Source organism: Lentzea sp., from assembly GCF_036380075.1.
Taxonomy (GTDB): Bacteria; Actinomycetota; Actinomycetes; order Mycobacteriales; family Pseudonocardiaceae; genus Lentzea.
In genome coordinates this window covers 1-52398 of sequence record NZ_DASVFL010000224.1, presented here as the reverse complement: position 1 = coordinate 52398, position 52398 = coordinate 1, and the positions used below count along the sequence as shown (strand labels likewise).

The window sequence follows — 52398 nt, the reverse complement described above, 5'->3', positions numbered from 1 at the left end:
GTCGAGGAGTTCCACCTCTACCACGGGGGACTGGCGTCCGCCGCCCGTCTGGAGGCGTTGCGCGAGGCCGTGGCCGCCGTGTCGCGGTAACTGTGAAGAGAAGTCGCTGCAACCCGTTGTGACCGCGGTTCCGTCCTTGGTGCATGAGGCACATAGGAACCGTAGTCGGCACTGGCGCCCTGCTGCTCGTCCTCTCGGCCTGTGGCAGCGCGCAGAACGCGAGCCCCGGGGCCGGTGGCGGTCCGACGTTGCCGACCGCCACCTCGTCCTCGGAGGCGCCTCCCCCCGGAATCGCCCCGGGAGAGGTGCCGCCGGACGGCACGCCCGTGACCAAGATCGACGCCAACGCCCTGTCGCCCGACGTGCCGCGCACCGTGTGGACGCAGGGTGACGGCAGGACCGTCGGCGTCATCGGCCAGGAGGGCGGGTGCGGCAAGGCCAGCGCGTCCGTGCTGGAGCAGACCGCGACCGCGGTGAAGATCGAGCTGCTCGAGACCACGCCGCTGACCAAGCAGATGTGCACGATGGACATCCGCTTCCCGCCGCTGACGGTGCAGCTGTCCGAACCCCTCGGTGAGCGCACGGTCGTGCTGACGTCGCGGCAGGAACAGAAGTAGACCTTCCTCCCCCCGGTGCCCGGCCGGCACCTGCCCCGCCGGCCGGGCACCTCACCTCACCGGGACCGTTCGCCCCGGTTTGCAAGGATGGTGCGCATGAGAAACGCCGTCGCTGCCGTTGCTCTCGCCGCCGTGCTCGCCGGCTGTTCGTCCGGCACGTCCGGCTCCAGCTCGTCCGGGTCGAGCTCGTCGGGCGCCGCGCCGACCACGGGCACGTCCGCGCCCGGTACTCCCGGCTCGTCCGGCGTGAACCCGACGAACGCCCCGGTGCAGCCTCCCGTCTCCATCTCGGAGGAGAAGCCCGTCGTGCCGCCGGACGTCACGCCCGTGGCGAAGGAGAAGGTCGACACGACATCGTTGTCAGACACCTACCGCGACGAGGCCTACGTCTTCAACGACGGCCGCGACGTCGAGGTCTTCGGTGTCGGTGGCGGCTGCAAGGAGGCCCGTGCCGAGGTGACGGCCCAGTCCGCGGAGGTCGTCCAGATCACGCTGGTCACCATCACCAAGCAGCCGCCGGGCACGATGTGCACGCAGGAGGTCCGCCAGGTACCGCTGACCGTCCGGCTGGCCGCGCCGCTGGGGGACCGCCGCCTGGTGCTGGAGTCCCGCGAGGAGGCCGGCTGATATATCGCATATCGCGACCGTCAGCCGATATATCAGCTCGTGGCGTCGGCGACGAACTCGACGCGGTTGCCGACGCCGTCGACCGTGTGGAAGCGGAGCCGGCCGGGGACCTTCGCCGGATCGGCCCAGACGACGGGGTGACCGGCGGCCTCGACCGCCCGTGCCACCGCGGTCACGTCGACGGCGAACGCCGGGTGGGCTTTGCTCGCGGGGCGGAAGTCGTCCTCGACGCCCACGTGTACCTCGCCACCGCCGGGGACGGCGGGCCACCTGCACGTGGTCGATCACGACGGAACCCCCGATCGAAAGAATACGGGACAACCGTACGGTTTGATCGGGGGTTCCGGGGGTGTTCTACCGGCGGAACGTGATCTGCAGGGTCGGCGTGGACGTCTCGGCGAAGAAGTCGTTGCCCTTGTCGTCGACCACGACGAACGCGGGGAAGTCCTCGACCTCGATCTTCCAGACCGCCTCCATGCCCAGCTCGGGGTACTCGAGCACCTCGACCTTGCGGATGCAGTCCTGCGCCAGCCGCGCCGCCGGGCCACCGATCGAGCCCAGGTAGAAGCCGCCGTGCGACGCGCACGCGTTGGTGACCTGCTTGGAGCGGTTGCCCTTGGCGAGCATCACCAGCGAACCGCCCGCGGCTTGGAACTGTTCAACGTAGGAGTCCATCCGCCCGGCCGTCGTCGGGCCGAACGACCCGGACGCGTAGCCCTCGGGTGTCTTGGCCGGACCGGCGTAGTAGACCGGGTGGTCCTTCAGGTACTGCGGCATCTCCTCGCCGGCGTCGAGGCGTTCCTTGATCTTGGCGTGCGCGATGTCGCGGGCCACGACCAGCGGACCGGTCAGCGAGACGCGGGTCTTCACCGGCAGCTGGGTGAGGACCTCGCGGATCTCCGCCATCGGGCGGGTGAGGTCGATGCGGACGACCTCGTCGGACAGGTCCTCGCCCTCGACCTCGGGCAGGAACTGCGCCGGGTCGCGCTCCAGCTGCTCCAGGAACACGCCCTCGGCGGTGATGCGGGCCTTCGCCTGGCGGTCGGCCGAGCACGACACCGCGACACCGACCGGCAGGGACGCGCCGTGCCGGGGGAGGCGGATGACGCGCACGTCGTGGCAGAAGTACTTGCCGCCGAACTGGGCGCCGATGCCGAAGTCGCGGGTCAGCTCCAGGACCTGCTGCTCGAGGTCCCGGTCGCGGAACGCGTGGCCCGACGGCGAGCCCTCGGTCGGCAGGGTGTCGAGGTAGCGGGCCGACGCGAGCTTCGCGACCTTGAGGTTCTGCTCGGCGGACAGGCCGCCGACGACCACGGCCAGGTGGTACGGCGGGCACGCGGCGGTGCCGAGCGAGCGCAGCTTCTCGTCCAGGAACGACGCGAGGCGCTTCGGGTTCAGGACCGCCTTGGTCTCCTGGTAGAGGAACGTCTTGTTGGCGCTGCCGCCGCCCTTGGCCATGAACAGGAGCTCGTAGACGGGCTCCTGGCCGGGCTTGTGGAACACCTCGATCTGCGCGGGCAGGTTCGTGCCGGTGTTCTTCTCGTCCCAGAACGTCAGCGGCGCCATCTGCGAGTAGCGCAGGTTGAGCTCCTGGTAGGCCTCGAAGACCCCGCGGGCCAGCGCCTGCTCGTCGTCGCCGCCGGTCAGGACGGTCTCGGAGCGCTTGCCCATGATGATCGCCGTGCCGGTGTCCTGGCACATCGGCAGCACACCGCCGGAGGAGATGGCGGCGTTGCGCAGCAGGTCCATCGCGACGAAGCGGTCGTTGCCCGACGCCTCGGGGTCGTCGACGATCTTGCGCAGCTGGGCGAGGTGCGACGGGCGCAGCAGGTGCTGGATGTCGCGGATCGCCTCCTTCGCGAGCAGCGTCAGCGTCTCGGGGGCGATCTCGAGGAACTTGCGGTCACCGGCCTCGATCAGCTTCACCCCGTCGGAGGTGACGAGGCGGTACTCGGTCTCGGTGTCCTTCGCGAGCGGCAGGACGTCGGTGTACTCGAAAGTGGTGGGCACGTCGTACACAACTCCAACGGTGTGCAGTTCGGATCAGAAAACCGTACCGCCACCACAGGGACCTTCCGGTGGCCGTCCACCGTGTTCTTCGCAACGTGGGAGCCCACCGCCCCCGGAACGCGGAAGGCCGGGGCAGCCCCCGGCCGCCCCGACCTTCCTTCGCGTGCGAAACCCGACTCACGACGGGCGTCGCGTGGCTCTGGTAACGCCCGACCGTGCCGTGAGTTGAGTCACAAGTCAATACTGCCGGACGAGTGACGTCCGGTGCCCGCTACGAGGCGTAGGCGCGCAGCTTCGCGGCGCGTTCGCCCTGGCGGAGCTTGGACATGACCTCGCGCTCGATCTGCCGCACCCGCTCGCGCGACAGCCCGAACCGCTTGCCGATCTGGTCCAGCGTGCGCGGCTGGCCGTCCTCCAGGCCGTAGCGCAGCCGGATGACCGCCTGCTCGCGCGGCTCCAGCGTCGCGAGCACGCGGCGCAGGTCGTCCTGCAGCAGGCCGGAGATGACGGCGCTCTCGGCGTCGGTCGCGTCCGAGTCCTCGATGAAGTCACCGAGGGGAGCGTCCTCCTCCGTGCCGACCGGCATGTCGAGCGATACCGGGTCGCGGGCGTGGTCGAGCAGGTCGGAGACCTTGTCGACGTTGAGGCCGGACTCCTTCGCGAGCTCCTCGTTCGTCGCCTCGCGGCCGAGCGACTGGTGCAGGTCGCGCTTGATCCGCGCGAGCTTGTTCACCTGCTCGACGAGGTGGACGGGGAGGCGGATGGTGCGGCCCTGGTCCGCCATGCCGCGGGTGATCGCCTGGCGGATCCACCACGTCGCGTACGTCGAGAACTTGAAGCCCTTGGTGTAGTCGAACTTCTCGACGGCGCGGATCAGACCCAGGTTGCCCTCCTGGATCAGGTCCAGCAGCGGCATGCCGCGGCCGGTGTAGCGCTTGGCCAGCGAGACGACGAGACGCAGGTTCGCCTTGAGCAGGTGGTCCTTGGCACGGCGGCCGTCGCGGACGAGCTCCCCCAGCTCTTCGCGACGCGTCGGGGTGAGGCGCTTGGCCGTGTCGAGGACGTGGTGTGCGAACACACCGGCCTCGATGCGCTTGGCGAGCTCCACCTCCTCCTCGGCGGTGAGCAGCGCCGTCTTGCCGATGCCGTTCAGGTAGACTCGAACGAGATCGGCTGCCGGCCCCTGTGCGTCGAGCTCGTGCTCGGCGGTGGTGACGGTGGTGTTCTCTCCGACTTCACGGTCGGAGATCCTCGTGACGGTCATGGATCTCCCTCCCCCTGCTGCGGGCGGCGACGAGTCGCGCTGGCGGTCAAGGCGGCGCGGCGCTGCGCCCTGGTTGCCGGTGTCGCTGCGGGCCCTGTCCTGATCCCGTCGCTAGCTGGCTGATACCTGGGTAACGAACGCGATTCCGAATTCGTTCCCGACTTCCATGACCTGAAGACGTCACCGCTGTCACAGCGGTTGCGCGACTAATCTGAGGATTGGCTGAGAACCGTTTAGCCGAGAGGGTGCGTCACACCTCGACGAGCACCGTGAACGGACCGTCGTTCACGCTCCGCACCTTCATATCGGCCCTGAATCGTCCCGTTTCGACGCGCGCGCCCTTTTGGCGCAGTTCGGCCACGACGGCGTTCACCAACGGTTCGGCGTGCTCGGGCCGGGCGGCCGCCGTCCAGGACGGACGGCGGCCCTTGCGGGTGTCCCCGTAGAGGGTGAACTGGCTGACGACCAGCAGCGGAGCACCCGTCGACTCGCACGACCGCTCGTCGTCGAGGATGCGCAGACCGTGCAGCTTCTGCGCCATTTTGCGGGCGTGGGCGTCCGTGTCGTCGTGGTGGACGCCCAGCAGGACCAGCAATCCGGGCTCGTCGATCGCGCCGATGATCTCCCCGCCGACTTCCACGCTCGCCTCTGTGACGCGCGCCACAACCGCTTTCACGCGGGAATCAACATTCCGTGCCGGATGAGATCACGAACGATCGGCAACGCGGCTTCTGCATCGATTTCTCCGTATGCGAACTCGAGCAGTGAGAGCAGGTCTTCGAGCGGCAACGCGCCGGTGCAGCCGGCGACCAGCTTCGCCGTCGCCTCGTCGACCTCGTGCTGCCAGCCGGGCCCGTCGGTGCGGTGCAGGCGTGCGACCACCTTGCGCCAGCCCTCGTCGCCCGCCTCGGACACCTCCTCGAGCAGCACGGTGTCCGCGACCTTGAACCGCTGACCGAGCAGGTCGGGGTTCGCGCGCAGCCACGCGACGTTGTCGAGCCAGCGCGCCGCCTCCGGGCCCAGCGGGTCGTCGAAGGCGTGGCGCAGGTCCTCGCACACGACCTGCGAGTGCATCTCGTCGGTGCGCCGCAGCGTCACGTAGCCGAAACCGACGCCCTGGACGTCGTTCTCCTCGAACCAGTCGAGCCACGCGCTCGCCTTCGCCCGGCCCTCGGGGCTGCGCGGGTCGACGCCCGCGTCCTTGAGCCACGTGCCGACGTAGAGGGCGGGCTCGGCGATGTCGCGCTGCACGAACCAGGCGTCGATGCCGCCGCGGGGCAGCCAGCCTGAGACGCGCTCCTCCCAGTCCTCGCCCTTGCGGTGCACCCACGACGCGAGGAGCTGGCCGACGCCGCCCTCGTTGAGGAACGCGGGCAGCTGCCGGATGACGAGCGCCGACGCGTCGTCGCCGCCGAGGCCGGAGTCGCGGTAGACGTAGTCGACGCGCGGCGGGCCGACGACGAACGGCGGGTTGCACACGACCTGGTCGAACCGCCGGTTGCGGACCGGGCCGAACCACTCGCCCTGCAGCGTCTCCACGTCGAGGTCGTTGATGCGGAACGTGCCCTGGGCGAGCCGGAGCGCGCGCTCGGACAGGTCGGTCGCCGTGATGCGCTGGGCGTGCGTACTGGCGTGCAGGGCCTGGACGCCGCAGCCGGTGCCGAGGTCGAGCAGCGTGCCGACCGGCGTGCGCCTGGTGGCGCGGGCGAGGCTGATGGACGCGTGGCCGACGCCGAGCACGTGGTCCTCGGGGACCGCTCCGCCGCGGACGTCGGAGTCGAGGTCGGCGATGACCCACCAGTTGTCCTCGTACGGACGGACGTCGAGGCCGGCGCGGAGGTCCTTCGTCAGGACCTCGTTCTTGACGGCGTCGTCGATGTCGACGCCGTCGAGTGCGGCGCGGACGTCCTTCTCGGGCTCGTCGTCGCCGAGCAGGAACAGGCGGATCAGCGTGCCGAGCGACCCGGCGTCCCTGCTGGCGCGGCGGGCGGGCTCGGGCTCACCGCGGCCCAGGGCGGCGTGGGCCTGCGGGCCGAGGGCGTCGACGACGCCGTCCGCGGTGTAGCCGGCGGTCAGGAAGGCCTCGCGCAGACGGGCGCACAGGTCGGCAGAGAGATCGGGGTGCACGGGGACAGATGTTTTCACGCCGCCGGCGTCATCGCGTGACGCGGAGGGCGATCGCCATCGCGAGCCGCTGGTCGGGGTCGTCGAGGGGGAGCGGCGTCACCTCGGCCATCTTCTGCAGCCGGTACCGCAACGTGTTCGGGTGCACGTTGAGCTCCCGCGCCGCCGTCCGCACGTCGCCCTGCGCCGCCAGCCACGCCCGCAACGTCGCCGCGTACTGCGTCCCGTACTCGGCGTCGTAGCGCAATATATTGGATATCGGTCCGCGGGTCGGCAGGCGTCCGGCCTCGGCGACGGCGGCGAGCCGGTGCAGCAGGACCTGCGCCCAGGCGTCGTCGTAGACGACCGGCGCGCCCGTGGAGAGCGCGAGGCACTCGTCGGCTTCCTGGCGTGACGTCGGCAGCTGGGTCGCCTCGGCCGGTCCGCCGACGCCGGCCAGCACCGTCGCCTCCGATGGCAGCTCGCGCGCCAGGGACCGCACCCACGCGACGGCGTCGTCGGCGGCGGGGATGACGGTGTAGAGGACGTTGCCGAACAACGCGCTGCGCCCCGGCCGCGACCAGCCGAAGCCCGCGGTGGCCCGTTGGAACGCGAGCACCGCCGCGCCGTGCTCGCCCTCACCGGCGTGGGCCTGCACCGCGATCACCCGCAGATCGGCCGACGGCAACCCGAGACGCGCGACGTCCGCGGACTCGGGGTGCTCCAGCAGCCTGATCACCAGGTCCGCCTCGGCCTGGCGTTCGAGGTCCGTCGACGCCCGCGACCGCAACAGGTGCAACGCCGCCGTGCGCGCGCCGTCGACCAACGCGGCGCTCCGGGCGGCGTCGACGGGCCCCGTCACCTCGACCCACACCGAGCCGAGCAGCTCACGGCCGGCCCGCACCGCGGCGACGAGCCGGTTGCCCAGCTGCGGGGTCAGCTTCGGGACGAAGATCGGCTCGTCGGACGACGCCAGGTGCGTGAACACCCCGAACTCGTCGAGCGCCCGCCGCGCCTCCTCCGGCACCCGCCGGCCGAGGATGGTCTGCACCCGCACGGGGTCGACGTCCTCCTGCCGGTAGGAGTAGGCGAGCACGCGCGACTGCTGGTCCTCGATCGTCACGGGCCCGCCCACGACGCCCGCGATCACGTCGGCCAGCCCGAACAGGTCGCCGGTGCGCGTGCCGCCGTTGACCAGCGTCTGCGTGACGTTCGCGAGCTGGCTCCACGGCACCGACGGGTCCACCAGCAACACGGCCGCGCCGGACTTGCGGGCGGAGGCGACGACGCGTTCGTCCAACGGCGGCCTGCCGTGCAGCACCACCGCGGACGCCGCCGTCGACGACACGAGACGTGCCGCCGCGGCAACGGAGGGCGTGCCCAGTCCGAGGAGGACGTCGCCCGCCGCGGCCGGTGTGTTCTCGGCCGGGTCGTGCAGGGCGACGCCGCGGAGCTCGACGTCGCGACCGCCCGGCGCGCACGCCAGATGCGTGCCCAGGCTGCCGAGCACGTCCACGAGGCGATCAAGGGCGACCACCCGCGGATGTTAACCGCCGACCGGGTGTCCCGGCCGTCACTCGGACGTGCGACGATGGGAGCGTGGAGGTGGTGTCGTGAGCAGTCCCGACCGGAACGACACCCCGGTGTTGATCACCGAGGCGGCCCCGTCCTTCGAACAGCAGCACGCCGCCCGGCGCAAGAAGTACGCGATCATGATGAGCCTGCGCTTCCCGTGCCTCGTCCTCGCGGCCCTGTTCTCGCACACCTGGTGGCTCGCCCTGTTCTTCATCGCGCTGTCGGTGCCGCTGCCGTGGATGGCCGTGCTGATCGCCAACGACAGGCCGCCGCGCAAGGCGGAGAAGGCCAGCCGCTACGAGGTCGAGCGCCGCGCCATCGAGCGCAAGAGCACCACCGTCATCGACGGCTGATCCGTTCCGCGGACAACTGATATATCGGCTCGAGCCGATATATCAGTCGATGTCCGGCTATCGCGGCGGCTGTGCCCCGACGACGCCGACGGCGCGAGAGCCCGCACGGACGCCACCCAGCAGCGCGTCCCGCTTCGACGACCCGTCGAGCCAGGCGGCCAGGAAGCCCGCGTCGAACGCGTCCCCGGCACCGGTCGAGTCGACGCACTCGGTGACTTCAGCGGGGACTGAGATCAGCTCGTCCGCGTCGACCCACGTCGCGCCGTCCGGTCCCGACGTCACCACGACGGCACCGACGTGGGAGAGCAGCGCTTTGGCCGAGGACGGCTCCGGCGAGCCGGTCAGCGCGAGGAGCTCGTCGGCGTTGGGGAGCAGGAAGTCGACACCGCGCACGTCGTCGAGAAACGCCTCGGCGGAGTGGATGAGCACCGCGGCCTGCGGGTCCACCGACGTCGTCCAGCCCGCGGCCCGCGCCGCCGCGAGCACCGCCAGACCGGCCGGCCGGGACGTGGCGTCGAGCAGCACGTAGCCGGACAGGTGCAGGTGGCCGTCCGCGCCCGCGAGCAGGCCGGGGTCGAGGTCGGCGGGGGAGAAGCGGGCGTTCGCGCCGCGGTCGGGCAGCATCGAGCGCTGCCCCTGGTCGTCGACGAGGACGACCACGCAGCAGGTCGCCAGCTCGGGGTCCACGGCGAACGCGCACTGCACGCCCGCCGTGGTCAGTTCGGCGTGGACCTGCCGCCCCGCCGAGTCGGCGCCCACGCGGGCCACCAGCACCGGCGACGCACCGCACGCCGCCAGCCACACGGCCGTGTTCGCGCCGGCACCACCCGGTTCGATGGTCACCTTGGCGCGCACGTCACCGCCGTGGGCGATCGGGCCGGAATGGCGGGCCACGACGTCTAGGCCCGCGTCACCGACCACGACCACAGGCCTCACCGGAACAGCTCCACCGCGGTGGCGGCGGCGACCGAGGCGTTGTTGACGACCAACTCCTCGTTGGCGTCGAGGCTGACGCCCTCACTGGCGGTGTGGAAGTGCTCCAGCAGCGCGGGCGTGACGTCCTTGCCGCGCACGTCCTGGTCGACGAGCTTCTTCAGCCCCTCGGCGAGCAGGCGGTCGTGCAGGGCGGAGTCCATCTCGAACGCGGCGGGGATCGGGTTCGCCAGCAGCATGCCGCGGCCCCCCGCGGCGAACACGGCGGCGGCCTCGGCGGGGTTCTCCACCCGCCACGGCACGTCGAACTCCGACTCGCGGCGGTAGAACGCCGGGAAGCGCGAGGTCTGGTAGCCGACGACCGGCACGGACCGCGTCTCCAGCACCTCCAGCGTGGCGCCCATGTCCAGGATCGACTTCACGCCCGAGCACACGATCAGCACGGGCGTCGTCGCGACCACGTCCAGGTCGGCGGACACGTCCCACGTCTCGCGAGCGCCGCGGTGCACACCCCCGAGACCACCGGTCGCGAACACCCGGATGCCGGCCTGGTGCGCCAGCGCCGTGGTGGAGGCCACGGTCGTCGCGCCGCTGCGACCCAGCGCGTAGGCGGGACCGAGGTCGCGCAACGACAGCTTGACCAGGTCACCCGCGTTGCACACGCGGTCGAGCTCGGGGGCCGTCAGGCCGATGTGGGGCACGCCGTCGAGCACGGCGATCGTCGCGGGGACCGCACCGGCCTCCCGCACCACCTTCTCCAGGCGTGCGGCGACCGCGAGGTTGCGCGGCGCGGGCAGTCCGTGGGACAGGATGGTGCTCTCGAGAGCGACGACGGGCCGGTTCCCGGCCAGGGCGTCGGCTACTTCCTCGGCGATGTGCAGCGTGGTCACGAGGGGACATCATCCCAGGTACCCTGGGCGCGTGAGCACCCAGACTCTCCCCGAGGTCGACGTACGGCCGGAAGGCACCGACCACACCGGGGACGACACCCCGAAGATGTTCCACTACGTGCGCAAGGCGAAGATCGCCGAGAGCGCCGTGATGGGCACGCACGTGGTCGCCCTGTGCGGCGAGGTCTTCCCGGTCACGCGGTCGCCGAAGCCCGGTTCCCCGGTGTGCCCCGACTGCAAGAAGATCTACGAGGGCCTGCCGAAGGGCGGCGGCGGCGAGTAGCCCGCCCGCGCAGAACTCCACACAGCCGCGCCCGGTGCCCCGACGACCCAGTCGGGACACCGGGCGCGGCTGTTCTCGTTCCGCGGCAGTGATCTTGTGAGCGAAGTGTGAGCAACTGCTCCTAGTTTCGTCGCCGTTACAACATCAACGGTGAATATTTGCACGTTGAACTGTGCAAACGGGTCGCTATCGTCGTTCGCGGGATCTGGGGACGATCCTCACAACCGAACACTCTGGGGGGAACGCGTGAGACACGCGTCGGTGTTTCGTGCTGCGCGCAGACCGCTGTGCTTGGTGCTCGTACTGGTTGTCGCCTTGCCGTTGCTGGCAGGTTCGCAGACACCGTTCGGCACCTTCAACGCCATCCCGGCGGGTGCCTCGCTCGCCGCTCCACAGCAACGCACCGGAACCGCGGACGGGTCCTCGCACGACGCGTCGGCGGAGTCCACCCGCGGCACCCACGCTCTGGCTGCGCGCGACCAGCCCCGTCCAGCGGGCGCGGTAGCCGATCAGGCGCCCCCGCTTCCCGAGGCGAAGAAGCCCTCGAGCGACGAGCGGCACGTCAAGCCGGCGCTCAGCCAGACTTCGGCCCTTCCCGCCGTCGACCCCGGCGCGACCGAACGTCCGCAGGACCGCACCGCGGACACCCAGACGTTCGACAACCCCGATGGCAGCCGCACCCTGCGCCTGCACACGGGACAGGCCAACGTCCGGCAGGAGGACGGCTCCTGGAAGCCGGTCGACCTCACGCTCGGCGAGTCGGGCGGCCGCGTGAAGCCCGGGAACAGCCCGGCCGATGTCACCTTCGCGCCGCACGGCGACGACGCCGCCCTGGTCCGCTACACGGCGGACGCTGATCACAAAGTCAGCTACAGCCTGCGCGACGCGGCGAACGTCCGCGGTGAGCTGCACGACGCGGAGATCACCTACCGTGGCGTGCGACCGGACACGGACCTCCGGCTCACCGCGACCCGCGACGGGCTCAAGGAGGAACTGGTGCTGTCGGGTCCCGGCGCGCCGGCCTCCAGCACGTTCAACCTCACCCTCGACCGGATGCAGCCACGGGTCACGGTGGCCGGCGACGTCGAACTCACGGACGGCGACCGGGTGGTCGCCACGATTCCCGCCGGGTTCATGGACGACGCGAAGGGCGTCCGCTCCACCGGAGTCCGCTACGCGGTGGAGAAGACCGGCGATCGCACCTGGAACCTGCGTCTCGACCTGGACGAATCCTGGCTGCGCGATCCAGCACGAGCCTTCCCGGTCACGGTCGACCCGTCGGTCGGTCAGTACCTCACGGCGACCGACGACACCTACGTGCAGAAGAACTCGCCGAGCGGTCACTCCTCGGAGGCCGTGCTGATCGCGGGCAACGTCGGTGACGGCGGTGGCATCGGCCGTGCCTACCTGCACTTCCCCTCGCTCGGCGCCATCAGCGGCAAGTACGTCATCGGCGCGTCGCTCGGTCTGAACAACGCCGACGCCTCCTGCGCCTCGTACTCGTTCACCGCCTTCGAGGTCACGCAGCCGTGGAACACCGGTATCCGGTGGCCCGGCGCGGCGGTCGGTCAGGCGCTGGGCACCGCGGCACTGGGCTCCTGCGCGAACAACCGCTGGGGGTTCATCCCGATCAGCGGTGACGTGATGACCCGCTGGACGCACGGCCTGGCGGTCCCGCACGGCCTGAGCGTGCGCGCCAGCAACGAGACCAACGGCACCGGCCACCGCTTCGCCTCGGCCAACGCGGCGAACGCGCCGTACCTCGACGTGCGCTACGCGGACGAGGGCGCGTCCTTCGAGGTCACTGACGTACTGCTGCCGACGAACAACCGGGCGGGCAACCTCAAGGCCAAGGTGACCAACCTCGGCTCCAAGACCTGGACCCCGAGCAGCGGCCACCAGTTCGGCTACATCGTCAGGCAGGGCGCCACGACGATCCGGACCTCCAAGTACGGCTACCCGACGACCACCGGCCCGATGCAGACCGGCACGGTCGACGTGCCGATCGACTCGCTCGCGCCGGGCGACTACCAGTTGGACCTCACGATGTTCGCGTCGGGCGCCGACTTCCGCCAGGCGTACGAAGTGCCCTACGGCAGGATCGACCTGAAGGTCGAGAACCTGTGGCCGACGTCGAACATGCAGCAGCCGGGCAGCGGTGCCGTCGTGGAGTCGCTCAAGCCCACCCTGTACGCCGAAGGCGTCGACACGGACAACTGGCCCGGCAAGGGACTGACCTACAAGTTCCGCATCTGCTCCAACGCCGACCTCACGGAGAACTGCCAGGAGTCCGGCTGGACCGGGCAGTCGTGGACGCCGGAACCGCTGCGCTGGGGCAAGAGCTACTTCTGGGGCGTCAAGGTCTACGACACGGTGACCCCGACGCCGGACTGGGACGTCAAGCTCGCCATCACCACCCGCGTGCCCCAGCCGCAGATCACCTCGCACCTCGCGGGCAACCCGTTCAGCGTGCAGGGACCGGGTCTCGACGCGGGTATCGGCAACTACTCCACCGTGGTGACCGACGCCTCGGTCGCCACGGCCGGACCCGACCTCACCATCACCCGGACGTACAACAGCCTCGACCCGCGCCGGGACACCGCGTTCGGCGTGGGCTGGGCCTCCCGCCTGGACATGAGGCTCAAGGCCGACGACGACCGCTCCGGCAACGTCGTGGTCACCTTCCCGAGCGGCAGGCAGATCCGCTTCGGCAAGAACCCGGACGCGAGCTACGGTTCTCCGCTGGGCGACAGCACCGAACTGGTGTACAGCACCGCCACGGGCCGGTACACGCTGCGGGACAACTCGGGCAGCCGCTGGGTGTTCGACGTGCTCGGCAGACTCGGCGACGTCATCGACCCGGCCGGTCTGGTCCAGCACCTCGAGTACGACACCGGCGACCGGGTCACCACGATCACGAGCGACACCAGCGAGCGGACGCTGTCGTTCACGTGGGACGGCAAGCACGTCAAGACGATCTCCACGGAGGCGCCGGACGCGGGTGGCCAGCCCCTCGTGTGGACCTACACCTACACCGGGGACAAGCTGACGTCGGCATGCGTACCCGGCGTCGCGCCGAACTGCACGACTTACGACCACACCAGCGGTTCGCACTACCGCAGCTCTGTCATCGACAACAACCCGAAGGCGTACTGGCGGTTCGGTGAGACCTCGGGTGACACGGTCGCCAACGCCGTGGCCCGCCGGCCCGGTGACAACCAGGCCGTGCAGCACGGCGTGATCCTCGGCACCGATGGCGCGCTGTCGGGCACGGTGGACAAGGCGGCGACCTTCGACGGCAACAGCAGCTACCTCACGCTGCCGGAGAAGCTCACCACCAGCACGATGTCGCTGGCGGTGGAACTGTGGTTCAAGACGACGGCCCAGGGCACCCTGCTCAGCTACGCCGACCAGTCGTTCCCGGCCTCGCCCGGCAAGTCGACTCCGGTCCTCTACGTCGGCACGGACGGCCTGCTCTACGGCGGGTTCTCGTTGCGCGACAACGGCGGCGACCGGCAGATCAGCACCACCGCCCAGGTCGACGACGGTCAGTGGCACCACGTCGTGCTGTCCGCGGCCATCGACTCGCAGTCGATGTACCTGGACGGCACCAAGGTCGGCGACCTCGCCGGGTTCCTGGACCACAAGCAGCAGGGGAAGCTGACGCTCGGTGCCGGGCAGGCGAAGGACTGGCCCGCCACCAACGGCGGCGACTTCTACTTCGACGGCTCGATCGACGAGGTCGCGCTCTACCAGCACCCGCTCGGCTCGTTGGCCGTCAGCCAGCACTTCGGCGCGCGGTCCGCGATCGACCAGTTGACCGGTGTCAAGCTGCCGCAGGACAACCGCCAGTTCGTCAAGCTGACGTACGACGACGTGAACGACCGCGTGAAGACGATGGTCGACAACGAGGGTCGCACCTGGACGATGGACGTCCCGAAGGTGCAGGACTCCACGCGCACGACCGTCCTGCGGGGGCCTGGCGGCTACGGCGACTGGACCTACGTCTCGGACATCGACAACGGCGGCCGGCTGACCTCCCTCGCCCACAAAGGGCGGACGAGGAAGGTCGAGTACAACACCGCAGGCTTCCGCTCCGCGCTCGTCGACGAGAACGGCAGGCGGTTCGAGCAGACGACCGATGAGCGCGGCAACACGCTGAGCAGCAAGTCCTGCCGTGCGCCCGGTTCCTGCAACACGACCTACCACACCTACGTGCAGTCCGGCGACCCGCTCGATCCGCGGCGGGACAAGCTGGAGTCCACTTCGGACGCCCGGTCGTCCGGCCCTGACGACACCCGCTACCGGACCACGTACCAGTACGACACCGCGGGCAGGCTGACGAGGACCACCTTCCCGACGCCGGAAGGGCTCAGCGCGGCACCCGCCGAGGTCCTGTCCTACTCGACCGGCTTCGAAGGCGCCGTCGGCGGTGGCACCGTGCCCGCGGGCCTGCTCGTCAAGACCACCGGTCGCCGCGGGCAGGAGACCTTCCACTCGTACCGGTCCAACGGTGACCTCGTCGAGACGCGGTCGCCCACGGGACTCGTCACCAGGTACGAGTTCGACGGCATCGGCCGCCGCAAGTCCGTCACCACCGCCAACGGTGGCGGCGCGGTGTTCGGCACCACCCGGTACGAGTACTCGCCGAGGTCGTTGATCTCGAAGATCACCGAGCCAGCGGTGCTCAACCAGCTGACCGGCGTGACGCACACCAAGGTCACGACCAACTCCTACGACGGCAACGGGAACCTGATCGAGACGACGGTCGCCGACCAGGCGCAGAGCGGTCAGGGCGGTGACGCCGCACGCACCACGAGCTTCACCTACGACGCGTCCGACCGTCTCGCGAGCACGGTGTTCCCCGACGGCGGCCGGGAGACGCGGGAGTACCGCGACGACGCGCTGACCGAGGTCGTCACCGACGTCCGCGGTTTCGTCTGGGCGACGCACCACGACGAGGACGGCCGGGTGATGTCGCGCGACATCAGCGGTACCGGCGTGGACCCGCAGAACCCCGGAGCGACCAACCTCGCCATCGAGTACAGCGCGTACGACCCGGCCGGCCAGTTGTCGAGCACGACCGACGCGATGGGACGCACGACGCGGTTCACGTACTACGACGACGGACTGCCCGCCACCACCACGCTCGAAGGCTGCCTCGGTGAGAACGGTCCGTGCGACGTCGAGCTGGACCGGCGGACCTACGACCCGGCGGGCAACGTCGTCGAGCAGTCGGTGGCGGGCGGTCGCCGGTCGGTGCAGGCCTTCGACGCAGCGGGTTTCCTGACCGGTACGACGTTCGACCCGGACGGCTTGCGTCGAGCGAAGACCTTCCGCCGCGACGCGGACGGGAACATCACGCGGATCGAGGCGCGCGGAGCCGCCGATCCGAACCGGGTCGAGAGCAGCAACTACGAGTACGACGCGGACGGACTCGTCACCCGTGAGGACGCGTTCCTCAACACCGGCACGGCGTTGTCGAGCACGATGGTCCGGGACGAGCGCGGCCTTGTGGTGTCGTCGACGGATCGGCGTCAGCTGACCACCAAGTTCAGGTACGACGCCAACGGCGAGGCCTTCGAGACGACCCGTCCCGCCACCGAGGTCTGGGTGGACGGCGTCCGCACACCGAACTTCGCCGGTGTGGAGACACTCGGGCGCAACACGTTCGGTGAGGTCACCCACTCCCGCAACAGCGCGGGTGCCACGTCCACGACCGAACGCGACTCGATGGGCCGGGCGACCGCGGGTGTGCTGCCCGCCTACACCACGCCCGGCGGGAACCCGGTCACGTCGCGGTCGGTCACCGAGTACGACCACGCCGGCAACGCGGTGAAGTTCACCGATCCGCTCGGCAGGATCACGACGCACACCTACGACCCGTACGGCCGCACGCTGACCTCGACGTTGCCACGGGTCGGTTCGGCTCCGAGCGTGGTGTCCCACCGCTACGACCGGCTCGGTGAGCTGCTCGCGCAGGTCGACGCAGCCGGTGGTGAGACCAGGTACACCTACGACGAGCTCGGCAGGCGCATCACGTCGACCGAGGTCGACAGGTCGTCGGGCGTGTTCGCCTTTTACACCACGACCACGGCGTACGACCTCGCCGACAACCCCGTCTCCGTCACCACGCCGCAGGGCTTCACCACGAAGCACACCCACAACAGGGCGGGCGAGCTCCTCAGCGCGACGGACCCGACCGGTCGCGTCACCGGCTACGACTACGACATCGCCGGTCGCACGGTCGCGGTGACGGAACCGTCCGGAGTCGTCAGCAGCACCGTCTACGACCTGCTCGGCCGGCCCACTGACGCGAGACAGCTCGTCGGAGGTGAGCAGAAGCGCACGTCGAGCACCGTCTACGACGCGAACGGCAACGTCACGGGCGCCACCACGGCCGAGGGCCGCTCGGTGACCTACGCCTACGACGAGGTCAACCGGCTTCGCCAGCAGGTGGAGAAGGTCGACGGCACCAAGTCGATCACCACGTCCTTCGGGTACGACAAGCTCGGCAACCGGAGCCGGTTCGTCGACGGCAACGGCCGGGAGACCCGGTACACCTACAACTCCTGGGGCAGGTCCGAGTCGACCGTCGAACCGTCGACGAGCACCACGCCCGCCCTCGCCGACCGCACCTGGACCGCGTCCTACGACGCTGCCGGAAGGCAGGTGGAGGTCGTCAAACCCGGCGGCGTCACGCTGACCCGGGAGTTCGACGACCAGGACAGGCTGACCGTCGAACACGGCGGCGGCGCCGAGGCGGCGACCGCCGACCGGACGCTCGGCTACGACAGGGCTGGTCGCGTGACACGGGTCGGAGGACCCGGCGGAGACAGCACCTACCGGTACGACGACAGGGGCAACCTGCTCGAGTCGACCGGGCCGGCCGGTGCGGCCACGTACACCTACAACGCGGACAGGACTCTCGCGTCGCGGACGGACACGGCGGGTACCGCCACCTTCGGCTACGACCAGGCGGGCAGGCTTACCAGCGCGTCCGACCCGCTCACGGGTCGCACCGTCGACTACGCCTACGACACGGCCGGACGGCTGTCGACCGTCTCCGACAGGGCGGTGGCAGGCAAGGTCACCAGGCGGATCGGCTACGACGCGCTCGGCAGGAAGACGTCCGACCAGCTGCAGCAGGTCATCGACTCCGGCCTGCCGCCGCGAGTGGTGCTGGGCACGGACTACGGCTACGACAAAGACGACCGGGTCACGTCGAAGACGGTCACCAGCAACGTCGGCAAAGTCGGCAGCACCTACGCCTACGACGGCGCGGGCCGGTTGACGTCGTGGACCGACAGCGCGAACAACACCACGTCGTACGGCTGGGACGACGCGGGCAACCGGACGTCGGCGGGTGCGGAGACCTTCGCCTACGACGAGCGCAACCGGTTGAAGTCGGGTGGCGGCGCGACGTACACCTACACCGCGCGCGGCACTCTCTCGTCCACCACGCAGAACGGTCAGACCGCCAACGCGGCGTTCGACGCGTTCGACCGGATGGCGAGCAATGGAGCGGTGAAGTACCGGTACGACGCCATGGACCGCGTGTCCGACCGCAATGGCACGCAGTTCCAGTACACGGGGCTCACCAACGAGGCGGTGAGCGACGGCAGCCGCAAGATCACCAGGTTGCCGGACGGCACCGCGCTGTCCGACAAGAGCACGACCGGAACCGGCCGGATGACCTTCGCTGACCAGCACGGCGACGTGATCGGCCGGTACCTCGGCAGCGGCACTGACGGGTTGCGTTCGTTCGACCCGTTCGGCAAGGTCCTGTCGTCGTCGGGTGACGCTTCCCCGCTCGGCTACCAGGGCGACTGGACCGACGGTACGACCGGTGCGGTGAACATGTCGGCCCGGTGGTACTCGCCCAACGCCGCCCGGTTCGTCAGCCGTGACGACTGGAACGTGAGCCCGAAGCCGTCCATCGCCGCGAACCGGTTCGCTTACGGCAACGGCGATCCGATGTCGAACGCCGACCCGTCCGGCCACCTCTGCGGTCCCGCCGCGCCGGTGTGCCTCGGTGCGGGTGCCGGTGCGGCTGTCGGCGGCCCGCCCGGCGCGGTGATCGGAGGCGTCGTCGGTGGAGTGGTGACGGTCGGTGTCGCGATCTGGTACTTCTCCGGCGACACGGAGACCTCGTTCGTCCACAGGCCCATTCGCTTCGAACCGAGGCCGAAGCCGACTCCCAACCCGAAGCCCGATCCCAGCCCGAATCCCGACCCGAACCCGAAGTGCGCGCCCAACTGCGGCGGCGGCCAGCCGCCCAAGTGCGTCGTCAACTGCACGCCGAAGCCCCCGGTCTTCGTCCCGCCCGCACCGCCGCCCCCGCCCATCTGGTGGATCAACGCGATGCGCAAGATGGTGCGTCCCGGTGCCGGTTCGACGGTCGTCGGCGCGGCGGCACAGGTGGCGGCGGCGACCGCGGCGACGGAGATCCTCAACCTCGGCTGGAAGTACGTCGAGGACGAGCGGGACGTCACGGAGGCCGACGGCGCGGACGACCCGCGTCCACCGGGCACGACGAACCCGAACGACGACGACTTCTGCGGTGACCTCGGAATGGCGGAGAACAGGCCCTACTACGGGCCGATGGACCCGACCAGCTTCAAGGGCAAGTACAAGGGCAGGCCTCGCACCGGACCGGCCATGCGAGCGACGGGTGCGGCGGTCTGCCTGACCGCCATCAACCCCGACGACCGGCTCACCCCGCTGGAGCCCGCCGGGTACTCGCGCAAGGAGGGCCACGTCAAGGGGCACCTCGTGGCGCACATGTTCTGGGGATCGAACCGGCGCGACAACATGGTCCCGTTGTACGACAGGGTCAACAACCCGGACATGCTCGGCATCGAGCTCACCGTCCGGGACCAGGTGAAGGACGCCAAGGAGAAGATCTACTACCAGGTGGTCCCCGAGTACGCGGACGAAAGCGACCCGCAGCCTTACATGATCAGCATCCGGGCGTACGGGAACAAGGGCTTCACATGCGAGGTGGACGTGTTCAACATCGAGGAAGGCAGCGTCGTTGCGCCGACATGTTGACGAGTTGGTGACGCTGCTCGGCTGGGAGCCGCGTGAGGACGTCGCTCTGGGCTGGCAGGAAGCCGAGCGGCGGCTCGGGTTCGTGTTTCCCGAGGACTACAAACAGCTGATGACCGCGTTCGGCACAGGCCTGTTCGACGACTTCGTCGGACTCGTCTCGCCGGCCGAGGACGAGGTGGCGTTCGACGAGTTCGAGAGGGAGTTCGCGGAGGCGCTGGAGCTGGCAGGGGAGCGGGTGGCCCGCGGGACCCTGCCGCACTGCCTGTGGCCGGAGCCGGGCGGCATCATCCCGTGGGGAGGCGCCGGTGACGGCGTGACCCTGTTCTGGCGCACCGAGTCCGATGACCCGGACGACTGGACCGTCGTCTACTGCGACGACGACTTCTCCCGGTGGGAGGAGTACCGGGGTGGCGCTCCTGCCTTCCTGCTGGACCTGCTCGCCGGCAGGATCACCAGCGACCTGCTGGCGTTCGAGCCGGTCCAGCACCCGGAGTTCACCCCGGCCGGCTCCGAGGACGAGGAGCCAGAGTCACCTCCGCCTCCGAACCCGAGGATCTGGCAGGCGGTGCTCGGCAACCGGAAGGTCGCGGCACCGCACGACCTGAGCGCCGAAATCGCCTCCGCGACCGGAGTCGCGGCTACTCGGTCCGAAGTGGACTGGTCTGCAGTGGAGGATCGGCTGGGAATTCTTTTCCCCGCTGACTACAAGGCGGTCGCCGATCACTTCGGGCCGGGAGACTTCCTCGGCATCAGGCTCGTCGTACCAGGAGCCGCGAACGAGGACTACCGGTTCGAACGGCTGGCGGAGGACGTGTACGAGCGCGTGCGCGTGAAACGGCCACTCCCCGCACCGTTCCACCCTGAGACCGGGGGAGCGATCCCCTGGGGTAGCACGGTCCTCGGGCACACCTTCTTCTGGGTTCCGCTGCACGAGAACCCGGACGAGTGGCCGGTGGTCATGCTCTACCCCGGGTTCGGCGCCCAGGCCAAATGGGGCCTGTCGGCGTCGAACTTGCTGCTCGCCCACATCTCCGGGCGTGGACAGGAGGTCGGGATGCTGCCGGATCCGGCGCAGATCGCTGGTCCGGACCGCCCGCTCTTCGTTTCCGGCCGCTGACGAAGTGGCCGGTCTGAGGGAAACAGAAGAGACAGGAAGAACATGAGAAGACTGCGACGTGCGGCCGTAGTGGCCGTGTATTGCACGCTGGGGGCGGTTGTCGTCGCAACGCCGGAAGTGGCGGTGGCGGCTCCGTCGAACGGGACCAGACCCGATGTCGTGAACTCGGTGGACGACGCGAGACCCACCCAGAAGGTCGCGAAGGACACGACCGGCCGGACGCTGGTCTACGTCGACGGCGGCAACACCGCGCTGCTGCGGTCCGCTGTGGAGAAGGCGGGCGGCGCGGTCGCCCAGACCGCTTCGGGACGGGTCAAGGCCGCGGTGCCCGGCGACAAGCTCGACGTGGTCGCGAGCCAGCCGGGGGTCGCCGAGGTCCGGTTACCGGATCGCGCGGTCCCCATGGCCGTGACGTCCGAGGGAGTCGGGCTGTCCAAGGCGAACAACTGGATCGCCGCGGGCAAGAAGGGTGCCGGCGTCAAGGTCGGCATCATCGATGTCGGTTTCGGCAGCCTCGACGTCGCGCAGGCAGCGGGCGAGTTACCGCCGACTGGACCTCAGCTCACCGTGAACGGCACCGGTTGCCTCGACTCGGGCACGCACACGGAGCACGGCACGAACGTGGCCGAGATCGTGCACGACATGGCTCCGGACGCGTCGCTCTACCTGGCCTGCGTCGAGGACACCGTCAGCTTCGCCGGCGCGGCGGACTGGCTCCGCTCGCAGGGCGTGCAGGTGATCACGGCGGCTGTCGGCTTCCTCAGCCCCACCGGCGGCCGGGGCGACGGCTCCGGTGCGGACGACAGCCCGGCGGGTGTGGTGAAGCGCAGCCGTGAGGCGGGCATCCTGTGGAGCGTCGCCGCCGGCAACCAGGCACGGCTGCACTTCGCCGGCAAGGCCGCGGACACGAACGGCAACTCCTTCGTCGAGTTCAAGGACGGCGCGGAGAACAACGCCTTCACCCTGCAGGGCAACAGCACGGGCACGGTCAGCATCCGCTGGGACGCCTGGCCGACGACCACCGAGGACCTCGACCTCTACGTCATGTCGCGGGCACACCCACCCACCGGCGTGAACGATCCCGATCTCGTCGCCGTCGCCAACCGGTCCCAGAAGGACTCCCCGGGCGGCCTCACGCCGACCGAGGAGGTGAGCTTCGACAACAAGACCGGGGCAGGGGTCACCTACTACGTCTACGTGAAGAACAACAACGCGCGGTTCATCACGCCGTTCGACCTGTTCGTCGCGGGCCCGGCCGACGGCCAGCTGCAGTACGCGACCGCGGCGGGCAGCATCACCGAACCTGGTACGTCGCCGCACGTGATCACCGTGGGCGCGACCGAACCGGCCAGCGGCCAGGTCGAGGCGTACAGCGGCCGCGGTCCGACGGTCGACGGCAGGCAGAAGCCGGACATCACGGGTTTCGACCGGGTCAGCACCTCCAGCTGGGGGCCCGGCGCGTTCGCGGGCACCTCGGCAGCCGCGGCGCACGTCGCCGGCGCGGCGGCGCTGCTCAAGTCGGACAACCCGGCGCTGGACGCCGCGCAGATCCAGTCCGTGCTGCAGTCCAAGGCGTCGCCGAAGAAGTCCGACAGCACCTGGGGCAACGGCACGCTCAACCTGGGTGCGCCGAACGCCGTGCCGGCCTTCACGGGCTCCGGTTTCACCGCCCTGCCCCAGCAGCAACGCGTCCACAGCCAGGCCTACACGGCCGGGCAGGTCACCACGCTGGCGTTCCCCGACGTGCCCGGTGACACCACCGCGGTCGCGATCACGGTCAGCGCGCGGTCCGACGACGAGAACGTCGTCGACGTGACGCCGACCGATCCCGCCACCACGTCGTCCAAAGCGACCGGTTTGCAGGTGCGGCGGGGCAGCGCGTTCAACTCGCTGACGTTGTTCGCGCCGCTCGGGCCCGACCGCGCGATCCGCATCCGCAGCAAGAACAGCAACTCGTGGGTCGTCGTCGACTACATGGGCTACTTCAGCCCGTCGCAGAGCACCGACAACTACTTCGCCAAGCCCCAGCCGCAGCGCGTGCTCGACACCCGAGGCTTCGCGGGCAGCCCGCGCACCGGCCCGCTGGGGTCCGGCCAGTCGCAGGAGGTGCAGATCCGCGGCAACGCGGGTGTCCCGGGCACCGCGACCGCGGCGCTGGTCAACATCACCGGGTTCGAGGCGACCGGCGAGTCGTACCTGCTCGCGTACGGGGCGACCAGTCCCGGCACGACGACGGTGACGGTCAACCAGGGTGAGCGCCGTTCCGGCCTCGGCATCGTGCCGATCGACGAGAACGGCAAGATCCGCGTCGCCAACTACGGCGCGTCCGGTTACGCCGGCGTGGCGCTCGACGTCGTCGGCTGGTTCGGTCCCGGTGCAGGCGGCGCCAAGTACGTGGCGCTGCCGGAAGCCGCGCGCATCGCCGACACGGCGACGGGCAACGGCCTGCCGAAGGCCCCCGTCGGGCATGGCCAGAAGGCCACCGTGCAGGTCGGCGGGGTCGCGGGCGTGAGCTCCGCGGCGACGTCGGCGGCACTCGTCGTCACGGGCCTCGACCCGAACCTCGGCACCGACCTCAGCGTCGCGCCGAGCGAGGGCTGGACTCCCGTCTCGAGCGTCAGCACCCGCAAGGCCGAGGCGTTCGCCGGTCTCGTGGTGGCTCCGCTGGGCGCGAGCGGCAAGGTCGACATCCGCAACGAACGCGGCCAGGCCCAGGTGTCGGCGGATGTGACCGGCTACTTCGTCGGTGGCTCCAAGGTGCCGGCCGGTACCGCTGGCAACTGCGTGCCCGCGCAGGACGGTCCTGGCTTCAACAGCGCCTTCGACGGCCGGCTGGAGTCCGACCTCGAGGGCTGGCTCACCACCGGCACGAAGATCGGCGCCGAGGGCTGCGAGCTCGTCACCAGGGACGGTGCCGACGTCTCCTGGTACGCGGCCCACACCTACGGCAACGACTACACGCTGAAGGTCGACTGGAAGGCGACCACGGACAACTCCGGCTCCGGTGTGTTCGTGCTGATGACCAACCCCGGGACCAACAACGCCTCGCCGTCCGCGAGCGGGTACGAGGTGAACATCGGCAAGAAGAACGCCACGGGCACGCAGCAGACCGGCGCGTTCGCGGGGGTCCAGGCGCCCACCACCACGGCGCCGGTCAAGGCGACCGGGGAGTGGAACACCTTCGAGATCAAGGTCCGCTGGAACACCGCGACCGTGTACCTCAACGGCCAGCAGGTGAACGAGTACACCTCCGCCGACTCGACGGGAGTGGCGCGCAACACCTTCATCGGCCTGCAGAACGACGGGGACGGTGACAGCGTCCGGTTCCGCAACGTCCGGATCAAGCGGGACACCCCCGTGTTCTCCGGCACGCTGAAGGGCGTCAACGGCCGCTGCCTCGACATGAAGTACAACGACCCGTTCCAGCCGGTCGTGTGGATGTGGGACTGCCACGGGGCGTTCGCCCAGACGTGGACGTCGAACGAGGGCCTGCTCATGGCCGGCGGCCGGTGCCTGACCGCCGCGAACTACGCCGCCGACGGCGCCGCGGTCACGCTGGCGGGCTGCGACGGCACCGACGCGCAGCAGTGGGTGCTGCGCACCGACGGACGGCTGGTCAGCCGGACGTCCGGGCGCTGCGCGACACCGGTCACCGGCAACCAGGAGTCCCAGCTCGTCATGCGGGCCTGCGACAAGTCCCGGTCCGACCAGGTGTGGCAGGTGCCCGCCCAGAACGGGCGGGCGGGCAAGGTCGTCGGCGCGGCCGGCAAGTGCCTGGACGTACCGGGCAACGACCCCACGCAGAACAAGGTCGTGCTGTGGCCCTGCAACGGCAGCCCGGCGCAGAGCTTCGCCGCTCCGGGTGACGGGACGCTGCGCGTCACCGGCAAGTGCGTCGACGTGTCGGGTGCCAACACCGCCGACGGCAGCGCCGTGGCCCTCTGGGAGTGCACCGGCCACCAGGCCCAGCAGTGGGTCGCCCAGCCGGACGGCTCGCTGGTGAACCCGGTCTCGGGCCGCTGCCTCACCGCGGCTTCGTCCGCGGACTCGGCGACCCTGTCGATCGCCGACTGCACCGGGGCACGCACCCAGAACTGGCGGTTGACCGCGGAATGGGTGTCCCGCGGCGCGATCGTCGGGATCGCCACCAAGTGCATCGACGTCTACGGCAACGACCCGAACGCCAGCCGGCTGTGGCTGTGGGACTGCTTCGGTCCCGCCGGGCAGCTGTGGTGGGCGCCGGGTGACGGCACCTTCCGCATCTACGGCAAGTGCCTCGACATCGGCGACACGGTGAACCTCACGTCCATCGTGAACGCCGGCTGCCACGGCGGCACGAGCCAGCAGTGGACGGCCCGGCACGACGGGACGCTGGTGAGCGCGCTCGCCGGCCGGTGCGTCGACGACATGGCCGGCAACACCGAGAACGGCACCGCGCTGGTGATCTACGACTGCCACCGCGCTGCCTACCAGCGCTGGGCGACGCCGGTGAACCCGAGCTGAGTCCGGCCCGACGAGGACCAGCGGGGGTGGCTCCGGCTACCCCCGCTGTTTTTCCCCCTCGGGGGACGACCGCGGCTTCTGGATCTCCAACGGGCTCGTGAGCTGCGTGTCGGCGGGCGACGGCGCCGAGTAGGTCTCCTGCTGCTGCGGCGCCTGCCGGGGCTTCGCGCTCTCCTCCCGGATGCGGGAGGCCGCGCGTTCCATCTCCAGCCGGCGCCACCGGCGGCGCTGGCGGCGGGTCATGCGAGCCGGCCACATGTCCTGGATGGCGCTGTTGAAGTACGCGCCGATCGTGATCGCCAGGCCGATGAAGAACACGAACAGCAGGAACGCGATCGGCGTCGCCAGCGCGCCGTAGGTGTAGCCCGTGGTGGTGATCCACTGGATGTACAGGCGCAGGCCGATGGACGACAGGATGAACACCGCCATCGCGAGGATCGCGCCCGGCAGCACCCGGTGGTACGGCAGCCGCCGCGGCAGCGCCACCTTGTAGAGCGCGGACAGCGACAGCACGAGCAGCAGCGCGACGCCGGGGTAGTAGAAGCGGCCGACCCACGTGGTGATGTAGGGCTGCCAGGACGCCGGGAAGAACTGCGGCAGGACGTCCGGGCCCAGCGCGAGCACCGGCAGGCCGACCACCAGCGCCACCAGGGAGACCAGGTAGAGCAGCAGCGCGAAGAAGCGCTGCCACACCTCGTTGCGCACGCCGTACTGGCCGTGGGCGACGGTGATCGCGTCGACGAACGACGACATGGCCGACGAGCCCGCCCACAGCGAGATGATGAAGCCGATGGAGACGATCTCGCCCTTGCCGGTCGAGAGGATCTCCGCGACCGTCGGCTGGATCACACCGTTGACGACGTCGGCGCTGAAGATCGTCCGGGTGAACCCGATGATCTTCTCCTGCACGGCGAGGACGACCTCGGGGCCGAACCACGTGCCGATCCAGCCCATCGAACCGAGCACGCCGAGCAGCAGTGGCGGGAACGACAGCGTCTGCCAGAACGCCGCCTCGGCGGCTTCTGAGAAGATGTTGCCTTCCCACGCCTTCGACAGAGTGCGCGCGAGTAGGCGCAGCGGCCCCTTGCGGCCGGACCTGCGCGCGTCGTTCTCGGTAGGCGAACCCATCGCAGGGTCAAGCATGGTGCATGGGGCCACGTTTCGCGGCATCGACGCTCGGAACGGGTAGGCTCGCGGTGCCCTCGGCCGCGGTCCGCCTGAGGGCTGTTGCATGTCAAAGCCATGCCTGATCTGCGCAAATGAGGAGAAACACGTCTGTGACAGCGACAGCAGCAATGCGACCGCTGCGGGCATGGCAGCGCAGGGCGCTGACCAAGTACCTCGCCGCGAAACCCCAGGACTTCCTCGCCGTCGCCACGCCCGGCGCCGGCAAGACGACGTTCGGGCTGCGCGTCGCCGCCGAGCTGCTGGCCGACCGGACGATCGAGTCCGTCACGATCGTCACGCCCACCGAGCACCTCAAGCACCAGTGGGCCAAGGCCGCCGCCGAGCAGGGCATCCACATCGACTCGAACTTCCGCAACACCAACGCGATGACCTCGCGTGACTACCACGGCGTGGCCGTGACGTACGCGCAGGTCGCCGCCCATCCGACGTTGCACCGGGTGCGCACGGAGAACCGCAAGACGCTCGTGCTGCTCGACGAGGTGCACCACGGCGGTGACGCGAAGTCGTGGGGTGACGCGATCCGCGAGGCGTTCACGCCCGCCGTGCGCCGCCTGTGCCTCACCGGCACGCCGTTCCGCTCCGACGACTCGCCGATCCCGTTCGTGCAGTACGAGGAGAGCAACGGCGGCTTCAAGACGTCGAAGGCCGACCACACCTACGGCTACTCCGACGCGCTGCGCGACGGCGTCGTCCGGCCCGTGCTGTTCCTCGCGTACTCCGGTGAGGCGTCGTGGCGGACCAGCGCGGGCGAGGAGTACACCGCCCGCCTGGGGGAGCCGCTGACCCAGGAGCAGACCGCGCGGGCGTGGCGCACGGCGCTGGACCCGGCCGGCGACTGGATGGCGTCCGTGCTGCGCGCCGCCGACCAGCGGCTGACGCAGAAGCGCCAGAACGGCATCCCCGACGCGGGCGGCCTCGTGATCGCCACCGACCAGACCGTCGCGAAGGCCTACGCGCAGGTGCTCGAACGCGTGACCGGCCAGATCCCCACGCTCGTGCTCTCCGACGACCCGAAGGCGTCCGGCAAGATCGCCGAGTTCGCCGCGACGACCGAGCGTTGGATGATCGCCGTCCGCATGGTGTCCGAGGGCGTCGACGTGCCGCGGCTCGCGGTCGGCGTGTACGCCACGTCGTCGTCGACGCCGTTGTTCTTCGCCCAGGCCGTCGGCCGCTTCGTGCGCAACCGGAAGCCCGGCGAGACCGCGACCGTGTTCCTGCCGTCGGTGCCGGTGCTGCTGCAGCTGGCGTCGGAGCTGGAGGCCGAGCGCGACCACGTCCTGGGCAAGCCGCACCGCGAGAAGGACGGCTGGGACGACGAGCTCATGGCCGCGGCCAACCAGGCCAAGGACGAGCCCGGCGAGGACGAGCGCGCCTTCACGGCCCTGGGCACCACGGCCGAGCTGGACCAGGTGATCTTCGACGGGTCGTCGTTCGGCGCGCCGACCCACGCGGGCTCGGAGGAGGAGCAGGAGTACCTCGGCCTGCCCGGTCTGCTGGAGCCCGACCAGGTGCGGACCCTGCTGCTGCAGCGGCAGGAGGAGCAGATGGCGATCGCCGCCAAGCGCCCCAAGCCTGAGGTCGCCGTGCGCGAGGCACGGCCCGTGGGCGTGCAGGAACGCCTCACGTCGCTGCGCAAGGAACTCAACACCCTCGTCGCGATGCACCACCACCGCACGAAGAAGCCGCACGGCAAGATCCACACCCAGCTGCGCGAGTACTGCGGCGGCCCGCCCACCGCGATGGCCACCATCGAACAGCTCGAGGAGCGGATCGCGACGCTGCGGTCCTGGTAGGTCGAACGGGCTCCGTCCGCGGTCGTTCCGGCGGCCCGCGGAGCCCTTTCCCGGCACGAACTCCAACCGGTCGGCGGCTTCCTCACCGGCCGTCGTCCGTCCAACCTGGAGGTGTCCGGGAGAGGACGGGTGGATGTACGCCGCACGCGATATCCAATATATCGCCGCTGGTTGCAGTAGTGCGGCGGTAACGCTCTCATAACTCTCGGTGACTAAATTTCGCCAGGGTTACCGCATCGTTGCGACTTAATCGATCCAGTGTGGTTCCGGTCACCTATATGTCCGGCATACGTTGTGCGCCACAACATTCTCTGTGACACAGCGCAGTGAAAGGGATGGCGGATGCGCAGCAAGAGCCTCGCTTCCATCGCCGTCGCCACGGGCCTCGCCCTGGCGGTTTCGGCATGTGGTGCCAACACGTCCTCCAACACCGGAGGCAGCTCCAACACGAACTCTGGCAGCGGCGGGGGCACGAAGGTCGGCGTGATCCTTCCTGAGACCGCCTCCTCCGCCCGTTGGGAGGGCTTCGACAAGCCGCTCCTCGACGCGGCTCTGAAGAAGGAGGGGCTCGACCCCGACATCCAGAACGCGCAGGGCGACGTGCAGAAGTTCAGCACCCTGGCCGACGGCATGATCAACGCCGGCGTCAAGGTCCTGATCATCGCCACGCCCAACAGCGAGGTCGGTGCGTCTGTCGCCAAGAAGGCGCAGGCCCAGGGGATCCAGGTCATCGACTACGACCGCCTGAACCTCGGCGGCACCTCGTCCTACTACGTGTCGTTCGACAACGTGAAGGTCGGCGAGCTGCAGGGCCAGGGCCTCGCGGACGCGATGAAGGCCTCGCCGCAGGGCGCGAACGTCATCGAGATCGAGGGCTCGCCCACGGACAACAACGCGACCCTGTTCCACGAGGGTCAGCAGAAGGTCCTCAAGCCGCTCTACGACTCGGGCAAGCTCAAGCTGGTCCAGTCCCAGCCGATCGACGCCTGGGACAACCAGAAGGGCGGCCAGGTCTTCGAGCAGATCCTGACCTCCAACGGCGGCAAGGTGGACGGCGTCGTCGCCGCGAACGACGGCCTCGCCGGCGCTGTGATCACGATCCTGAAGAAGGTCGGCCTGAACGGCAAGGTTCCGGTCACCGGTCAGGACGCCACCCCGGACGGCCTGCAGGCCGTGCTCCGCGGTGAGCAGTACATGACCGTCTTCAAGCCGATCAAGGACGAGGCCGAGGCCGCCGCGAAGCTGGCCGCCGCTCTCGCCAAGGGCGACACCGCCGCCGCCGACGCCCTCGCGTCGGGCACGACGAAGGACACGAAGGGCAACCGCGACGTCAAGTCCGTGCTGCTCACCGCCCAGCTGATCACCAAGGACAAGGTCAAGTCCGTGGTCGACGCCGGCTTCGTCAAGGCGTCGGAGATCTGCGTGGCCGACACCCAGGCCGCCTGCACCGAGCTCGGCATCAAGTAGGACCACTCGCGTCAGGGCGGGGTGCGGAACCTCCGCGCCCCGCCCTAGACGCGTGGTAACCACGGAGGAAAACCAGTGAGCGAGCCGATTCTCGAGCTGCGCGGCATCAACAAGAGCTTCGGTCCCGTGCACGTCCTGCACGACATCGACCTCGTCGTGAACCCCGGCGAGGTCACCGCCCTCGTCGGCGACAACGGCGCGGGCAAGTCGACGCTGGTCAAGTGCATCGCGGGCATCCACCCCACCGACTCGGGTGAGGTTCTTTTCAACGGCGAGCCGGTGCACATCAAGGGCCCGCGCGACGCCGCGGATCTCGGGATCGAGGTCGTCTACCAGGACCTCGCGCTGGCCGACAACCTGGACATCGTCCAGAACATGTTCCTCGGCCGCGAACGCACCAAGAGCGGGCTGCTCGACGAGACCGACATGGAGCAGGCGGCGCGCAAGACGCTCGCCTCGCTGTCCGTGCGCACGGTCAAGTCGGTGCGCACCCAGGTGTCGTCGCTGTCCGGCGGTCAGCGCCAGACCGTGGCGATCGCCAAGGCCGTGCTGTGGAACAGCAAGGTCGTGCTGCTCGACGAGCCCACCGCCGCCCTCGGCGTCGCGCAGACGCGGCAGGTGCTCGACCTGGTCCGCCGGCTCGCGGAGCAGGGCCTGGGCGTCGTCCTGATCAGCCACAACATGAACGACGTCTTCGAGGTCGCCGACAAGATCGCGTGCCTCTACCTCGGACGCATGGCCGCCGTCGTGGGGTCCAAGGACGTCACGCACGGCCAGGTGGTCGAGCTGATCACCGCCGGTCGTTCCGGTGACCTGGGCATCGCCCGCCCCGAGGCGGCGACGATCTGATGAGTTCCGAAGAGGCGAGCATGACCAACACCACCGAGACGCCCGCGCAGGACACCCCGCAGCAGGGCGCCATCTCCGACTTCGGCATCGACACGACGTCGCAGTCCACGGGCGAGGCCGTCCGCGACTACTGGGCCAGGGTCCGCGGCGGCGAGCTCGGCTCGCTGCCCGCGCTGCTCGGGCTCATCGTGCTGCTCATCGTGTTCAGCGCGCTGTCCGACACGTTCTTCACCCTCGGCAACCTCGCCAACCTGCTCCAGCAGGGCGCCAGCATCACCATCATCGCGATGGGCCTGGTGTTCGTGCTGCTGCTCGGCGAGATCGACCTGTCCGCCGGTACCGCGTCCGGTGTGACCGCAGCGGTGATGGCACTGCACCTGATCAACAACGGCAACCTGCTCGGCGGCATGGGCGACACGGTGTTCTACGTGTTCTGCGGCCTGCTGGTGCTGGCGATCGTGCTCGCCGTGATCATGAAGATCTGGGCGGGTGCGGCGCTCTCGGCGGTCGCGCTGGTGATCGCCGCGGTCGGCATCCCGGCGAACGCCTGGCTGGAGATGCTGCTGGCGGTCTCCGTCGGCTGTGCGATCGGCTGCATCACCGGGTTCCTCGTGGCCAGGGTCGGCATCCCGTCGTTCGTCGTGACCCTGGCGCTGTTCCTCGTCTGGGGCGGCGTCGTGCTGCAGTTCATCGGCGACGGCGGCACGCTCGGCCTGCGTGACGACACGATCTTCAACGTCGCCAACGGCAACCTGAACTTCGTGGGCTCGTGGGTCCTGTTCGTCGTGGCCGTCGGCGGCTACGCGGCGGTCGTGCTCACCCGGCACTTCTCCCGCCTGCGCAAGGGCCTCGTGGCCCAGCCGACCTCGCTGGTGCTGGCCAAGATCGGCGCCCTCGCGGTGCTGGCCGCCGTCATCACCTACGCGCTGTCGCTGAACCGGGCGCCGAGCAACCTCGTCGTCATCGAGGGCGTGCCGTACGTGGTGCCGCTGGTGCTCGTGCTGCTGGTGATCGGCACGTTCGTGCTCGACCGCACCAGCTACGGCCGCCACGTCTACGCCGTCGGCGGCAACAAGGAAGCCGCGCGCCGCGCCGGTATCAACGTCGAGCGCATCCGCATGAGCGTCTTCGTGATCGCCTCCTCGGCGGCCGCGATCGGCGCCATCGTGTACTCGTCGAAGGTCGGCTCGGTCGACCCGAACGCCGGTGGCGGCAACACGCTGCTGCTGTCGGTCGGTGCGGCCGTCATCGGTGGCACGTCGCTGTTCGGTGGCAAGGGCCGCCTGCGCGACGCGGTGATCGGTGGCGCGGTGCTCGCGATCATCCAGAACGGCATGGGCCTGCTCCGGCAGCCCGCCGCCGTCGTGTTCATCGTGACCGGCCTGGTCCTGCTGCTCGCCGCGAGCGTCGACGCCCTGTCCCGCCGCCGGGCAGCGACCGCGGCTCGCTGACGAGGTGACCGGACCGACCTCCGGCACCCGTCCCGACGAGATCCGCAGGCACAACAGGACGGCGCTGCTGCGCCGCCTGCACGTCGACGGTCCGTCCACCAGGGCGTCGCTCGCGGCAGAGCTCGGGCTCAACCGCAGCACCATCAAGGCCCTGGTGGACGGCCTAGCCGAAGCCGGCGTGGTCGCCGAACGCGTGCCCGCTCTGCGCAGCGGAGCGGGCCGCCCCTCCCTGCTCGTCCTGCCCCAGCCGCACGCCGCCGTCGTCATCGCGATCGACGTGCGCGTGGAGCACGTGGCGATGGGGTTCGTCGGCCTCGGAGGGGAGATCCTCGGGCGGGACAGCTGGAACCTGCACCGGACGCGTGATCCGGGGGAGGTCATCACGCACGTCGTCGAGTCGGCGCGGCTCATGGCCGACGACCTCGACGTCACCGCGGTCGGGGTGGGGGTGTCCGTGCCGGGCGTCGTGCGACGTCTCGACGGGCACGTGCACGAGGCGCCGAACCTGCACTGGACGGGCGTGGCGCTCGGCAAACGCCTGGAAGCGGTGCTCAAGCTGCCGGTCCAGGTCGGCAACGACGCGGAGCTCGGCGCACTGGCCGAGCACGTGCGCGGCGCCGCGCAGGAGTCCTCGGACGTGGTCTACATCTCCGCGGACGTCGGCGTCGGCGGCGGCGTCATCCTGGCGGGACAGCCGCTGCGGGGCTCCGGCGGCTACGTCGGCGAGCTGGGGCACATGGTCGTCAACCCGCGCGGCCTGCGCTGCTACTGCGGCTGCGACGGCTGCTGGGAGACCGAGGTCGGCGAACCGGCGCTGTGCCGGGCGCTCGGCCTGCCGGACGACGCCCCGCGCGGTGCCGTCGTGGCGGCGTTACGGGCGCTGGACGACCCGTCGGTGCTGGACGAGTTCGCCGGCTGGCTCGCGCTGGGCCTGTCGAACATCGTCAACGTCCTCGGACCCCAGCTGGTCGTGCTCGGCGACCTCTACACGGCGCTGCCCGCGTCCGTGGTGGAGTCGGTGAGCACCGCCGTGCAACAGCGCAGCCTCGTGTCCCGCGCGGTGGGCGGCACCCAGGTCGTGATCTCGCCGCTGGGCAGGGACGCGAAACTGGTCGGCGCCGCGGAACTGGCCTTCGAGCCGGTCCTGGACGCCCTGTAACGACCCCTGGAAAGCGAAGGGGGCGGAGATCCTCGCGGATCCCCGCCCCGAGCGGCTAGGTGGGGTGGAAGTCAGCCCTGCTGAATCTCAGCAGCGAGTTCGCGCAATTTCTCACTGTGCGCCCGGGCGTGGTGCCCGCAGAACAGCAACTCGCCCCCGGACGGGAGCAAAGCGCGAACCTGGGCAGCAGCCCCGCAGCGGTCGCAGCGGTCGGCAGCGGTCAACTCGGGGCGGGTGAGTGCTGCAGTCATGATGAATCTCCCTCCGTCCCAGCAACGGAACGAAGTGTCCCGGTGCCCTCTTACCAAGCTGCGACCACAGCGCCCCTGGATTGGTGCGAGGTGCTCGCTGGCTCCACTCTGACAGACGTTTTGGCGTTAGTCAGTGTTCCCGTGTGCGTGGCGACTCGCGTCACTATGCGATTTACCCGGCTGCAGCAGGCTCACACCTGCGTTCGCCACCGGTTCACCGTCTTGACACGCACGCTCAGCGACGGAAAACCCGCTGGTGGAGCAGTGTGGTCGGGCCGTTCGGTCGGTTGCGTGCGACCGGGAGTGTGATATCGGTTGCCCTTGTCCGCCCGCAGCGAACAGGTCACGAACGTCCCACGATTCGGACGCGACACCGTGATCATGTGGACACCCCGCGACCGTTCGCACCCACTTCGGTGCCCACTTCCGTGGTGTCGCGGCCACGGTGAGTGAGCCCGGACGGTCGAGATCTTCGGCGCTCTCCCCGCCTCCGCGAAACGACGAAGCCCCGCACCGAACCGGTGCGGGGCTTCGTGCGTATGTCCCGGTATGACCTAGTCGAGGTAGTCGCGCAGAACCTGCGAGCGCGACGGGTGGCGGAGCTTCGACATGGTCTTCGACTCGATCTGGCGGATGCGCTCACGCGTGACGCCGTAGACCTGGCCGATCTCGTCCAGCGTGCGCGGCTGGCCGTCGGTGAGACCGAACCGCAGCCGGACGACGCCCGCCTCGCGCTCGGACAGCGTCGCGAGCACCGACTGGAGCTGGTCCTGCAGCAGCGTGAACGACACGGCGTCGACCGCGACGACGGCTTCGGAGTCCTCGATGAAGTCGCCGAGCTGGCTGTCGCCCTCGTCGCCGATCGTCTGGTCCAGCGAGATGGGCTCACGCGCGTACTGCTGGATCTCCAGCACCTTCTCGGGCGTGATGTCCATTTCCTTGGCGAGCTCTTCCGGGGTGGGCTCGCGGCCCAGGTCCTGGAGCAGCTCGCGCTGGATGCGGCCCAGCTTGTTGATGACCTCGACCATGTGCACCGGGATGCGGATGGTGCGGGCCTGGTCGGCCATCGCGCGGGTGATCGCCTGACGGATCCACCAGGTGGCGTACGTGGAGAACTTGTAGCCCTTGGTGTAGTCGAACTTCTCGACCGCGCGGATCAGACCCAGGTTGCCCTCCTGGATCAGGTCCAGGAACGCCATGCCGCGGCCGGTGTAGCGCTTGGCCAGCGACACGACGAGGCGCAGGTTGGCCTCGAGCAGGTGGTTCTTGGCGCGCTCGCCGTCGCGGACGATCCAGCGCAGGTCGCGGCGCAGCTGCGGGGTGAGCTTCTCCTGCTCCTCCTCGGAGCGGCGCACGCGCTCGGCCGCGTACAGACCGGCCTCGATGCGCTTGGCGAGCTCGACCTCCTCCTCGGCGTTGAGGAGGGCGACCTTGCCGATCTGCTTGAGGTAGGCGCGGACGGAGTCGGCCGAGGCGGTGAGCTCCGCGTCCTTGCGCGCCTGGCGCAGGGCCTCGGACTCCTCCTCGTCCCAGACGAAGTCGCCCTCGTTCTTGGGGTCCTCCGCCTCCTCCGGCTCGTCCACGACCGGCTCGTCGACGATCTCGACGTCTTCGACCAGGTCCTCGGCGCCGGGAGCGCCTTCCATGTCCTCCGGCTCGTCGCCGTCGGCCTTCTTGGTCGCGCCCTTCGCGGCGGGGTCGGCCTTGCCGGCCGGCTTGCGCGGGGCCTTGGCTGCGGGCTTCTTCGCTGCCGCAGCGGTCGTCTTGCGCTTCGGCTTCTCCTCGGCCTCGCCGGCCGCGGTCGCCTTGGTCGTCTTGGCGGCGCTCGCGGCGGAGCTGGAGCGTCGGGTTGCGGTTTCTGCGGCTGCCACGTACGCCCTTTCGCGACGGTCGTTCAAGGCGGACCGGAGGGCGCGAAACCTCGGTCGCCAGAGTTCAGGGGATCTCCCCGCCGATCTTGCTTGGCGGGTGTGCGTTCCATTGTAACGACGTCGGTGACGCGGTGTTGCGCCCCGAGGTGCTTCGAGGCGCTCCCACCTGCGTTCTCGCAGCTAGATCGAGTAAGGCGGGTCGGACACGTTTCGGTGTCGAATGGTCGCGGTGACCATCTTCAGGGCCGGACGCCGTGCGCGGCGGCCCAGGCGGCACCGACGATGCCCGCGTCGTTCTTCAGCGCCGCGGCCACGACCTCCGTGCGGACGTTGAGCAACGGCAACCACTTGTGCGCCTTCTTGCTCACGCCGCCACCGGCGATGATCAGGTCCGGCCAGATGAGGTCCTCGAGCACGTTGATGTACCGCGAGACGCGAGGGGTCCACTCCTCCCAGGACAGGTCCTTCTCCTCCTTCACCGACGCCGCCGCGCGCTTCTCGGCGTCGTGGCCGTCGACCTGGAGGTGGCCGAACTCGGTGTTCGGGACGAGCTTGCCGTCCAGGAACACCGCGCTGCCGATGCCCGTGCCGAACGTCAGCAGCACCACGGACCCGGCCTTGCCGATGCCCGCGCCGAACGACATCTCCGCGATGCCGGCCGCGTCGGCGTCGTTCATCACGACGACGTCCTCCGGCTTGCGCTTGAGGCGCTCCGCGAAGAGGTGCTGCGCGTCGCAGTTGATCCAGCCCTTGTCGACGTTCGCGGCGCTGAGGGCGACACCGTGCTTGACTACGCACGGCAGCGTGATGCCGACAGGGCCCTCCCACTGGAACTTCTCGACGATCTCGGCGACGACCTCCGCGACCGCCTCCGGCGTCGAGGGCTGAGGCGTGGGGATCCGCATGCGCTCGCCGTCCAGTGCTCCTGCCTCGAGGTCGACCAGGCCGCCCTTCACGCCGGAGCCGCCGATGTCCACACCGAACCCGCGGGTGATGCCCATTCCCCGTGGTCCTTCCTACTCGATCCTGCTGGCTTCGATTCAGTAACCGTGGTGCGCAGACATTAGCCTGACGTCGTCCGATAGTCCCGTGCTAGTGACGCAGGAGGGAACCGGTCGTGTTCGATCCCCGGCCGCTCGTCGACATCGCCACTGCCGTCGGACTGGAAGCGGGAGCGCTTGTTCAGCGCATGCGCGCTTCCGCCGTCGTCTCGTTCGACACCAAGAGCACTTCCACCGACGTGGTCACCGAGGCCGACCGCGCCTCGGAACAACTCGTCCGGACGCGTCTGTCCGAGTTGCGCCCCGGCGAACCGGTGCTCGGCGAGGAGGAGGGAGGCTCGGTCGTCGAGGGCCTGACCTGGGTGGTGGACCCCATCGACGGCACCGTCAACTACCTCTACGGAATCCCCTGGTACTCCGTGTCGATCGCGGCGCAGCTCGACGGCGAGTCCGTCGTGGGCGCCGTGGTGGAGCCGGCGACGGGCCGCGTCTGGACCGCCGCCCGCGGGCACGGCGCGTTCCTCGACGGTCAGCCGCTGCACGTCTCCGCGACGACCGACCTGTCGCTCTCACTGCTGGGCTACGGCTTCGCCTACCGCCCGGAACGCCGTCAGCGCCAGGCCGACACCTGGGCCGGCATGTCCACGCGGGTGCGCGACCTGCGCCGCGCCGGCGCGGCGTCGCTCGACCTGTGCTCGGTGGCGGCGGGACGGCTCGACGCGTACGCGGAACACGCGCTCGGGCGGTGGGACTGGGCCGCCGGCGGTCTGATCGCCGCCGAGGCCGGCGCCGTCGTGCGGCTGCCGGGGTCGTCGCCGGAGCTGGGGGAGGACGCCACGTTCGCGGCGACGCCCGGCATCGCCGACGCGATGTACGGCGCGCTCGTCGAGTGCGGCTTCGGCAAGGTCTGAGTCGACGCCGGATCGCCGTGTCGACCTCGGGTCGACGTCGTCCACCTCGAATCAACGTCGACGAGCCGGATCAACATTGACCAACGCGGTCCACGTTGATCGCCGCAGTCCATGTCGACGGGGGCAGTCGACGTTGACCGAGGTGGTCGATGTCGACAGGGCTAGTCGATGTTGACCACCTCGGTCCACGTTGACGAGATGCGCGGCCACAACGAAGAAGGCCCCCGCCGAGGCGGGGGCCTTCTTCGTGAGACGAGGAGAGGTCAGCAGGTCACGTCGCGCGCGCCGGCCAGGTTGTCCGGGTTCAGCGTCGGCGGGGTGGCCGCGGCCACCTGGCCTCCCTGCTGCTCCGGCTGCTGCGCCGCCCACTCGGTGAGCTGGTCGAGCACCTTGCGGGCGTTGCCGTTCGGCTTGACCTCGTCGAACTTCTTGCCGACGGCGACGTCGACGGTGGCGTCCTGGCGGTCGTCGCGCACGAGCTCCAGGCACGGCTCCAGCAGGGACAGCGTCCTGGCCGCCTGCGCGCCGGGCGCGCCGAAGCGGAGCTGGCCGCGGCAGGTCATGTCACCGGCCGGGTAGATCGGGTCGTTGCCGGGGTCGGCCGCCTGCTTGAGGCCGAGCTCGGTGAGCTGCGTGGCCACGGTCTTGGCGTGGTTGCGCTGCGTCGAGGCGTTGACGACCTTGAAGTTGACCTCGCCGACCGGCACCGGCGTGGTGCGGTCGAGCGCGTCGTGCTCCAGCACGGTGCCCAGCGGCGGCGGCGGAGCCGTCGACGGGGCGGCGGGATCGGCTCCCGCGGTGACCGACGCCGTCACACCGCCCGGCGCGTTGCACCTGATGGCCGCGTCCACGTCGCCCGCGCTGCCGAGCACCTTCACCCAGACGAACACGGAGCTGACCAACAGCACCGCGAACAGGACGAGCGCGGGCACGGGCCGACGCCTCTTGTAAGGCGTCAAGCTCCCCGATGCGGATCCCACGTTCGAAGCCCTCCCCGTGATCCGTCCCCTGTGATCAGCCTAGGCCCTGCCCGGCTGCCGCGCGCTCCGGCGTGCGTGACCCGCTGCACCGGCCCGATTGCTCACAGTCAGGACGGTACCGGCTCGGCGCCACGGTGCACGCCGAGATGAACGTGCTCCCGCACAGGGTATCGGTCCAGCGTAGAAAGGTTGTGTCACCCGTCCGGTCGGTAAGGGGTAACCCGATGTGGGCGCACTCGGCCAATGAGCTACCCTTCGCGCGCTCCGCACACATATTGATCAAGCCGACGGTCACGTCGAGGGGGTTGGCTTGGCTCTGGGTGCGGGAGACCTACGTCACCTTGACGTGGGGCACAAAAGAGGGCGCTGGAGCGTTAACCAGCGACACGAACAGTCTCCGTAGACCGCAGGGGTGAAGAAGATGGCGACCGACTACGACGCGCCGCGTCGCAGCGAGGCGGACGAACTCGCTGAGGACTCCCTCGAGGAGTTGAAGGCCCGGCGGAACGAGACGCAGTCCGGCGTCGTCGACGTCGACGAGGACGCGAGCGCGGAGAACTTCGAGCTGCCCGGCGCCGATCTGTCCGGCGAGGAGCTCACCTTCAAGGTGCTGCCCAAGCAGGCCGACGAGTTCACGTGCTCGAAGTGCTTCCTGGTGCACCACCGCAGCAGGCTCGCCGAGGACAACGGCGGCGTGTACATCTGCCGCGACTGCGCCTGACAGTCCTCCCAGGGAAACCACTGGGCGCTCACCCTCTCGGGTGGCGCCCAGTTGTGTTCTCTCAGGCCCTGATCGCGGCGACGAGCTCTTCCGGGTGCCGCGTGCTGATCACCCAGTAGGGGGTCGGGTCCTCCGGGTCGTCCACCCGCACCCGCACGAGCGGCTTGACCCAGCCGCGGTGCACGACGTACGCCGCCGGGTCCAGCTCGGGGCCCATCGTCCTGCGCTTGTGCTCGGGGGCGACGATCTCGGCCTCGCCGAGCAGCTCGAGGGGGATGTGCGCCTCGCCCGCCCGCAGCTCACCGCCGGCCACCTCGACCTTCGTCGAGCCCAGCCGCACGATCAGCAGGACCGTCAGCGGCAGCAGGACCACGTACGGCAGCCAGGACCGCACACCGGGGAAGCCCATGTGGATCTCGGCGGCCAGCAACGCGGCCGCGAGCAGCGGCAGGGGCCAGAACCACCACGTCACGTACAGGCGCTCGCGGTAGGTCGTAGTGGCGGTCACGGCAGTCTCACTCACGTCGTCAGGGTAATCTCGGCCGCCGTGTCCAGCGTCGAGGTGTTGCTGACCCGGCTCGATCCGGGGGTTCCCGTGCCCGCCTACGCCCGTCCCGGCGACGCGGGCGCCGATCTGGTCACCACGTCGGACGTGGTCATTCCACCAGGCGAGCGCGTCGTCGTCGGCACCGGTGTCGCGATCGCGCTGCCCGAGGGGTTCGCGGGCTTCGTGCACCCCAGGTCGGGACTGGCCGCGCGGGCAGGGCTGAGCGTGGTCAACACGCCCGGCACGATCGACTCCGGCTACCGCGGTGAGATCCGCGTTTGCCTCGTGAACCATGATCTCCGTGAGCCGATCGCGCTGCTGCGCGGCGACCGGATCGCCCAGCTCGTCGTGCAACGCGTCGAGCACGCGGTGTTCCGCGAGGTCACCGAGCTGCCGGAAACGGAGCGCGGTGCGGGAGGCTACGGCTCGACCGGCGGGCACGAGGTGCTCGCCCGTACGAATGCAGAGGGGTAGGGCATGTTCGGAAGGCGCCGCAAGCGCGGTCGTCACACCTCGGGAGCGGTCGAGACCGGTCCTGAGCACGACGAGGACTTCGACGACGTCGAAGGCCCGTGGGACTCGACCGTGGCGCCCCGTGACGACGTGCAGCGGCTCGACCTGGGATCGGTGCTGCTGCCGATGCCGGACGAGGCCCAGCTGCAGGTCGAGATGGACCAGCAGAACGGGTCCGTGCGCGCGGTGCACGTCCTCACGTCCGTCGGCCAGCTGACGGTCAGCGCGTTCGCCGCGCCCAAGTCGGGCGGCCTCTGGAAGGAGGTCGGCGCCGAGCTGATCCAGGGCCTGAAGGAGGACGGCGCCCGCATCAACCGCGAGAACGGCGAGTGGGGCGAGGAGATCACGGCGCGCAACCAGGGCGTGCAGATCCTCTTCGTCGGCGTCGACGGTCCGCGCTGGATGCTGCGCGGTGTGGCTGCCGGTCCCGAGGAGCACTTCGCGCAGAACTCCGAGGCGCTGCGCGAGATGCTGCGCGGCACGGTGGTCGTGCGCGGCGAGCAGCCGATGCCGCCCCGCACCCCGCTGCCGGTCGAGCTGCCGGAGGCGATCGCCCGGCACATCCAGCAGCAGGGCTAGCCCTTCGCCCGTTGCCACGCCTGCACCGCGTCGCCCAGTGCGCGCGGGTAGGCGTCCAACGTCGTCGTCGTGAGCACGGCCCCGGGGATCGCTTCCGCCCACTTCCGGGCGACGTCGACCGGGTGCACCGGATCGTCGGTGCACCCGACGATCCCGGCCGGCACCGTCAGCGACCTCAGCTCGTCCAGCGTCGGCGCCACCGACTCGGCCGCCTCCTCGAAGTGCGGCACGAGCTCGTCGCCGTAGCCGTGCCACGCCCGCGTGAGCTCGTCGTGCAACCAGCCGGTCGTGCCCGCGAGTGCCGCGTCCAGTCCCCGGTCCGCCACGACCCGTGCACTCGCCTTGGCCGCGAGTGCCGCGGGAGCGCCGTCGGCGGCACCGGTCCAGGCCGGCAGTGCGAGCACCAGACCCGCGCACCTGTCCGGGTTCCGCACCGCCCAGAGCGCGGCGACGTGCGCTCCGAGGGAGACGCCGCCCACCACGATCGGGTGGCCTGCGGAGGCGTTGTCGAGTGCCGTCAACCGTTCACACAGAGTGCGGACCCGCGGAGCGACGAGAACCGCGCCGACCTGCGACAACGGCTCGGCGAACACGGTTCGGACAAACACCTCGTCGGAGGCGGTTCCGGGCAGCAGGACGACGGTCTCGGAAGGCACGCCCGAGATTGTCCGGCCTCCTGCGTACCCTCACTGTCAGACGGTCCACACCACTGGGCCACCAGAGCACTGCAGGAGTCGGGGATGGGCGGCTATTGGCACCGCTTGGTGCGTCGCTTGACCAGCGACGTGGCCGAGCTCGACGCGGACGACCTGTCGCGGAAAGCGGAGGCCGTCGGCGCGATGAAGGCGTGCGACTGCAGGTCCGGCGAGGAGGTCACCGTCCTCGGCAGGCTCCGCAGCGTGGAGCTCTGCCCGCGCGACGCGGCCGCCACGCTGGAAGCGGAGCTCTACGACGGCACCGAGGGCGTCACCCTCGTCTGGCTCGGCCGCCGTCGCATCGCGGGTATCGAGCCTGGTCGCACGATCAAGGCCCGGGGCCGCATCGCCGTGCGCGACGGGCGCAAGGTGCTCTACAACCCCTATTACGAGTTGCAGAACGCTTCATGACCTCAGCTGAGACCGAAGAAAAGCAGCCCACCGTCCTCGAGCAGATGGGCGGCGTGAGCGGAATGCTCTACTCGTCGCTGCCCGTGCTCGTCTTCGTGATCGTCAACTTCGCCACCAAGAACCTCATGGCGGCGATCATCAGCTCACTGGCCGCCGCCGTCGTCATCGGCGTCGTCCTGGCCGTCCGCAAGGGAACGATCCAGCCCGCGATCTCCGCCGTCTTCGGCGTGGGCATCGCCGCGTTCATCGCCTACAAGACGGGCGAGGCCAAGGGCTTCTTCCTCTTCGGCATCTGGCAGAGCGTCGTGTACGGCAGCGCGTTCCTGCTGTCGATCATCGTGCGCTGGCCGCTCGCCGGCGTGATCTGGACGTTCCTCAACGGCCGCGACCGCTCCTGGCGCGACGACAAGGCCACGGTCCGCGACTACGACATCGCGACCTTCGTGTGGGCCCTCGTCTTCTTCGCCCGCTTCGTGGTGCAGCGCTGGCTCTACGACGAGGACCAGGTCGGCTGGCTCGCCGTGGCCCGCCTCGCGATGGGCTACCCGCTGATGGCCATCGCCCTGCTCGCCACCGTCTGGGCGGTCCGCCGCGCGGACAAGCGCCTCAAGGCCGCCGAGGAGGCCGCGGCGGCGAAGGAGGCGTCCGAGGCCGAGGTGGAGGACGTGCTCGCCCGCACGACCGACGACCTGCTCACGCCGGACATGGACGAGCTCCAGCGCTCGGTCGACGACGACGCCCGCCAGAAGGCGCGCGACCGGTCGTCACGAGACTGACCCGCTGACCGCGACGACGGCCGGTGTCCCCTCGGGGGCACCGGCCGTGTCACGTGGTGGGGCAGGAAGTACCGCAGCGCCAACGAAAGCGCGCTAGTAACCCAGTGCCCTCTTGATGTCCTGCTCGACCGCGGCCGTCGTGACGAACAGCAGCTCGTCGTCGGCCTCCAGGGTGTCGTCCGGCTGCGGCACGATGACCCGCCCGCCGCGCAGGATCGTCACCAGCGCCGCGTCGCGCGGCAGCGTCAGCTCGGACACGGCCCGGCCGGCGAACGGCGTCGACTCGTCGAGCGTGATCTCCACGAGGTTCGCCTGGCCCTGCCGCAACGTCAGCAGCCGCACGACGTCGCCGATCGTCACGGACTCCTCGACCATGGCCGCCAGCAGTCGTGGCGTCGACACGGCGACGTCGACGCCCCACGACTCGGTGAACAGCCATTCGTTCGTGGGGTCGTTCACGCGCGCGACGACGCGGCGGACCGCGAACTCGGTCTTGGCCAGCAGCGACACCACGAGGTTGACCTTGTCGTCACCGGTCGCGGCGATCACCACGTCGCACAGCTGCATGCCCGCGTCCTCCAAGGAGGACAGCTCGCACGCGTCGGCCTGCACCCACTCGGCCTGCTCGACGGAGTTCGGGTCGAAGTGCGCCCGGTCCCGCTCGATCAGCATCACCTGGTGGCCGTCGGAGACGAGCTCCTGCGCGATGGAGCGCCCCACCGCGCCCGCGCCAGCGATCGCGACCCGCATCAGCTCTCCTCCGGTGCCTGCTGCGCCGCGGTCGCGACGTCGGTGATCGTGCCGGACAGCGCCGCCACGTAGATGGTGTCGTCGGCCTGCACGACGGTCGAGTGCTCCGGCAGCACGCCGGTGCCGAAGCGCATGATGAAAGCCACGCGCGCGCGGATCGCCTCTTCGAGCTCGCGCACCGGCCGGCCGACCCACGACTCGGCGACCTCGATCGGCAGCACCGCCACGGTGCCGGACGGGTCGCGCCAGGCGGTCGCCGCGCCCTCGGGCAGCAGCATCCGCAGGAACCGGTCGGTCGACCACGGCACGGTCGCCACCGTCGGGATGCCCAGGCGTTCGTACACGGCGGCGCGCTTGTGGTCGTAGATGCGGGCGACGACGTGCTCGACGCCGAACGTCTCCCGCGCGACCCGCGCCGAGATGATGTTGGAGTTGTCGCCGCTGGAGACCGCGGCGAACGCTCCGGCGCGCTCGACCCCCGCCTCGATCAGGACATTGCGGTCGAACCCGTTGCCGACGACCTGCTGGCCGTGGAAGTCGCTGCCCAGCCTGCGGAACGACTGCGAATCCTTGTCGATCACGGCGACCTGGTGGTCGAGCCGCTCCAAGGCCCTGGCCAGGGAGGCCCCCACCCGGCCACACCCCATGATCACCACGTGCACGACATGCCTCCTCAGGCGAACTCTGGGCAGAACCTACCGAGCATTAGCCCGTCCCGGTGAGCGGACCCCTTACGCTCTGGCCGTGTCCAAGCTCGCCACCGCTGCCAAACGCCTCCTGGTCGGACGGCCGTTCCGCAGCGATCGCCTCGCGCACACCCTGCTGCCCAAACGCATCGCCTTGCCGGTCTTCGCCTCCGACGCCATGTCGTCGGTCGCGTACGCGCCGGAGGAGATCTTCCTGATGCTGTCGGTGGCGGGTCTGAGCGCCTACGCGCTGGCGCCGTGGGTGGGCGTCGCCGTCGTCGTGGTCATGCTGACGGTGGTCGCCAGCTACCGGCAGAACGTGCACGCCTACCCGTCCGGCGGCGGTGACTACGAGGTCGCGACGGTCAACCTGGGGCGCAGGGCGGGGCTCACGGTGGCGAGCGCCCTGCTCGTCGACTACATCCTCACGGTCGCGGTGTCGATCTCGGCGGCGATGGCCAACATCGGCTCGGCGATCCCGTTCGTCGCGACGCACAAGGCGGAGTTCGCGGTCACCGCCATCGTGCTGCTGACGGCGGTGAACCTGCGCGGCATCCGCGAGTCCGGCAGCGCGTTCGCCGTCCCGGTCTACGCGTTCATGATCGGCGTCTTCGGCCTGATCGGCTACGGCCTGTTCCGCGGGTTCGTCCTGGGCGACGAGATGCGCGCGGAGAGCTCGGGCCTCGAGATCCACGCCGAGTCCGACCACCTGATGGGACTCGCGTTCGTGTTCCTGGTGCTGCGCGCGTTCTCCTCCGGCTGCGCCGCGCTGACCGGTGTCGAGGCGATCAGCAACGGCGTGCCCGCGTTCCGCAAACCCAAGTCCCGCAACGCCGCGACCACGTTGCTGCTGATGGGCACCATCTCGGTGGTCATGCTGATGGGCCTGATCATCCTCGCCCAGCTCACCGACGTGCGGATCGCCGAGTACCCCGCCCAGCAGATCACGAACGCCCCGGCGGGCTACGAGCAGAAGACGATGGTCGCGCAGATCGCCCACGCCGTCTTCGACAACTTCCCGCCCGGCTTCTTCTTCATCGCGGGCGTCACCGCGCTCATCCTGGTGCTCGCCGCGAACACCGCGTTCAACGGCTTCCCGGTGCTCGGCTCGATCCTCGCGCAGGACCGCTACCTGCCGCGCCAGCTGCACACCCGCGGCGACCGGCTGGCGTTCTCCAACGGCATCCTGTTCCTCGCCGGGTTCGCGGTCGTGCTGGTGATCGCGTTCGACGCCGAGGTCACCCGGCTGATCCAGCTCTACATCGTGGGCGTGTTCGTGTCGTTCACGCTCAGCCAGCTCGGCATGATCAAGCACTGGCAGCGGCTGCTCAAGACCGAGACCGACGCCCAGGCGCGCACCCGGATGCGCCGTTCGCAGATGATCAACACCTTCGGTCTCGCGCTGACGGCGACCGTGCTGATCATCGTGCTCATCACGAAGTTCACCAAGGGCGCGTGGATCGCCATCGCCGCGATGGCCGCCATCTACGCCTTGATGACCGCCATCCGCAAGCACTACGACACCGTCGCCGAGGAGCTGCGCAAGCAGGAGCGCGTCCGCACGATGCCGGCGCGCAACCACGCGATGGTGCTCGTCTCGAAACTCCACATGCCGACGCTGCGCGCGCTGTCCTACGCCAAGGCCACGCGTCCGGACGTGCTGGAGGCCGTCACGGTCAACGTCGACGACGGCGACACCCGCAGGCTCGTGCTCGAGTGGGAGAAGGAGAACTTCAAGATCCCGCTCAAGGTCATCGAGTCGCCCTACCGCGAGATCACCCGGCCCGTCCTCGACTACGTCAAGAGAGTCAAGTCGGACAACCCGCGCGACGTTGTTACGGTGTTCATCCCCGAGTACGTCGTCGGCCACTGGTGGGAGCAGCTGCTGCACAACCAGAGCGCGTTGCGGCTCAAGGGAAGGCTGCTGTTCCAGCCGGGAGTGATGGTGACGAGCGTGCCCTGGCAGCTCGAGTCCTCGGTGAAGGTCAAGGACAAGGACGTCATCGCGCCCGGCGCTGTCCGAAGGGGACTTGACGACCGATGAGCTCGGCCAAGGAAGACTGGACCGGATCGACGTTCGAGGTGGAGGTAGGACCCGTCGCTCACGGCGGGCACTTCGTCGCACGGCACGAGGGGCGCGTCCTGTTCGTGCGCCACGCACTGCCTGGCGAACGCGTCGTGGCGTCGGTGTACGAGGACAACGGCGGGTCGTTCTGCCGTGCGGACGCCGTGGAGATCCTCACGCCGTCACCGGACCGCGTCGAGGCGCCGTGCCCGTTCAGCGGACCGGGGATGTGCGGCGGCTGCGACTTCCAGCACGTGGCGTGGGACGCGCAGCGCGAGCTCAAGGCCCACGTGGTCCGCGAGCAGCTGGCGCGCCTCGCCAAGATCGAGCGGGACGTCGTCGTGGAGGCGCTGCCGGGCGGCCCGCTGGAGTGGCGGACGCGGATCCGGATGGCCGTCGACCGCGACGGGAGGCCGGGGTTCCGCGGCCTGCGTTCCCACGATGTGATCCCCGTCGACCACTGCGTGATCAGCCGGCCGGGCATGGTCGAGGCGGTGGCCGACAGGAAGTGGCGGGCTCAGGAGCTCACGATCGTCCAGGACGGTGACGGCAACCGTCATGTGGGTGAGGTGCGCGGCCGACACACCGTGCGACGCGCCGGAACCGGTACGGCCGTCGAGACCGCCGCCCAACGAAAGTGGCGAGTTTCCGCCGACGGGTTCTGGCAGATCCACCCCGCGGCCGCGGACACGTTCGCGTCCGTCGTGGGGGAGTGGGCGGCCGCCGGGCCGGGCCAGCGCGCGTGGGACCTCTACGGCGGCGCGGGACTGTTCGCGTCGGTGCTCGGCCGGCAGGTCGGCGAGACCGGGTCCGTGCTGGTCGTGGAGTCCTTCCCCGGTGCCGTGGAAGACGGCCGGCGCAACCTCCGCCGCATGACCCAGGTCGAGTTCGTGGCCGACAAGGTGGAGCGCGCCGTGACGCGCCGGCTGCCCGTCGAGGACCCGCATGTGGTCGTGCTGGACCCCCCTCGCAAGGGTGCGGGCAAGGTCGTTGTGGCTGAAGTCGCACGGCGCCGCCCCCAGCGGGTCGTCTACGTCGCCTGTGACCCAGCAGCCCTGGCGCGTGACCTGGCGGAATTCACTGCTCAGGGGTACCGGCTGGCTGATCTTCGCGCGTTCGACGCGTTCCCGATGACCCACCACGTCGAGTGCGTCGCGCTGCTGGTACCTGAGACGCGCTGACCATGCGTCTCAGTCGAGTCTCCGTAGACTGAGCCGCAGTCTTCAGGAGTGAGGTGGGCGTGGTGACCCTGCTGGAGTCCGTGCACGGACCAGCTGATCTGAAACGGATGGACGAGGCGCAGCTGTCGCAGCTGTGCGGGGAGATCCGGCGTTTCCTGGTCGACAAGGTGTCCAAGACGGGCGGGCACCTGGGCCCGAACCTGGGTGTCGTCGAGCTGACCGTGGCGCTGCACCGCGTCTTCGACTCGCCGCAGGACCCGATCGTCTTCGACACCGGTCACCAGTCGTACGTGCACAAGATCGTCACGGGCCGCCGCGACGGCTTCGACCGGCTGCGCCAGCAGGGCGGCATGTCGGGCTACCCGTCGCGGTCGGAGTCCGAGCACGACGTGCAGGAGAGCTCGCACGCCTCGACGGCGCTGTCGTACGCCGACGGCCTGGCGAAGGCGAAGCAGATCAACGGCGCCCACGGCCACGTGGTCGCGGTCGTCGGCGACGGCGCGCTGACCGGCGGCATGTGCTGGGAGGCGCTGAACAACATCGCGGCGGACAGCACCCGCCCGGTCGTGATCGTCGTCAACGACAACGGCCGCTCGTACTCGCCGACCATCGGCGGTCTCGCGGACCACCTGTCGTCGCTGCGCCTGCGCCCCGGCTACGAACGGGTGCTGGAGAAGGGCAAGAGCGCCCTGCAGCAGACGCCGATCTTCGGCAAGCCGCTCTACGCCGCCCTGCACGCCGCCAAGCGCGGCATCAAGGACGCGCTGGCGCCGCAGGCGATGTTCGAGGACCTCGGTCTCAAGTACATCGGCCCGGTCGACGGCCACGACATCTCGACGCTGGAGTCCGCTCTGCAGCGCGCGAAGTCGTTCGGCGGCCCGGTGATCGTGCACGCCGTGACCCGCAAGGGCATGGGCTTCGCGCCGGCCGAGAACCACGAGGCCGACCAGATGCACGCCACCGGCGTCATCGATCCGATCACCGGCGAGGACCTGAAGCCGTCCAGCCGCACCTGGACGCACGTGTTCTCCGACTCGCTGGTGGAGATCGGCCGCGAGCGCTCCGACGTCGTGGCGATCACCGCCGCGATGCAGGGCCCGACGGGCCTGGACGCGTTCGCCAAGGCGTTCCCCGAGCGGTTCTTCGACGTCGGCATCGCCGAGCAGCACGCGCTGACCTCCGCCGCCGGTCTGGCCATCGGAGGTCTGCACCCGGTCGTGGCCGTCTACGCGACGTTCCTCAACCGGGCGTTCGACCAGCTGCTCATGGACGTGGCGCTGCACAAGCAGGGCGTCACGGTCGTGCTGGACCGCGCCGGCGTCACCGGCCCGGACGGCGCGTCGCACCACGGCATGTGGGACATGTCGATCCTCGGCGTCGTCCCCGGAGTCCACGTGGCGGCGCCGCGGGACGCCGCGACGCTGACCGAGGAGCTGCGCGAGGCGGTGGAGATCTCGGACGCGCCGTCCGTGATCCGCTACCCCAAGGCCTCGGTGGGCGGCGACCTGCCGGCGTTGGAGCGCGTGGGATCCGTCGACGTGCTCCGGCGGTCGGGCGACGACGTGCTGCTGGTGACGGTCGGCGCGCTGGGCGAGCTCGGGCTCGAAGCCGCGCAGCGGCTGGAGGACCAGGGCATCGGCGTGACGGTCGTCGACCCGCGGTGGATCTACCCGATGTCGTCCGACCTCGTCGAGATGGCCGCGTCGCACAAGCTCGTCGTGACCGTCGAGGACGGCGGCCGGCACGGCGGCTTCGGTTCGTCGCTGGCGGCCGCTCTGCGCGACGCCGACGTCGACGTGCCGTTGCGCGACATCGCTCTGCCACAGCAGTTCCACGACCACGGCTCGCGGGGAGAGGTGCTGGCGTTGTGCGGCATCACCGCGCAGGACGTGGCCCGTCGCGTGACGGAGTGGGCCGCCCGGCTGGAGCGCCTGCCCGTGGAAATGGACGCGCCCGCGGAGAAGTAGGTCGGCTAACCTAACCGACGCGCCCGCTCAGGCGGCCCGGCAGGACTTCCTCGCCAGGGTTCCGCTGTCAGGGCAGGCGCTTGGCGCTGCAATGCACCAGGTTCAAATCCTGAACGCCACGACCCCGGTCGCACACGGGGGCGACGAGCTCTGCGAGTCCCTTCCGGACTCCCGCTCCGAGCCCCGCCGGCCGGGGTCGTGGTCTGCCTGGACGGAGGTGGAGACGATGAAGCACACGTTGTTCCCGTGGGAGCGGGGAGTCCGGTTCGACCGCGGTGTGCTGGCGGGCGAGGTGGAGCCCGGTCAGCACAGGTTCCCGCGTCACGTTGTCGTGGAGCGCGTCGACGTCCGTCCGCGCACGATGACCCCGGCCGCACAGGACGTGCCGACCTCTGACGGCGTGCTGGTCCGTGTGACCGTGGTGGTGCGTTGGGCCGTGTCCGCGCCGACGACGTTCGTGGTGGCGTCGGCCGGTCCTGAAGCTGAGCTCTACACGGCCGTGCAGCTGGCGTTGCGCGGTGCGGTGCTGACGCGCGCACACTCCGCCGTCGATGCCGAACGTGACGCGATCGCCGCCGAGGTGCTGGCCGGTGTGGCCACCCGTGCCGCCGAGCTCGGCATCACGGTGTCCGACGTGGCCGTCCGCGACGTCGTCATGCCGGGTGAGCTGCGGCGGGCGGCACTGGCCGAGCTGGTGGCGGCGTCCGAGGGACGTGCCGCGCTGGAACGGGCCCGCGGCGAGACGGCGGCGCTGCGGTCGTTGCTCAACGCGGCACGGCTGGCGGAGGAGCACCCGGCGTTGCTGGAGCTCCGCGCGTTGCAGGCCGCCTCGACCGTCGTGGTGGACCGGCCGGCCCGCAGGTCCTGACCGCGACGCAGTCCAGGCGCAGGACCGGCTGCTCGGGCCGCGGCCCGGACCGGACCGGCGGGAGCTGACCCGCCTGCTCGGCGTCCTGCGCGCCCACCACCAGCGCGGACAGCCCCGACAGCTCGCGTGAAGGTGTCGTTAAGCGTGGTCTCAGGTCGATGTGGCACCTTGGTGGCGTGCGGATTCTGGTTGTCGAGGACGAGGCACCTCTGGCCGACGCGATCGCTCGCGGCCTGAGGCGCGAGGGCATGGCCGTGGACGTCGCCTACGACGGCGAGACCGGGCACGAGAAGTCGACCGTCACGCGGTACGACGTCGTCGTGCTCGACCGCGACCTGCCGGGGATGTCCGGCGACGAGCTGTGCAAGGAGATCCTCAGCTCCGGCGCGCTCACCAGGGTCATGATGCTCACGGCCAGCGGCTCGATCGAGGACCGCGTGTCCGGGCTGTCGCTCGGCGCCGACGACTACCTGGCGAAGCCGTTCGCGTTCCCCGAACTGGTCGCGCGCGTGCGGGCGCTGGCCAGGCGCGCGACGCCGGCGACGCCGCCCGTGCTGTCCGCGCAGGACGTCGAGCTGGACCCGGCGCGGCGCACCGTGTCGCGCGGCGGGCAGCCGATCGAGCTGACGCGCAAGGAGTTCGGCGTCCTCGAGGTGCTGCTCGCGGCCAAGGGGTCGGTCGTCAGCAGTGAGGAGCTGCTCGAGCGGGTGTGGGATGAGAACGCCGACCCGTTCACCACGACCGTGCGCGTCACCGTGATGACGTTGCGCAAGAAGCTCGGCGAACCGGGCATCATCGACACCGTCGTGGGCTCCGGCTACCGGGTGCCGAGTGCGTCGAACGGATCCGCTGAGGACTGACCTATGCGAAGGCGCGGACCGGGGCTCCGCCTCCGGATCACGCTCCTCACCACCGCGCTGGTCGCGGTGGTGAGTGCTGTCCTGCTCTTCCTCGGGTGGACGCTGGTCGGGCGGGTCTTCGACTCGTCGCCCTCGTTCCCCTCCGACACCCAGGTCACCGTGGACGGTGTCACCGTCACGGTGAAGACGCTGACCGACGCGCTGACCGTCGCCGCACGGCAGGACCTGTTGCGCGCGGGGATCATCGCGTTCGCGTGCATGGTGGTGGCCGCTGCCGTGCTCGCGTGGACGTTCACGGGCCGTGTGTTGAAACCGCTGCACGACGTCACGGGTGCCGCACGCCAGTTGTCGGCCGAGTCTCTGGGGGCGTCGCGGTTGCGGCTGGAGGGTCCGCGCGACGAGGTCGCGGAGCTCGCGGACACGTTCGACTCCATGCTCGACCGGCTCGAAGCCGCCTTCGACTCGCAACGCCGGTTCGTGGCGAACGCATCGCACGAACTGCGCACTCCTCTCTCGGTCGTGCGCACGGAGCTGGACGTGACGCTGTCCGATCCGGATGCCGACGTCGAAGAACTGCGTCGCATGGCCGGAGTCGTCCGTGCGGCGGGGGAGCGTGCCGAGCAGTTGGTGTCGGCGCTGCTGCTGCTCGCGCGCACGGACGGTGTGGGTCTCGCGGTGCGTGAGCCGGTCGACCTGTCCGCGGTCGTCGAGTCCGCGTGGAAGGCGGTGCGTGCGGAGGCAGAGGCGCGCAACCTGCGCACGGTGTTCCGGTGCGTGCCGGCGCTCGCGGTCGGGGATCCCGCCCTGCTGGAGCGCATCGCGGGGAACCTGCTGGAGAACGCCGTCCGGCACAACCACGTCGGCGGGTGGATCGAGACCGTGGTCGAGACGGGGTCGCAGTGGTCGGTGCTGCGGGTGTCGTCGTCGGGTCAGCTGATCCCGCCAGACCGCGTGGAGGAGCTGTTCGAGCCGTTCCGCCGCGGGGTCAAGGACCGCACGTCGCAGTCCGGCACGGGTCTGGGACTCTCGATCGTGCGCGCCGCGGTGGCTGCTCATGGCGGGTTTGCGCAGGCAGTGGCCGTGCCGACCGGTGGTCTCTCGGTCACCGTGCACCTGCCCGTGGCCCCTCGGTAGGACCGGATACAAGATCTTTGGCGTGGCGCCGGTCACAGTATGCGTCGATCTTGGCGGGTTTGAGCCATCTGCGCACTGTCTGACCTGCGGTTACGCCGTACGTGACCCCCGATTTGGATCTCGTACACGGCCCGTGTAAATTTCTCCATGTCAGCACGGAACGGGCCGGGAAACACAGCCGGAACGGAGTGCGGCACAAGACTTTTAAGCCTGACACAGCCCCGGAAGTGACTCTCCTCGGAGATGAGCTGCGGTGAGCGCGTGTTCTTTGAGAACTCAACAGCGTGCCGAAACACAGCCAGTAATATGAATACTCCTCGTCAGGAGTATTCCTTTGAGTAGTTTTACCAGATTGCCAGACATATTCCGTCTGGAGCGATCACAACGATCCTTAT

41 protein-coding genes are annotated in these 52398 nt (G+C 69.9%); 24 read left to right on the top strand and 17 right to left on the bottom strand.

All coding sequences use genetic code 11. The features are described 5' to 3' along the window. Nucleotides 1-143: 143 nt before the first annotated feature. Both VF330_RS24830 and VF330_RS24825 read left to right on the top strand, forming a co-directional pair. A complete protein-coding gene (locus VF330_RS24830) occupies nucleotides 144-617 on the top strand; it encodes a hypothetical protein (protein ID WP_330854074.1) in 474 nt (157 codons plus the stop codon). 96 nt (nucleotides 618-713) lie between these two features. Beyond that, entirely contained in the window at nucleotides 714-1244 is a 531-nt protein-coding gene (locus tag VF330_RS24825) for a hypothetical protein (protein WP_330854073.1), read from the top strand. A gap of 32 nt (nucleotides 1245-1276) precedes the next feature. Here VF330_RS24825 and VF330_RS24820 read toward each other — a convergent pair whose 3' ends face one another. The 6 genes from VF330_RS24820 to VF330_RS24795 form a co-directional block, all read right to left on the bottom strand. Next, complete coding sequence (locus tag VF330_RS24820) at nucleotides 1277-1480, bottom strand: hypothetical protein (RefSeq protein ID WP_330854072.1); 204 nt, start codon at nucleotides 1478-1480, stop codon at nucleotides 1277-1279. A 118-nt stretch (nucleotides 1481-1598) separates the two neighbouring features. Further along, the gene (locus tag VF330_RS24815) at nucleotides 1599-3263 is read right to left on the bottom strand and encodes a fumarate hydratase (RefSeq protein WP_414675445.1); all 1665 of its coding nucleotides are present in this window, start codon (nucleotides 3261-3263) and stop codon (nucleotides 1599-1601) included. Between the two features lie 262 nt (nucleotides 3264-3525). Next, nucleotides 3526-4518, bottom strand: coding sequence for a sigma-70 family RNA polymerase sigma factor (locus VF330_RS24810; RefSeq protein ID WP_330854071.1), 993 nt, complete (start codon nucleotides 4516-4518; stop codon nucleotides 3526-3528). Between the two features lie 250 nt (nucleotides 4519-4768). Continuing rightward, complete coding sequence (gene dtd, locus VF330_RS24805; RefSeq protein ID WP_330854070.1) at nucleotides 4769-5194, bottom strand: D-aminoacyl-tRNA deacylase; 426 nt, start codon at nucleotides 5192-5194, stop codon at nucleotides 4769-4771. After that, nucleotides 5191-6645 carry a DUF7059 domain-containing protein gene (locus VF330_RS24800; protein ID WP_330854069.1) on the bottom strand — a complete coding sequence of 485 codons (1455 nt, stop codon included), beginning with the start codon at nucleotides 6643-6645 and terminating at the stop codon, nucleotides 5191-5193. The genes dtd and VF330_RS24800 overlap by 4 nt, the downstream gene beginning before the upstream one ends. A 28-nt stretch (nucleotides 6646-6673) precedes the next feature. Further along, nucleotides 6674-8158 (bottom strand): helix-turn-helix domain-containing protein, encoded by a 1485-nt coding sequence (locus VF330_RS24795; protein WP_330854068.1) that lies wholly within the window; start codon nucleotides 8156-8158, stop codon nucleotides 6674-6676. 76 nt (nucleotides 8159-8234) lie between these two features. On the opposite strand from VF330_RS24795, the gene VF330_RS24790 reads away from it, so the two are divergent. Then, nucleotides 8235-8549, top strand: coding sequence for a DUF3099 domain-containing protein (locus VF330_RS24790; RefSeq protein WP_330854067.1), 315 nt, complete (start codon nucleotides 8235-8237; stop codon nucleotides 8547-8549). A 57-nt stretch (nucleotides 8550-8606) separates the two neighbouring features. Here the strand turns inward: VF330_RS24790 and VF330_RS24785 are convergent, their stop codons facing one another. Continuing rightward, entirely contained in the window at nucleotides 8607-9485 is an 879-nt protein-coding gene (locus VF330_RS24785; protein ID WP_330854066.1) for a sugar kinase, read from the bottom strand. Then, complete coding sequence (locus VF330_RS24780; RefSeq protein ID WP_330854065.1) at nucleotides 9482-10372, bottom strand: pseudouridine-5'-phosphate glycosidase; 891 nt, start codon at nucleotides 10370-10372, stop codon at nucleotides 9482-9484. Before VF330_RS24780 ends, VF330_RS24785 begins: the two co-directional genes overlap by 4 nt. Before the next feature lie 31 nt (nucleotides 10373-10403). On the opposite strand from VF330_RS24780, the gene VF330_RS24775 reads away from it, so the two are divergent. From VF330_RS24775 to VF330_RS24760, 4 genes are all read left to right on the top strand, one after another. Beyond that, a complete protein-coding gene (locus tag VF330_RS24775; RefSeq protein ID WP_330854064.1) occupies nucleotides 10404-10655 on the top strand; it encodes a DUF3039 domain-containing protein in 252 nt (83 codons plus the stop codon). Nucleotides 10656-10949: 294 nt separating this feature from the next. Continuing rightward, complete coding sequence (locus VF330_RS24770; RefSeq protein ID WP_330854063.1) at nucleotides 10950-19709, top strand: LamG-like jellyroll fold domain-containing protein; 8760 nt, start codon at nucleotides 10950-10952, stop codon at nucleotides 19707-19709. Further along, complete coding sequence (locus VF330_RS24765) at nucleotides 19693-20826, top strand: SMI1/KNR4 family protein (RefSeq protein ID WP_330854062.1); 1134 nt, start codon at nucleotides 19693-19695, stop codon at nucleotides 20824-20826. The genes VF330_RS24770 and VF330_RS24765 overlap by 17 nt, the downstream gene beginning before the upstream one ends. 168 nt (nucleotides 20827-20994) lie before the next feature. Beyond that, nucleotides 20995-25329, top strand: a complete 4335-nt coding sequence (locus VF330_RS24760) for a ricin-type beta-trefoil lectin domain protein (protein ID WP_330854061.1) — start codon at nucleotides 20995-20997, stop codon at nucleotides 25327-25329. A 36-nt stretch (nucleotides 25330-25365) separates the two neighbouring features. On the opposite strand, the gene VF330_RS24755 is transcribed toward VF330_RS24760, so the two are convergent. Then, nucleotides 25366-26457, bottom strand: a complete 1092-nt coding sequence (locus VF330_RS24755; RefSeq protein WP_330854060.1) for a YihY/virulence factor BrkB family protein — start codon at nucleotides 26455-26457, stop codon at nucleotides 25366-25368. 167 nt (nucleotides 26458-26624) lie between these two features. Between VF330_RS24755 and VF330_RS24750 the strand changes: the two genes are divergently transcribed. The 5 genes from VF330_RS24750 (at nucleotide 26625) to VF330_RS24730 (ending at nucleotide 33236) form a co-directional block, all read left to right on the top strand. Beyond that, entirely contained in the window at nucleotides 26625-28310 is a 1686-nt protein-coding gene (locus VF330_RS24750) for a DEAD/DEAH box helicase (RefSeq protein WP_330854075.1), read from the top strand. A gap of 342 nt (nucleotides 28311-28652) precedes the next feature. Then, on the top strand, nucleotides 28653-29777 hold the full coding sequence (locus tag VF330_RS24745) for a sugar ABC transporter substrate-binding protein (RefSeq protein WP_330854059.1): 1125 nt from the start codon (nucleotides 28653-28655) through the stop codon (nucleotides 29775-29777). 75 nt (nucleotides 29778-29852) lie between these two features. Then, nucleotides 29853-30626 carry an ATP-binding cassette domain-containing protein gene (locus tag VF330_RS24740; RefSeq protein WP_330854058.1) on the top strand — a complete coding sequence of 258 codons (774 nt, stop codon included), beginning with the start codon at nucleotides 29853-29855 and terminating at the stop codon, nucleotides 30624-30626. 20 nt (nucleotides 30627-30646) lie between these two features. Continuing rightward, nucleotides 30647-32077 (top strand): sugar ABC transporter permease, encoded by a 1431-nt coding sequence (locus VF330_RS24735; protein ID WP_330854057.1) that lies wholly within the window; start codon nucleotides 30647-30649, stop codon nucleotides 32075-32077. A gap of 4 nt (nucleotides 32078-32081) precedes the next feature. Then, nucleotides 32082-33236: an ROK family protein gene (locus tag VF330_RS24730; RefSeq protein WP_330854056.1), complete on the top strand. Its 1155-nt coding sequence runs from the start codon at nucleotides 32082-32084 to the stop codon at nucleotides 33234-33236. A gap of 71 nt (nucleotides 33237-33307) precedes the next feature. On the opposite strand, the gene VF330_RS24725 is transcribed toward VF330_RS24730, so the two are convergent. The 3 genes from VF330_RS24725 to ppgK all read right to left on the bottom strand — a co-directional run bounded on the left by VF330_RS24725 (nucleotide 33308) and on the right by ppgK (nucleotide 36359). After that, nucleotides 33308-33487, bottom strand: coding sequence for a DUF7455 domain-containing protein (locus tag VF330_RS24725; protein WP_231642793.1), 180 nt, complete (start codon nucleotides 33485-33487; stop codon nucleotides 33308-33310). Nucleotides 33488-34041: 554 nt separating this feature from the next. Beyond that, on the bottom strand, nucleotides 34042-35385 hold the full coding sequence (locus tag VF330_RS24720; protein ID WP_330854055.1) for an RNA polymerase sigma factor: 1344 nt from the start codon (nucleotides 35383-35385) through the stop codon (nucleotides 34042-34044). A gap of 212 nt (nucleotides 35386-35597) precedes the next feature. Beyond that, nucleotides 35598-36359, bottom strand: coding sequence for a polyphosphate--glucose phosphotransferase (gene ppgK / locus VF330_RS24715; protein WP_330854054.1), 762 nt, complete (start codon nucleotides 36357-36359; stop codon nucleotides 35598-35600). 116 nt (nucleotides 36360-36475) lie between these two features. On the opposite strand from ppgK, the gene VF330_RS24710 reads away from it, so the two are divergent. Continuing rightward, nucleotides 36476-37270 (top strand): inositol monophosphatase family protein, encoded by a 795-nt coding sequence (locus VF330_RS24710; protein WP_330854053.1) that lies wholly within the window; start codon nucleotides 36476-36478, stop codon nucleotides 37268-37270. Nucleotides 37271-37533: 263 nt separating this feature from the next. Here the strand turns inward: VF330_RS24710 and cei are convergent, their stop codons facing one another. Beyond that, entirely contained in the window at nucleotides 37534-38250 is a 717-nt protein-coding gene (gene cei, locus VF330_RS24705) for an envelope integrity protein Cei (RefSeq protein ID WP_330854052.1), read from the bottom strand. Nucleotides 38251-38671: 421 nt separating this feature from the next. Between cei and VF330_RS24700 the strand changes: the two genes are divergently transcribed. Then, nucleotides 38672-38971, top strand: a complete 300-nt coding sequence (locus VF330_RS24700) for a DUF4193 domain-containing protein (protein ID WP_086667480.1) — start codon at nucleotides 38672-38674, stop codon at nucleotides 38969-38971. 61 nt (nucleotides 38972-39032) lie between these two features. Here VF330_RS24700 and VF330_RS24695 read toward each other — a convergent pair whose 3' ends face one another. Further along, nucleotides 39033-39494, bottom strand: a complete 462-nt coding sequence (locus VF330_RS24695; protein ID WP_330854051.1) for a DUF3093 domain-containing protein — start codon at nucleotides 39492-39494, stop codon at nucleotides 39033-39035. A 24-nt stretch (nucleotides 39495-39518) separates the two neighbouring features. On the opposite strand from VF330_RS24695, the gene dut reads away from it, so the two are divergent. Further along, entirely contained in the window at nucleotides 39519-39992 is a 474-nt protein-coding gene (gene dut, locus VF330_RS24690) for a dUTP diphosphatase (protein ID WP_330854050.1), read from the top strand. 3 nt (nucleotides 39993-39995) lie between these two features. Then, on the top strand, nucleotides 39996-40610 hold the full coding sequence (locus VF330_RS24685) for a DUF3710 domain-containing protein (RefSeq protein ID WP_330854049.1): 615 nt from the start codon (nucleotides 39996-39998) through the stop codon (nucleotides 40608-40610). Here VF330_RS24685 and VF330_RS24680 read toward each other — a convergent pair. Next, entirely contained in the window at nucleotides 40607-41266 is a 660-nt protein-coding gene (locus VF330_RS24680) for an alpha/beta hydrolase (RefSeq protein WP_330854048.1), read from the bottom strand. The genes VF330_RS24685 and VF330_RS24680 overlap by 4 nt on opposite strands. Nucleotides 41267-41350: 84 nt before the next feature. On the opposite strand from VF330_RS24680, the gene VF330_RS24675 reads away from it, so the two are divergent. Continuing rightward, the gene (locus VF330_RS24675) at nucleotides 41351-41716 is read left to right on the top strand and encodes an OB-fold nucleic acid binding domain-containing protein (protein WP_330854047.1); all 366 of its coding nucleotides are present in this window, start codon (nucleotides 41351-41353) and stop codon (nucleotides 41714-41716) included. Continuing rightward, entirely contained in the window at nucleotides 41713-42492 is a 780-nt protein-coding gene (locus VF330_RS24670) for a DUF3159 domain-containing protein (RefSeq protein WP_330854046.1), read from the top strand. The genes VF330_RS24675 and VF330_RS24670 overlap by 4 nt, the downstream gene beginning before the upstream one ends. A gap of 93 nt (nucleotides 42493-42585) precedes the next feature. Here the strand turns inward: VF330_RS24670 and VF330_RS24665 are convergent, their stop codons facing one another. Together VF330_RS24665 and VF330_RS24660 are read right to left on the bottom strand one after the other, a co-directional pair. After that, nucleotides 42586-43242 carry a TrkA family potassium uptake protein gene (locus VF330_RS24665; RefSeq protein WP_330854045.1) on the bottom strand — a complete coding sequence of 219 codons (657 nt, stop codon included), beginning with the start codon at nucleotides 43240-43242 and terminating at the stop codon, nucleotides 42586-42588. After that, entirely contained in the window at nucleotides 43242-43904 is a 663-nt protein-coding gene (locus VF330_RS24660; RefSeq protein ID WP_330854044.1) for a TrkA family potassium uptake protein, read from the bottom strand. Before VF330_RS24660 ends, VF330_RS24665 begins: the two co-directional genes overlap by 1 nt. Before the next feature lie 82 nt (nucleotides 43905-43986). Here VF330_RS24660 and VF330_RS24655 point away from each other — a divergent pair, with 82 nt between their 5' ends. The 6 genes from VF330_RS24655 (at nucleotide 43987) to VF330_RS24630 (ending at nucleotide 52003) form a co-directional block, all read left to right on the top strand. Continuing rightward, nucleotides 43987-45972, top strand: coding sequence for an APC family permease (locus tag VF330_RS24655; RefSeq protein ID WP_330854043.1), 1986 nt, complete (start codon nucleotides 43987-43989; stop codon nucleotides 45970-45972). Then, nucleotides 45969-47174, top strand: a complete 1206-nt coding sequence (locus tag VF330_RS24650) for a class I SAM-dependent RNA methyltransferase (RefSeq protein WP_330854042.1) — start codon at nucleotides 45969-45971, stop codon at nucleotides 47172-47174. Before VF330_RS24655 ends, VF330_RS24650 begins: the two co-directional genes overlap by 4 nt. 62 nt (nucleotides 47175-47236) lie before the next feature. Continuing rightward, complete coding sequence (gene dxs, locus VF330_RS24645) at nucleotides 47237-49141, top strand: 1-deoxy-D-xylulose-5-phosphate synthase (RefSeq protein ID WP_330854041.1); 1905 nt, start codon at nucleotides 47237-47239, stop codon at nucleotides 49139-49141. Between the two features lie 226 nt (nucleotides 49142-49367). Continuing rightward, entirely contained in the window at nucleotides 49368-50009 is a 642-nt protein-coding gene (locus VF330_RS24640) for a slipin family protein (RefSeq protein WP_330854040.1), read from the top strand. A gap of 176 nt (nucleotides 50010-50185) precedes the next feature. Beyond that, nucleotides 50186-50869, top strand: a complete 684-nt coding sequence (locus VF330_RS24635) for a response regulator transcription factor (protein WP_330854039.1) — start codon at nucleotides 50186-50188, stop codon at nucleotides 50867-50869. Nucleotides 50870-50872: 3 nt separating this feature from the next. Next, nucleotides 50873-52003: a HAMP domain-containing sensor histidine kinase gene (locus VF330_RS24630; RefSeq protein WP_330854038.1), complete on the top strand. Its 1131-nt coding sequence runs from the start codon at nucleotides 50873-50875 to the stop codon at nucleotides 52001-52003. Nucleotides 52004-52398 lie beyond the last annotated feature (395 nt).

Coding starts and splice junctions, on each gene's coding strand:
- VF330_RS24735 (WP_330854057.1), top strand. CDS start 30,647: ATGACCAACACCACCGAGACGCCCGCGCAGGACACCCCGCAGCAGGGC.
- ppgK (WP_330854054.1), bottom strand. CDS start 36,359: ATGGGCATCACCCGCGGGTTCGGTGTGGACATCGGCGGCTCCGGCGTG.
- VF330_RS24750 (WP_330854075.1), top strand. CDS start 26,625: ATGCGACCGCTGCGGGCATGGCAGCGCAGGGCGCTGACCAAGTACCTC.
- VF330_RS24755 (WP_330854060.1), bottom strand. CDS start 26,457: ATGGGTTCGCCTACCGAGAACGACGCGCGCAGGTCCGGCCGCAAGGGG.
- VF330_RS24830 (WP_330854074.1), top strand. CDS start 144: ATGAGGCACATAGGAACCGTAGTCGGCACTGGCGCCCTGCTGCTCGTC.
- VF330_RS24650 (WP_330854042.1), top strand. CDS start 45,969: ATGAGCTCGGCCAAGGAAGACTGGACCGGATCGACGTTCGAGGTGGAG.
- VF330_RS24725 (WP_231642793.1), bottom strand. CDS start 33,487: ATGACTGCAGCACTCACCCGCCCCGAGTTGACCGCTGCCGACCGCTGC.
- VF330_RS24810 (WP_330854071.1), bottom strand. CDS start 4,518: ATGACCGTCACGAGGATCTCCGACCGTGAAGTCGGAGAGAACACCACC.
- VF330_RS24745 (WP_330854059.1), top strand. CDS start 28,653: ATGCGCAGCAAGAGCCTCGCTTCCATCGCCGTCGCCACGGGCCTCGCC.
- VF330_RS24665 (WP_330854045.1), bottom strand. CDS start 43,242: ATGCGGGTCGCGATCGCTGGCGCGGGCGCGGTGGGGCGCTCCATCGCG.
- VF330_RS24700 (WP_086667480.1), top strand. CDS start 38,672: ATGGCGACCGACTACGACGCGCCGCGTCGCAGCGAGGCGGACGAACTC.
- VF330_RS24675 (WP_330854047.1), top strand. CDS start 41,351: ATGGGCGGCTATTGGCACCGCTTGGTGCGTCGCTTGACCAGCGACGTG.
- VF330_RS24825 (WP_330854073.1), top strand. CDS start 714: ATGAGAAACGCCGTCGCTGCCGTTGCTCTCGCCGCCGTGCTCGCCGGC.
- VF330_RS24670 (WP_330854046.1), top strand. CDS start 41,713: ATGACCTCAGCTGAGACCGAAGAAAAGCAGCCCACCGTCCTCGAGCAG.
- VF330_RS24640 (WP_330854040.1), top strand. CDS start 49,368: ATGAAGCACACGTTGTTCCCGTGGGAGCGGGGAGTCCGGTTCGACCGC.
- VF330_RS24685 (WP_330854049.1), top strand. CDS start 39,996: ATGTTCGGAAGGCGCCGCAAGCGCGGTCGTCACACCTCGGGAGCGGTC.
- VF330_RS24630 (WP_330854038.1), top strand. CDS start 50,873: ATGCGAAGGCGCGGACCGGGGCTCCGCCTCCGGATCACGCTCCTCACC.